Origin of the sequence: Cysteiniphilum sp. JM-1 (assembly GCF_008711525.1) — a bacterium.
Lineage (GTDB): Bacteria > Pseudomonadota > Gammaproteobacteria > Francisellales > Francisellaceae > Caedibacter.
This window is the reverse complement of record NZ_VXKS01000005.1, coordinates 1-57671: the sequence shown is the minus strand read 5'-3', so window position 1 is coordinate 57671 and position 57671 is coordinate 1. Positions and strand designations below refer to the sequence as shown.

Below are 57671 nucleotides of genomic sequence, written 5' to 3'. Positions count from 1 at the left end.
GCGGCAAGTAGCCTTATTCCTTTTCGTGATTATGGCGAGCTTGAGATGAGTGTTTTTATCGATCCGGTGACCCAAAGTGAAATCAAAGTCATTAGCAAAGACATTAAAGATAATCCACTCGTGCGTATTCATTCATCGTGTATTACGGGGGATCTATTCGGTTCATTAAAGTGTGATTGCCAATCACAGTTGCATCATGCCTTGCATGAGATTGCCGAGCATGGCGGGATTTTGATTTATCTTGAGCAAGAAGGGCGCGACATTGGCTTGGTGAATAAGCTTAAAGCCTATGAGTTGCAGCGAACAAAGCACATGGATACGATTGAAGCCAATGAAGCACTTAATTTGCCAATAGATAATCGTCGTTATGATCATGCGCTGCAAGTCTTGAAATATTATGATATAAAGTCATGCCAGCTATTATCAAATAACCCTGAAAAAGTGCAAGCTCTGCAAAAGGCGAATATTGCAGTGCAGGTGCTCGTATCAGAGTCAGATGTGCATGAGCATAATAAAGGATATTTACAAACTAAAAAACAACGGCTAAACCATAGCATAAAAGGAGTATGAAGATGCCAAAGATTGCGATTGTTGTGAGTGAATTTAATGCGTTAATTACCGATAAGTTATTGGAAGGTGCACTTGAAGAGGCGCAAAATCAGGCGATAAAAACGCCGAAAGTTTACAAAGTGCCAGGAGCTGTCGAGTTACCTTATGCGGCAAAGCAGCTAGCTAAAACCAAGAAATATGATGCTATTGTTTTGTTAGGCTGTGTTATTCGTGGACAAACTGATCACTATGATTACGTGTGTATGCAAGTGTCACAAGGCACACAAGATGTGATGATGAGCTATGATTTACCGGTCATTTTCGGGGTGTTGACAACGCATAACAAGGATCAAGCGTTAGCGCGTGTCGGTGGTGAGAAAGGTCATAAAGGCAAATATGCGCTGAAAGCAGCATTAGATATGATCAAGCTTAAAAAAGACATCAACGCCTAATCCATTAGATTTTTATCTCTTCTGTACTTGCATATGCTGGATAAGTAGTTTTCTGATCTATGTTGGTATCTTGACGCTTAATGGTTTCTACTTTATACGCAGGATAACCACTGTTATATATGGCATAAGCATTTTCTGTTAGCGTAATCATCGCTATCATTTTTGCAGTGACAAAAAGTATTGTTTTCATGGTGGTGGCATCTTGTTTTGTTTGAAATAGATGCGGATTGTATGTATTTATTATTCTTTTGTCTGTTTCAAATAAGTAACAATTGATATTTATTTTGATACCGATGAATTTTATCTTTAAGAGGTAGGCTTAAAGATTTTCTGATAATTTAGTTAAAAATCCAGTCATTTTTAGTCATATGAACTATATTTAGTTTGATCCGTTAATGCATATAATTGCAAGGGATTTAAATAACAACAGGAGATAGACTCATGAAATTTTTAGCCAAAGGAATAGCCATTGCAACTGTTTTAGCTGCAAGTCATAGTTTTGCTGCAATGATGACAAATAATATCAGCGGCTTGTATGATGAAACCTTATTACCACAAGCACAGCAGCCACTTTTATGTGTTAAAGATTCAGACGGTAAATTTACTGAATGGAAGGATGGAGAAAAGTTTGACCCGAACGCAATTAGTGGTAATAAATACTATTTTGGTGCTTCATTACGTTTAGGGGGATGCGCAGATAGTGATATTTATTTAGGTTGGTTAGATGTAAGTGGTAGTGATGTTAAATATAAGCCTGCCGACAACTCACATATTCAGCTAACAGATTATAGTATTACCAATAATGTATTTAATGGTAAAGTTGCTTTTACTAAAATATTACCCGCAGGTAACAGCTTCCCAACTAATACTCGAGTAACAGATGATTGGTATACAGGTATTAATTTATCGGGGCTTGAATTCTCAACAATGCCAAATGGTAGTGTTATTCCTGATTTATCTGATGATGGGGCGGATAACAAGCCAACCATTGAATTTTTAAATCAAGGAGCAAATACTATTCGTGTGCCAGTGCGCTGGGCATATTTGCAGCCATATGGGTATCAAGATATTAATAGTTCTAATAATGAAACAGCATTTCAGGATTATTTTAATAATTTAGTGGCACCAACATTAGCAACAATTACATCGCATAAATATTACTCTATTGTAGATCTACATAGCTATATGCATTACAGCACAGTAGGTAGTGAGGTTGCTGGTTGTACAGGGCAGGGGCAATGTCCACAAGGGAGTTTAGTCACAGATCCAAAATATTATGTCAATATCTGGAATAAGTTATACAGTGCTATTAAGCAGGATCCTGCTATTAATGAGCAATATTTAATGTTTGATTTAGTGAATGAACCATCAGCAGCTTCTGGAGAAAGCTTAACAGCTCAACAAGCATTTGATATGGAAGTTGCCGTTATTAAGAGCCTCACAAGTATGGGATTTAAAGGTAAATTGTTAGTTGAAGGTGTTCACTTTTCAGGCTTGCATAGTTGGGATGCTGCCGGCAATGCAATAGTCTTTACGCGTCAAAATTTTCTTAATGCGGGTGTCAGTAGCGAAGTTTTGGATAATCAAGTAATTATCAATGTGCATCAATACTTAGATAGTGATTTTAGTGGTACGCATGATCAGTGCTTACAAGATATTACAACAACAGGTGACAATGGCTTTAACTTAGATGCTTTTGTCAGTTACTTAAAGGCTAATAAATTTAAAGCAATAGTTACTGAGTTTGGCGTAGGGAAGGATCAAGCTAGCTGCGCTAAACCATTAGGTGACTTCTTAGCATATATGAAATCACATGCGTATACTGAGACAAATGGTTATGGTTTTGTTGGCTGGACAGCTTGGAGTACAGGGCATGGATGGGGTGATTATAACTTGAATATTACGCCAAATGATTGGAAGGATGCTATTCTAAAAGGGTATTTTGTAAATTAAAGTAGATTGGCAAGAAAGTTTCCTTTCTCATAAGTCGTCTCCCGCTAGGAGCCTATCAAGTGACTGAATTGCCACTGCAAAGGGAATGACTTTTACTTCATTGTCATAATAGGTTTGATCTCCACCATATAACATAATGCATTTTGCCATCGGGTAATCCTTTTGAAAAAGAGCTAACCCTTTAAAGTCTTGTGCTGTGAGCTTGGCTTTGCGTTTAATTTCAATGGCATATAAACCTCTTTCCCCATATAAAACAAAATCAACTTCTTGTTGCGTGCGTGTTCGCCAATAATAAAAGTCATATCCCCAGAAAAAATAATCATTCAATGCTTTAGCTTGTTGAAAAAATAATGTTTCAAAGGCGGCACCTGAGAGTTCTTCTTCAGAATCAAGCACTCCTTTGGGGCGAATGGCGCGATATACGCCAGTATCAAAATAATAGAACTTTGGCTGTGTAATAACATCACGTTTTGCACGTCGTGTGAAGATTGGCAGTCGATAAGCAATGAGCAAATCCTCGAGAATATCAAAGAAGTTACGCACACTTTGGTGGTTACTGCCAATTTCACGCGCAATATTGCTATAGTTAATTGTTTCACCTTGCGAAAAGCTCGCTGTTTGTAAAAACTTTGTGAAGAGAGATAAGCTTCTGGTTAATGCTTCTTGCTGAACTTCCTCTTTTAAATAAGTCTGCACATAACTTTTAAGAAAGTGCTCTGGCTGATTAACGCTATACGTCATGGGAAGTGTCCCGTACTGTATCGAAAAAGCTAAATCAAAATCATTGGAAAGCTCAAGGGCAGTTAGTGGGTGCATATGATAAGTTAATGCGCGTCCTGCGAGAAGATTAACTCCTTTTTTGCGAAGTGCGCGAGCACTAGAGCCCGTCAATATAAAGCGCTGTCCTTGATGTTCAATAAGGCGATGTACTTCATTAAGTAGGTTTGGAATTTTCTGAACTTCATCGATAATAACCCAATCGTTATAGGCTTTAGGAATTTTACGCGATAATGCTTTTGGGTCGCCAAGCAGCTCTGTGTAAGTTGCATCATCTAGTAAATCTAAATAAATAGCCGAAGGAAATGTGTCTTTTAACCAATGCGTTTTGCCTGTGCCTCGAGGTCCAAATAAGAAAACACTTGCTTTCATCTTGGTATCAATGCTAAGTAATCTTTTATACATTATGACGAATCACATTTGACGAGAATAGGTGAATGGTATCAGATGAATCATGCAAATTGCAAACTGAGTTTGCAATTTGAATTAAAAATTGCAAACTCAGTTTGCAATTTTTAATATCGTACCCTGAGAAAAGTCGAAGGGTGTATGTGCTTGTAGTATGTAAAATGGCTTCGACTGGCGTTCAGCTAACAGTTACCTGCTGATTTCGTCTCTTTAGCGTAGACCGTCCCCTGAGCGGAGTCGAAGGGTGTATAGCAAGTAGTATAAAAGGCTTCGACTAACGCTCAGCCAACGCGTATTCAATAGGGCGATAGCTGTTATTTTTTAGATTTAAAACTCATCAAAATCAAAATCACGGCACCGATACAAATGGCAGAGTCTGCGATATTAAATGCTGGCCAATGGTAATTGTTGATATGAAAATCAAGAAAGTCAACGACATAACCGTGAATCATGCGATCATAGACATTACCCAAGGCGCCACCCAAGATAAGCGATAAGGCGCAGGCAGTTAGGTTTTTGTTTTTAGGCAAACGCGCTAACCATATTAAGATCACAATAGCGACGATAAGGGCAATAGCGGAGAGGACAATCACTTGCCATGTGGTGTTGGCATTACTTAGAAAGCTAAATGCCGCACCATAATTATGCAATAAGGTTAAGTTGAAAAAGGGCAGGATTTCAACTGGTTGTCCATAAGTTAGATTTTGTGAGGCAAGGTACTTTGTGCCAAGGTCAATAATAATGACAATAATACTTAAAATAACCCAACGCAGTTGATTGTTACGCAAACTCACGTAGCTCTCCTTGTTCAGTGGTGATGTTTTCAATACATCTGCCGCAAATATCAGCATACTCGCTATGGCTGCCGACATCTTCGCGGCGATGCCAGCAACGCTCACATTTTTGTGCAGTGGATTTCTCCACAACAATGCTTAAGCCTTTAATACTTGAGTCATGCGCAAACTCAGGCTTTTCAGCTAATGGCTTAATATGCGCATCAGAAACGATCAATGCAAAGCGTAGCTCATCTTTAAGCTTAGCTAATTGCGCTAGTAAGGCATCGTTAGCATAAAGCGTGACATTGGCCTCAAGGGAAGCGCCTAACACACCCTCAGCACGCTTGGCTTCAAGTAGTTTGTTGCATTCGGTGCGCACCTCTTGAATCGTCTGCCAAAAGGGCAGATCAAGCTCAGCTGATTGCGGCATTTGTGATAAGCCTTGATACCATTCACAGCTAACAAAAGGTGATTTCTCGCCAGGAATCGCTTCATAAATTTCATCAGCCGTAAAGCATAAAATCGGTGACATCCAACGCACTAAAGCATGAATGATATGATACATTGCCGTTTGTGCAGACTTGCGTGCCAAACCGTGGGCTTTTGCGGTGTATTGACGATCTTTAATGACATCAAGATAAAAGCTACCCATATCAATTGAGCAGAAATGATGAATCTGTTGTGCCACAACATGGAAGTTATACTCATCATACGCTTTTATAATTTTCTGTTGCACTTCATCTGCCTTGGCAATTGCCCATTGATCCAATGCAACCAACTGATCAAAGTCGATTAAATCAGTTTGTGGATTAAAGCCTTCAAGATTCGATAATAAAAAGCGTGCAGTATTACGCAAGCGGCGGTAGGTATCGGCATTACGCTTGAGAATTTCATCAGATACGGTCATCTCAGTGCGATAATCAGTTGCTGCAACCCATAATCTTAAGATATCAGCGCCTAATGTGTTGACAACATCCTGTGGTGAGACAACGTTGCCAAGGGATTTTGACATCTTCTTGCCATGGGCGTCAACGGTAAACCCGTGGGTTAAAACTTGCTTAAAGGGCGCTTGATCGCGACGCGCTAAGCTTGTTAAGAGTGAAGTTTGAAACCAACCACGATGCTGATCAGAACCTTCAAGATATAAATCAGCAGGGAATTGCAAATCTTCATTATGCTCAAGCACACAAGCATTTGAGCAGCCTGAGTCAAACCAGACATCAAGTGTGTCGGTGACGCGTTGATAATCTTCAGTTTCAGTAATGAACTGACTATCATCAGCATCAAACCATGCTTCAACACCACCTTTGGCAATGGCGTTAGCAACTTTCTCAATAATGTCTTGAGTTTGTGGGTGTAACTTTTCGGTTTCCTTGTGAATAAATAAAGGAATAGGCACGCCCCAAGTACGTTGACGTGAGATACACCAATCAGGGCGATCTTGCATCATCGCTTCAATACGGCTTTGTCCCCAGCTAGGCACCCATTTCACTTCTTTGATGGTTTCTTCAGCACGTGCACGCAATTTATTTTTTTCCATGCTGATAAACCATTGTGGTGTAGCACGGAAAATCAGTGGTGTCTTGTGGCGCCAGCAATGTGGATAGCTGTGCTCTAGTTTATTTAAATTAAGAAGGGCGTTGTTTTGTGTTAACACTTCAATCACATGATCATTGGCTTTAAAGACAAATTCATTAGCAAAAAGCTCGGTGTTACTGTGATAGCAGCCATTGTTGTTAACGGGGTTGTCAACAGGTAGGTCATGCAGTTTACCTAACGCGAAATCCTCAACCCCGTGAGCCGGTGCGGTATGCACAAGACCAGTTCCGGAATCAACGGTAACATGATCACCATGAAGCACGGGCACAATACGGTTATAAAAAGGATGATGTGCTTTTAAATTAGTCAACTGATCACCTGAAACACTAGCAAGGATATGGTATTCTTCAATACCAGCGCGCTTCATAATCGACTCCACCAGTTCTGTTGCAACAATAATATGTTGATCATGATTGAAGTTTACTACGGCATAGCTTATTTCATTATGCACGGCAATCGCCTGATTGGCGGGTAACGTCCATGGTGTTGTTGTCCAAATAACCGCAGATGTGTTTTCAGGTAAAGCATCTAAACCAAAGCGCTCCGCCCAAGTGTTTGGCTCAATAATGGCAAATTTAACATCGATAGCAGGTGAGATTTTATCTTTGTATTCAACTTCGGCTTCAGCAAGTGCTGAGCCACACTCAGGGCACCAATGGACTGGTTTGAAGCCTTTGGTTAAGTGACCATTTTCAATGATCTTACCTAAAGTTCTCACCATATTGGCTTCGTAGTCAAAGTTCATGGTTAAGTAAGGCTTATCCCAATCGCCTAAAATACCCAGACGCTTAAAGTCTGTAATCTGGCGCTGTACTTGTTTAGCGGCATATTTGCGACATTCTTTACGAAAAGCATTAGCACTAATTTTAGCACCCGCTTTACCATGCTTCTTCTCTACTTGCAGCTCAATCGGTAAACCATGGCAATCCCAACCTGGGACATAAGGTGCGTCAAAGCCTGAGAGTGTTTTTGAGCGGATCACCATATCTTTTAAGATCTTATTGACCGCGTGTCCAACGTGAATATCGCCATTGGCATAGGGAGGACCATCGTGCAAAACAAACTTGTCTCTACCAGCGAAATGCTCGCGAATCTGCTGGTAAGCTTCATCGCTATACCATTGTTTTAAGCGCATCGGTTCTTTTTGCGCAAGGTTTGCCTTCATTGAAAATGATGTTTTCGGCAAGTTTAATGTGCTTTTATAATCTGCCATATTTTACCCTTTAACCCGTTCCCTTATTATTCTTTTTATATTTGTTCTATTGTTTTTCAAGCCACGTAAGTGCCGCTAGTTTATCATCATTAATTTGTGCTTTGAGTGCGTCAAAGTGTGCAAATTTTTTCTCGCTACGCACAAAGTGCAAAAACTCAATCGTAACATATTGCCCATATAAGTCATGTGTGAAATCAAAAATATGTGTCTCTAATAAACGTAATCTGCCACCGACTGTTGGGCGGATGCCGATATTGGCAATGCCGTGATATGTTTTACCATGAACATGCACGTTGACAACATAAACCCCTGAAACGACAACGGCTGTTGGCATTGGGATGTTAATTGTTGGAAAACCAATTTTACGCCCATTTTGATCACCATGATGCACGCGACCACTGAGCGAGTAGCTGTGTCCCAAAAAATGCGCGGCATCATTGAATTGACCGCTATTTAGTAGTTGGCGGATGTGGCTGCTGCTAATGCGTGTATCATCTAAAGTATAGGAAGGGAGGCTTTCTACGCTAAAGTCATATTTTTGCCCTAAGTCTTTAAGTAGCTTAAAATCCCCTTGACGTTGATAACCAAAACGAAAGTCATCACCAATAATGACATGCTGAGCATTAAGACCATCAACAAGAACTGCTTTAACAAAGGCTCCAGCTGATAACATCGCAAGTTTTTGATTAAACTGCAGGCACAATACCTGATCGATATTGAGTGCTTTAAATGCTTGGATCTTGTCACGAAAAGGCGTAATGCGCAAAGGCGCAGCTTCTTTTAAAAAAAACTCTTTCGGTTGCGGCTCAAATGTCACCACTGTCGCTTTAGCATTATTGGTTTTAGCCAGTTGCTGCACATAATTGATAATATACTGATGCCCCAAATGCATGCCATCAAAGTTACCAATGGTGACAATGCTTGGTGTTTGATTTTTATTGTTATGTAAATCTGCAAATCGTAACAGCTGCATGTTAAGTTTATTTATGCCTAATTAATCGCTTTTACATATTGCAAAGCGTGGTGTTAAAAACTGTCAAGCATTGTATACCAGCCACAAACCATTTTACAGTATTTATTGCTTTGCTTGATGGTTCGGTTTTGCCGTAAAATATTGATAATGATATTTATTATCAATATAATGTTTATTGATTACCCCGACGACTAAAAAGGAAAGTAGTCATGCTAATGCGTGCTTATGAAGAAACTTTAAAACATTTACTAAATTGTTATTACCGTGAATTTAAACACCACTATATGCTTAAAAAAATTAGCGATGATCAATATCGCTTAAAAATTCCGTGCAAAGAAGAAAACGCTTGCTTACTGATTAATGTTCATTTGTCACCAAGACTTAAATCACCGATTTGGCAGTTGCCCATAAGTTATCAAACGGTTAATGAACAGATAAACATTACCCCATTATTTGCAATGCATTTGATCTTATTGGCTTTGCCGGAGCAGATCTCACTTACGTATTTGGATGATACATTAAGACGTACTATTAACTCCGCCGAGCAGTTGGCTATGATTTTGGCGTATCGACAGTCTAGTCTTGATCGTATGCTCGATGTTCAGTCAAATTTTCTATTAAGTGAGCAAAATCATCTATTAGGGCACCGTTTACAGCCTGATGGCAAATCGCGAGAGGGTTTTAATAAACAGGAGCTGATTGATTACTCACCTGAAACACAAAGCGGGTTTAAGCTTCATTATTTTATTGTTGATTGCTCAATTACAGATACGCACTCAAACCTTGATTGCTCAGTGACAGAAATTATTATGCGCTTTTTAAAAAATGAACCTAAGATCACACTTGCTGATAATCAAACGCTATTTGTCACTCATCCATGGCAGGCTAGCTACCTATTGCAGCAGCCTGAGATTCAAACATATCTTAAAGCTGGGAAAATACTTGATCTTGGCACTTTAGGACCATGCTTTTATGCAACAACCTCAGTGCGCACAGTTTATAGTCCAGAGGTGGATGTGATGTTTAAATTTTCACTTAACATTGCGATTACGAATTCAGTGCGCGTTAATGCCACAAGAGAGTGTTATCGAAGTGTCGCTGTTGATGTATTGGCAAGGGATAAATTAAAGGATGTTTTAGCAGGGAAATTTCCATGTTTTTCTTTGATTACGGATCCAGCTTTTGCGGGATTGACAGTGGATGGTAAACTGTATGAGCCAAGTATATGCATCGTGCGGCATAATCCTTTCTCGCTTAAAGATGATGTTAGCTGCATTGCGAGTTTAACCAGTCTGCATCCGATGCAATCTATTTGCCGCTTAAATCAGATGGTGGCTTATCATGCGCGAAAGGATAAATCATCATTACCAGTGGCAGCAGTAAAATGGCTAAATGCTTATCTTAAATGTGCGATTGCGCCAGTGTTATGGCTTTATAGTCAATACGGTATAGCGTTAGAGGCGCACCAGCAGAACTTATTGGTGCGCTTTGAAGATGCTTTACCTGTTGCGGGGTTTTATCGTGATAGTCAGGGCTATTACTATATTCACGATCATCCGAGTTTGCATCATGTTGCCACCAAAGAGCAGTTGATTCATCTATGTGATGGCAATGAAGCATTTATTGATCATCATTTTTGTTATTATTTTATTGTCAATCAACTGTTAGCAGTGATTGAGGCTTTAGCAATTCCTGCCGAGATTGAAGAGGAAATATTAATTAATAAGGTGATCTGTTTTTTAGAGAGCTTCTCAAGCACTTACCAAACAAATAATCGGTTTTGTCAGTATTTATTAACAGCAGAGACGCTACCAAGTAAAGCAAACTTATTAACGCGTCTTAATGGTTTGGACGAATTGCAAGCACCATTAGAGCGGCAATCAGTGTATACAAAGATCAGTAATCCATTGATGGCGGAGGTGTATGATGCAGCATTATGATGTGATAGGTGTTGGTATTGGACCATTTAATTTAAGCCTAGCCGCGCTATTAGCTGATAAGTCATTAAAGTGTATGTTTGTTGACAAGAAGGCTGAGTTTAATTGGCATGCAGGAGTTATGATGCCAACAACTACTTTACAGGTGCCGTTTATGGCGGATCTCGTGACGATGGCGGATCCGACAAATCGTTTTAGTTTTTTAAATTATCTTAAAGCGCAAGGCTTGCTCTATCCGTTTTTCTTTAAAGAGAGCTTTTTTATGCTACGCAAAGAATATAATGAGTATTGCCGCTGGGTTATTGCACAACTCTCAAGTTGTCATTTTGCAATGGAGGCAGTGAGAATCAAGACGCTAAAGCAGCAAAATAAATATGTTTGGCAGGTAGCGATTAAAGATGCTAATGGCTTTGTAAAGCAACTGACAGCTGAGAATGTTGTCTTTGGTGTGGGTTCGGTGCCACAGTTGCCCCATGCCTTAAGGGACGCGTCACAACGAATAAAGGAGAATATTCATCACAGTGCACAGTATCTTGATATAAAAGATAGCCTGTTATCAAAAAAGCACATTACTTTAATTGGCTCAGGGCAAAGTGCAGCTGAGATATTTTTAGATTTGATGTCTACAAAGCACATATCAACAAAGTTAACTTGGATTACGCGCAGCAAAAGCTTTTTCCCAATGGAGCATACCCCCCTTGCCTTGGAGCATTTCTCACCAGATTATATTGATTACTTTTATGATTTATCCAAAGAAAAAAAGACAAAGTTAGTCACTAAGCAGGGTTTGCTGCATAAAGGTATTAGTGGCGAGACGCTTAAAGAAATCTATACGCTCCTCTACCAAAGAAAGATATATGGTGATCACTCATTTGAAGTCATTAGTAATAGCGAGCTCGTTGATGTTGAGCCCTGTTATTCAAGTGAGCAACAGCAAATATTAAGATGCCATTATCACCAACGCGATCAAGCGCAATCATTTAAGGTTGAGACGGATCATGTTATCGCTGCCACAGGTTATGAGGATAATTTATCGCGCTGGTTAAAAACGGTGGCGGACGACTTCGCACTCGATGATTCAGGTAATTATCTGATCGATAAAAACTATCAACTGCAACATGCGCACGTGCATGAATTACGTGCCTTTGTACAAAATGCTGAAATGCATAGTCATGGTGTTGGCGCTCCTGATTTAACCCTTGGTGCCTATCGCAGTGCATTGATTGCCAATCAATTGCTTGGGTATAAACATTATCAGTTTGCCTCACAACATGGTTTGACACATTTTGGCGTGCCTACACGTTATCTTAAAGAGCAAGAGAATGCGCAAGAAAGTGCACAAAAAGAAGTGAAACAGGGCGAGGAAGCAATAGCAGAAATGCTGTAAATTGGCTTGTTATGGCTATAGAACAAAGAAAAGGATGTATAAAAAGATGATGATTGCAGAGCTGTTTAATCAGCAAAACCAAAAGCACTATGCCAAGGCAAGTACTGCATTGCTGCAAAAAATAATTGAGGAATTTAGCTACGAGGGGCTGCTCAAGCCCGTTTATGATGCTCAAGATGATAAATGCTATCGACTTGATGTTGCGCCTAATCAATATTATCAATTTCATGCAATCAAACGCATCTTTGGTAACCTTGATATTGTTTCAGGTACTATTATTAAATTCATCAATGGCAAAGCTCATCCTGCGCTAGATGCTATTGAATTTGTGGTGGATACCTTGGCTTTAACGGGCATTGATTCTATTACCGCGGCACACTTTATCAAAGAGCTCAATAATACCCTGTATGCAGATATGAATATCAGGCTAAAGCTTGAAAACTCAGGGATTTCGGCAAAAGAGATTTATCATAAGCCCTATGCTTATATTGAGGGTGATATGTACGGGCACCCATGGTTTGTGATCAATAAAGGGCGCATTGGTTTTAATGCCAAAGACTATGCACTACATGCCCCAGAAATGCAGCAAGTGCAAAAATTACATTATTTGGGGGTTGTTAAGGAGAAGGTTAATTTTAGCGCGGTTTCACCGATGTGCTATCAGGACATATTAAAGCATGAGCTGTCTGATGATATGCAAATGCAATTTAAGGAAAAGCTGATAAAACAAGGGCTTATTCCGGAGTTATATGTTTTCGTCCCTGTGCATCAGTGGCAGTGGCAAAATGTCATTTTGCAGCAATTTAGCTGTATGTTGGCAAAGAATGAGATCGTTTATTTAGGTGAGTCAGATGATAATTATCTTGCGATGCAATCGATTCGGACTTTTGCTAATACCACAGATAGCAGCAAGTACAGCGTTAAATTGCCATTGAGTATTTTTAATACGGCAGTATATCGCGGGCTTCCTAAAAAGCAGACTCAGGTTGCGCCACTATTAACAAAGTGGGTGCAAACGATAGCAAAAAATGATGTGTTCTTAAGTCAGGATTGTCGCTTTATTTTGTTAGGGGAGCTGGCTAGTATTTATGTCAAACACCCTTTTTACAGTGACTTTGATGGCGCGCCTTATCAGTTTAACGAGCAGTTAGGGGTTATTTGGCGAGAAAGCATTACCAGTAAACTTCAGACACATGAAAAAGCGATCACTATGGCATCATTAGTGCATCAAGATCAATATGGCAATGCCTTAGTCCATGAGATGATCAAGCACAGTGATGTTGATGTTGATGATTGGCTTGGCGCTTACTTTGCCAGCACTGTGCCGCCACTTCTTCATTTCTTATATCGCTATGGTATGGTTTTTTCACCACATGGTGAGAATAGTATTTTAATCTTAAATAATGGTTTGCCCATTGGACTGGCAATGAAAGACTTTGTTGATGATATTAATATTTGCCAGAACCCTGTGCCAGAATTAACAAGTCTGCCATTGTCAGTCAAGGCGGCGATTCCACAGGTTGAAGATGATTATTTGTTGCAGTTTATTCAAACGGGCTTGTTTGTTGTGCACTATCGCTATTTATCTGAAATCTTGTCTAATAAGTTACATTATCCTGAAATTCAATTTTATCAAAAGTTACATCAATGCATTGCAGGTTATCAGAAGCAGCACCCAGGGTTAAAAGAACGTTTTAAACGCTTTGATTTTTATCAGCCACATTATGCCAAACTATGTTTAAATCGTTTGCGAGTGATTGAAGTAGGCTATGGTGATGCTAAAGCACGACCTAAAGTGCTGCCAACGGATCAGCTTGTTAATCCATTATATTTAGCTAAAGCTTACGAGGATACCTGTAAGCATTATACAAAAGGGCGTGTGAGCTTACGTGCGCTAAATCTATCGCAGGATCTTGATAAACTCTATTGCTGGATGAATGAGCCGCATGTTGCGAAACACTGGCGTTTAGCTAAATCAAAAATTGAATTAAGTCGTCATTTTTGTCAGGCATTATCAACGGGGCATCAACAGCTGTTTATTATAAGTGTCGATAATGTTGAGATTGGTTATGCCGAAATTTACAAGGCTTGTGCTGATCGGATTGCGCAATATTATCCAGTGGATGAATTGGATTATGGTTGGCATGTCCTTATTGGTAAGTCGCACGCCATTGGGCGGGGTTATGGGCATTTGATTGTGCGGGCATTAACGGCATATTGCTTTGATCAGCTAAGTGCTTATCGAGTGTTGTGTGAGCCAGATGTTAGTGTTGTGGCATTAGAAAAAATCACAGTGAAGCTCGGCTATAAAAAGTATGGGCAGATTCAGCTACCTGAGAAAACAGCATATGTTTTTATCTGTGAGGCTGATAAATTTAAGCAAAATGATAAAGCTCAAGTAATAAATGCGATTGATGAAACAAATGCAGAAAGTGTAGAAAAAGCAGAAAAAGAGGTCTTAATATGATTCAATGTGATATTCAAGATTGGCCTATTGTACGCATGCACTTTCATAACCATCCACACTATGATGAGGTGATTCATTGGTTGAATGATTGTGATAGTTTGCTTAAAAGGAAAATGCCTTTTTTACTGATCAGTACATTTGAAACGCATTATCAATTCACACATGACGCTCGTAAAAAACAGGCAATGTGGTTTAAAACAGTCAAAAACGATCTGGCAAAATATTGCTTGGGGATGTTTCGTGTCACAGAAGATCCTACCATGATAGCAAAGCTTCAATCTCCGGCAATGCGCAAAGGCATGCCTTTTCAATGTATTGCAGTGCGTGATGTTGCGACAGCCTATCAACAGGCGCATAAGTTACTGCAGCAACATGGTTTATAAATAACGGGCATAAGAGGGTATCAGATGAATAAGCGTTTTATAAACTTAGGCGTTTTATATTTAGCGCAAGCCATTCCATTATATTTTTGTACCTTTGCTTTACCGACGGTATTAAGGGCGGAGGGAATATCCTTACAGATGATTGGCATGCTCGGGCTATTGTTGTTGCCATGGGTGGTGAAGTTTATGTGGGCACCTTTTGTCGATCGCTATTATATTAAGAAAGTCGGCAAGAGAAAAAGCTGGTTTATGGGGTTGCAATTTGTCACGATTGCAATGCTATTGATCTTTTCATTATTTACACCAAGAGAGTATTGGCTTGTTATTTTCCTATTAGCCTTTTTGTTGTCAGCGGTTGCGGCAACACAGGATATTGCAATTGATGGTTTCTTAGTGGAGCAGTTGGATAAAGATCATTTTCGTTGGGGAAACCTTGCTAGAGTAGCAGGAACAACATTGGGTAGTATGCTAGGTGGCGCGCTTTTGATATCGTTATATCATACGCTTGGCTGGCAGGCGGTGACCTCTTTGTTGGCAGTACTTTGTGTGTTTATCGTCTGTTATATGTTTTTTATCACTGAAAATAAAAATACCACTGAATCAGTGCAGGAGCATAAGCCCTCATTAATGGCGTTTTTTAAACGCCGAGAAACTAAACTGCTACTTTTAATTTGCTTGATATATCGGGCTTGTGAGGGCTTGGTTATGGGTATGCAGTCAGCTTTTTTGGTTGATCTTGAGATTCCCTTAAGCACAATTGGCATTGTTATGGGCATAGGCTCTGCGGTGATTGGATTAATAGGTGCGACAACGGCAAGCTATTTGTTTAAGCCTTTAGGCGGCATGAAAATGCTGGGGTTGTTGGCAATTATTCGTGGTGTATGTTATTTCTCTTTAGGCGGAATTGCGTTAAGTGGGATCAATTCAAGTGTTTTGGTCTTTAGTGTTGTGCTTGTAAATATGGCATCACGCTTAATGGAGATGGTTGTGCTGTATACGATATTTACAGAGTATTGCTCGAAAAAACAGGCGGGAACTGACTTTACCGTGCTGGTGTGTGCAGAATTACTGATATATATTTCAGGCATGACCATAAGTGGATTTCTAGCAGCATATTTAGGCTATGGTGTATTGTTTACATTAGGTGGTTTACTATCCATCCCAGGCGCGCTTTTTGCACTTTATTTTTTAAAGAAATTGCAAAATGGGAGAAATGCGCGTGTGCCCGATCATTATGCTTTTGCTAAAGCAGTTGAGAATACATAACGGCTACTATGTTTCCTTAAGTGATGCGCTGGTGTGACAATACTAGGAAAATGAGCATGATTTGGTGCATCGGGATAGTCATGTGTTTCTAAGCAGACAGCGCAATGTGGTTGGTATACTTCATCATGCTTGCCGTTACAGTCGCTTAAAAAGTTTGCGCTATATAACTGCAAGCCCGGGTAGGTGGTTAATAGCTGCATATGAATGCCTGTGCTTTTGCTTGTTAGCTCGGCGCATAGCTGATATTTAGGTGCTTTAGCATCGTATTGAGGCAAAACATAAAACACATCATAACCTTTGTTTTGATGCAGTTTTTTATCATTTTGTAATAAACTGTCTGTTAACGGTTGAGCTTGGGAAAAATCAAACGCGCCATGTGCTTTCATAACTTTTCCTGTTGGGATTAATTGATCATCTGTCTCAAGGTAAGTGTCACAATAAAGTGCTAGTTGATGTTGATCTAGCTTGTTGTGTGTCGTGCCATTGAGATTGAAGTAGCTGTGATTGGTTAGATTACTAATCACAGCATTGTCATAAGCTTCTGTCAGGTAATCAATTTGCAGCGTGCCGTCGGCTAAGATGAGATATTCAATGGTGATCGTCATAGGTCCTGGTAAACCACCATATCCATCTTCAAGCTTGATATGATAAGCAACACCTTGAGCATAATCATTGCTAATGATTGACTGCTGCCAAACTTTGTTTTTCAAATTACCGATATGCAAAGCATTTGCTAATTCATTGGCATCAAGTCTGTAAATATGATCATTTAAGGTAAACTGTGCCTTGGCAATACGATTGGTGACAACCGCATGCACAGCACCCAAAGATGGATCATTTTCTTTGAGATAATCTTGATAGTCATCAAATCCCAAAACAATATCTTGCCAAGTTTGATTTTTATCTTCTACCCATAGCGATTGAATGATCGCACCGATATTTAAAAGCTGTAATTTGATGCGGGGGTGATTGATGTTGGTTTGATAAATGCCAAGTGTTTGATCTAAACATTGGCTATGAATCTGTGTTATTGAATGGTTTTTTGTCATCGTTTTGCCATTGCTATTTAATTTGCGCCATCGACTAAATGGACCCCTTGATAAGCACGTGAGATATAAAAAGTAGGCGCCTTGTTAAAGCGTTTATAATAAGCGGTTTTCAAGTAATGCTGATAATCATCAATCACATGATCTTGCACTAAATGTATCGTGCAGCCACCAAAACCACCTCCGGTCATCCGTGCACCATATACGCCAGAATATGCAATGGATAACTCAACTAGATAATCAAGCTCGTCACAGCTTACCTTATAGTCATACTGTAATGAATTGTGTGAGGCATACATTAGTTTACCAAGTGTTAGCCAATCAGCATTTTTCATGGCATTAGCCGCTTGCAAAACACGATGATTTTCATTCACAACATGTTTAGCGCATTGTAAGCTCTCTATATCAAGCAAATCTTTTGATGTTATTAATTGCTCAATGGTTAGCTCCCTTAATGAAGCGATATTAAAGATTTTGGCAACCTTCTCGCATGATTCACGGCGTTTGTTATAAGCAGATTCCGCAAGGTTGTGTTTGACATTACTATCACAGATCATGAGTGACACACCGCTTAAGTTAAACGGGATATGTTCTGTATTAAGTGACTGGCAATCGATGAGCAATGCGTGATGCTGACGCGCTGATGAGCAGACCATTTGATCCATAATGCCGCAAAGTGTACCGATATATTGGTGCTCGACCTGCTGCGCAAATTTGGCAATATCAGTTTTACTAAGCTTCAGTTGATAAAGTGTTGCATAAGCATAACCTAAGGCAACTGTTAAAGAAGCTGAAGATGATAATCCTGCACCAATTGGCAGATTACTAGAGATATAAATATCAGCGCCTTTGACTTTTGTTATGTTTTTAGTGCTTTGCTGAATAAGTGATAACATGCCACCGATGTAGCGACACCATTGTGAGTGTTCTGAGCTTGAAAAATGATGTAAGTCAAAGCTGTCTAATTGATTCAAATTTTTGCTATAAACGCTGATTTTAGTATCATCGCGTGGTGCGATAGCAACTGTTGTGCCCATGTTGATTGCCAAAGGCATAACGAAACCATTGTTATAGTCCGTGTGTTCACCGATTAAATTAACCCGACCAGGTGCGTAAAAGCATTGATAATCTTGGCGATTAAAAATTGCTTGATAGTGATTGTGTAGATCATCGTTATATTTTGCTAATATCATAATGCACGTAACCTCTTAGCAGCGTCCTCAGGTGTAATATCACGTTGTGATTCAGCAAGCATTTCAAAACCAACCATAAATTTTTTAACCGAAGCAGAACGTAGCAAAGGTGGATAAAAATGAGCGTGTAATTGCCAAAATGGATCATTCTTAGCATGAGGTGCGCCATGCCAGCCCATTGAATATGGAAATGAAACCCCAAACAGCCGGTCATACTTTTGCAGTAACGCCTTGAGAATACTGGCAAGTTGAGTTTTTTGGCGTTCATTGAGATAACTAAGATGTGCGCAATGTGATTTAGGCATTAATAAGGTTTCAAATGGCCAAACTGCCCAAAAGGGCACGACAACAAGCCATTCATCGTTTTCAAGCACAATACGCTCTTGCGCCTTTTGTTCACGCTTAACATAATCAATGAGTAAATTGCTTTGATGGTTTTGATAGTAAGTCTGTTGTTGTCGGTGTTCTTTTTCAGCTTCAGTCGGTAAAAAATCACATGCCCAAATTTGCCCATGCGGATGAGGGTTAGAGCAGCCCATAATATCACCTTTGTTCTCAAAAACCTGAACCCATTGATAGGTCTTTGAAAGCTCATTAACTTCACTTTGCCAAGTCGATATTACCGTTGTGATGTCTTTTTCAGTCATCTCAGCCATGCTCAAGCTATGATCTGGCGAGAAACAAATAACTTTGGCAATACCGTTGGCGGGTTGAGCTGTCATTAATGGATCAGTCAGCGCGTCAAACTGCTCATTATCCTGTAATGGCATCAAGGCTGGGAAGTCATTATTAAAAACATATGTCTGACTATATTGGGGGTTTTTGGTGCCATTTGCACGGATATTGTCAGGACATAAATAGCACTCAGGATCATGTTTTGGTCTATTGTTAGCAGGTGGCAATTCACTCAGTCCTTGCCATGGCCTTGATAAACGATGTGGTGAGACGACAACCCACTCGCCTGTCAAAGGGTTACGACGGCGATGTGAGCGCTCAAATAATGGATTTGGTGATGTCATAAGGAAATTATGGTTTAACTGTTGAAAATTTACGGTAAATGGTAGCGAAACTAAAAAGCAGATTCAAATGCTTTTATGCTTTCATAGAATGGCTTTATCTCTAGGGTCATGTGTTTTGATTGAGTTTTGAGCATGCTGGTGTATTTCAGTAATGGGAGGATTAGGAGTTCGGAAAATAATAAGCGGGTAGAATATTTACAAATAAAAATTAAATCGATAACATGCAAGCGGAATTGTGATAAAACCAGAAATATAAAATAAAACAGGGTGGGAATAATGAAAGAAAAAAAACTAAACGCAATAACCATACGCGTTGCCATTATTGGTGCGTTGGCGGGGTTGTTGTTCGGTATGGATATTGCCTATGTTAATGGTTCATTAGATTTGATTGTCAAAAATTTTAGCTTAAGCTTAACGCAGTCTCAGCATGTCGCAAGCACGTTACTTGTTGGTGCGGCAATTGGTGCGATTTTTAGCGGTATTCTATCACGGCGCTTTGGGCGAAAGGTGGTATTAATTCTGGCGGCATTAATTTTTACCATATTCACATTTGTTGGCGTTTTTGCACCTAACTTTGATGCGTTATTGGTATCACGATTTGTTGTTGGTTTAGCCGTTGGTATTGCTTCTTTTATTTCACCACTGTACCTATCGGAAATTGCACCTAAAGAGTTTCGTGGTGGCATTATTGCGATGTATCAATTTATGATTACGATTGGTATTTTCTTGATGTATCTGTGTAACTCAGCGTTAAGTTCCACAGGATCTTGGCGTATCATGCTTGCCAGTATTGCTATTCCATCAATCGTTATGTTACTAGGTTGCTTAACCTTACCACGAAGCCCACGTTGGTTGATTTTAACTGGACAGGAAGAAAAGGCTTTAGTCGTGCTAAAAAGGATTCGTGATAATGATGAAGAAGCTTATCAGGAAGTAGACGAGATCAAAAATGCAACTAATGTTAAAGGCAGTGGCTTTAAAATGTTACGCCATGGCTTTTTCTTAAAAGTATTATTGTTGGGAATTTTACTGCAAGCATTCCAACAGTTTACGGGGATGAATGCTTTTATGTATTACTCAACAGATATTTTCAAGATGGCAGGTTTTGGTAACCCAGCTGTAGCTACAATTGTTATTGGCTTAGTGAATGTATTAACAACGATTTTAGCAATAAAGTATGTTGATAAATTTGGACGCAAGCCAATTCTTTATTTTGGCTTGAGCTTATTGGTTTTATCTTGTCTTATCGTTGGTGTGGTATTCAAGACTCATTACTCGGTTGAATTGATTAATAACCTACCTGTTTCACATATGCAGTTAAGCTCTGCACTACAGTGGATTACATTAATTTTTTGTTTGGTATTTATCTTTGGTTTTGCGATTTCGATGGGCCCCATGATTTGGATTATATGCTCTGAAATTCAGCCGTTAGAAGGACGTGATTTAGGAATCACCGCATCAACGACATCAAACTGGCTTTGTAATGCCATCTTAGGTAACTTTGCATTGACCTGGTTAACCTTTGCACCAGGCAACACCTTCTTTGGCTTTGGATTGGTTTGTCTTGTGTGTATGTTCTTTACTAAACTCTTTGTGCCCGAAACAAAAGGGGTTTCATTAGAGCAAATAGAACAAAATTTGAAATCAGGTAAACGTCTTGCGCATATTGGGCGTTAAGTGTTACTGAGTTTTAGCAATACAAATAAGCACTTCATCATCTTTAACAAAAGCAAGTGGCTCTTTGGTGTATTGAACCTCTCCTGAGATTAGTTGACAGCGGCAGGTGCCACATACACCATCGCGGCATTGGAAATTGGCAGCAATGCCCTGTTGTTCAAGATATTCAAGTATCGTTAATTCATTATTATCAATCGTTATAATTTGATCATTAAGCTTAATAAGAACCATTGTTATAGTTCAAAACCACTAAAGGCATTATCGGCAACATTACTATCAATCTGTCCTACAAGATAGGAGCTGATTTCTGTTTCTTGTGGTGCGACTTGGACGTTATCTGAGTTAAGATAATGATTAATCCACGGTATGGGATTACCTTTGGGCGCGATAATATCATCGGTATTAAGTCCCACAGCTTGCATGCGTTCTTTGGCTAAGTAGTCAATATATTGACAAAGAATCTGTTCATTCAATCCCAATATAGAGCCTTGTGAAAACAGGTACTTTGCCCATGCCTTTTCTTGTGCGATGGCTTCTTTGAAAATCGCTTGCGCCTCATCATGTAGATTGTGCGCAATCTCGGTTAACTCAGTGTCTCCATCTTTACCTGAGAGGATGATATTAATCATATGCTGAGTACTGGTTAAATGTACCGACTCATCGCGCGCAATCAGCTTCATAATTTTGCCACAGCCTTCAAGTTTCTTTTGCTCAGAAAAGGCAAACGTACAGGCAAAGCTGACATAAAAGCGGATGGCTTCAAGGGCGTTAACAGCATGCAGAGCCAAGTAAAGTGCTTTTTTAATGCTTTGTTGACTGACTTCAATGGTTTTACCATCAATGTTATAGCTTCCAGTGCCTTGTGTTTGTAAAAGCTGTGTTTGCATGATTAGATGATCGTAATAATAAGTGATGTTCTGTGCGCGTTTCCTAATCTCATGATTATCAACAATCTCATTAAATACAGGGCTTGGATCATCCATAAGCGAGCGCACCATATGTGTGTATGAGCGGCTATGAATTGTTTCAAAAAAGCTCCATGTTTCAATCCACGTTTCAAGCTCAGGTAGCGAGACAAGTGGTAAAAAGGCAATATTTGGGCTGCGTCCTTGCACTGAGTCCAGCAAGGTTTGATACTGTAGATTAGATAAGAAAATATGCTTTTCAATGGCGTTGAACTTTTGAAAATCAACGCGATCTCGACTTAAATCAATCTCCTCAGGGCGCCAGAAAAAAGATAGCTGCTTTTCAATCAAGCGTTCAAAAATAGGGTGCTTTTGTTGATCAAAGCGTGAGACATTGACTGATGTGCCAAAAAACATCGGTTCATGCAGTTGGTTATTTGATGTCGTTTGAAAGGTCGAGTAATGGTAACTTTGTGTCATATTTTACATGCCCCTGATTCGCATTCGTCGATATCTGCTATCTCGATTGTATTATTAGTTGGCTCTTTACTTTCTTTGGCGTGATCACGCGTATTGTGATAATAAAGTGTTTTTAAGCCATATTTATAAGCGATTAATAAATCAGACATTAATGTTTGCATTGGCACTTTATGATCATTAAATTTAAGCGGATCATAGTTGGTGTTGGCTGAAATTGATTGATCGATAAACTTTTGAATAATCGCACAAAGTTGCAAATAACCGGTATTATTAGGCATTTGCCATAACAGCTCATAGTGAGATTTTAGACGCTGAATCTCAGGGACGACCTGTTTTAATACGCCATCTTTACTTTGTTTGATCGAGACCAAACCGCGTGGTGGCTCGATTCCATTAGTGGCGTTGGATATTTGTGACGAGGTTTCTGATGGCATGATCGCACTTAAGGTAGAATTGCGTAAACCATGTTGTTGAATGTCTTGGCGCAAGGCTTCCCAGTCATATTGCAGTGGAAAATCAGCAAATTCATCGATACTTTTCTTATAGTGATCAATGGGGAGCAATCCTTGGGCATAGCTTGTATCGTTGAAGTATGTGCAAGCGCCTTTTGCTCGAGCTAATTGATTGGATGCTTTCAGTAGATAATATTGAATAGCCTCAAAAGTTTGATGTGTTAGTTTATTGGCACTGCCATCACTGTATTTAAAATGATTTTTAGCTAAGTAATAAGCAAAGTTAATAACGCCAACCCCTAAGCTGCGGCGCGCTTTTGCGGGAATTTCAGCTGACGCTAACGGATAGTTTTGATAATCCAATAAATGATCTAAAGCCGTGACAATTAACGTGGCTAAAGACGCCAGTTCATCAAGAGAATCAAGAGCACCTAAGTTAAATGCGGATAAAGTACATAGTGCAATCTCACCATTTTCATCAAAAATATGCTCAAGTGGTTTAGTGGGTAAGGTGATCTCCATGCATAAATTAGATTGTTTAATCGGAGCAAGTTGCGCATTAAATGCCGAATGCGTATTACAATGATCAACGTTTTGAATGTAAATACGTCCAGTTTGCGCGCGCTCTTGCATTAACAGGGCGAAAAGCTCACTGGCTTTTATTGTTTTTTTGCGGATATTGGGTGTGTTTTCTGCAGCAATATAAAGCCTCTCAAACTCACCTTGCTCAGCAAAAAAAGCATCATATAATCCAGGTACATCACTGGGGCTGAAAAGGGTAATATCCTTTTGTTCGATTAAGCGTTGGTACATTAAGCGATTGATTTGCAAACCATAATCTAAGTGGCGGATGCGGTTATCCTCGACTCCACGGTTATTTTTAAGCACCAAGAGAGACTCGACCTCTAAATGCCACAGTGGATAAAACAAGGTAGCCGCACCACCACGCACACCCCCTTGTGAACATGATTTAACTGCTGTTTGGAAATGTTTATAAAAAGGAATGCAGCCAGTGTGTAGTGCTTCGCCTTGACGGATCTCACTACCCAATGCGCGGATTTTGCCGGCATTAACGCCAATGCCTGCGCGCTGTGAGACGTACTTGACAATAGCCGATGCGGAAGCATTGATTGAGTCTAAACTATCATCAGTATCAATAAGCACACATGAGCTAAATTGCCGTGTTGGCGTACGTACCCCCGCCATAATTGGGGTGGGTAAAGACAGCTTAAATTGGCTAATCGCATCATAAAAATCAAGTACGTATTGCATACGTGTTGCTTTGTCATGCTTTGAAAATAAACAAGCGCTCACCAACATATAAAGCATTTGTGGGGTTTCATAGATCTTGCCAGTGACGCGATTTTGCACGAGATACTTGCCTTGCATTTGATTCACCGCAGCATAGGTAAAGTTCATATCACGCCAATGATCAATATGCGTATTCATTTGCTCGAACTCAGCACGAGAGTAGTCATCAAGCAAATGTCCGTCATACTTTTTTGCTTTGATTAGTGCTGCAACATGATCATATAAATGCGGAGGTTCAAATTCGCCATAAGCTAATTTGCGCAAGTGGAAGATCGCTAAGCGCGCTGCCATATATTGATAATCAGGTGTTTCTTCAGAGATTAAATCGGCAGCCGTTTTAATGATAATCGCTTGAATATCCGCTGTTTTCATACCTTCATACAATTGAATATGCGATTGCAGCTCGACTTGAGAAACCGAGACATTTTCTAAACCCTCAGCAGCCCAAGTGATGACGCGATGGATTTTATCCAGATTAACAGGCTCTAATCGCCCTGAGCGTTTGGTGACATTTACATTCATTTTTTATCCTCTATCCGCGATTAATTTAAACTAAGCAATCGGGAATAAGGACATAAGTGAGCAAGAAGTGCGTTGATAATAATTTATTAATCAATGCCAATTATCTTTACCATAATGTGTGCTTTGTTCCACGAAAGCTTTTTTAACATAAAATCAATTTAACCAATGGCAGATATTCGGGCTTATGGACGCATTTAAACACCTACTAGATACTGCTTCCCAATTGTTTCAATCAGTGCGTTTCAATGACTTTCAGGTGGTGAGAGTCAAAGTGTATCGTTCGTTTCCAATTACCGCTGCGGGCCAGCTCTGGAGTTACACCAGATTCCCTCTTGCGTTGCGCAAATTCGCGCAAACCATTAGCGATGTGTATACCGCCCATAAACCATTTTACAGCATTTCTGTCGTTGAATTTCTCGCGCCTTTAAGCGATTGAATTTTGCCAATAGTCCAAGCTATTACCTGCAATTCAATCGCTCAAAAGCATCAAAAACTTCTTTGACACCGAACACCGCAAAATGATTTACGCGCGGTATAAGATCGGATTTTATAGTTATTAATAGCAAAAAGCGAAAGCTTTATTTGCTCTTAATCGGGCAATTTGCTCTTGATTATTTCCTTGATCAGCTGTAACTGTAACTTCATCACGGTTTTAGCAATCGTTTGCTTATTGCGAATATTTTTAAGTGCTAAACCATAATCATATTCGGTTAACGCTTTTTGAATTTTGGCACTTAAACATATATTAGATATGGCATGCGCTGAATTTTGATAAAGATGTCTTAGTGCTCTCTGGAAATCGTGAAAAGCTGATTTATTGCGCAATGCGTCAATTGCCTTGAATGTTTGTAAAATATCTTTTTCTGAGTGCTGTTGTAATGTGCTAAAAAACCAATGATGACGATAAAGTCTAAGGCTAAGTATTTGAGTGCTTTTCGGCGGTTTAAGTTCATTTAATACGTCTATAAGTGCCTGTTCGTTGTCTAAATGTACGAACAGTAGAGCAAACAAAATATCATGATTTTCACATTGTAATTCAATTGCATCTAATAATGGTTTAAGTTTAGTGATTGCTAATGTTTGTAAGGGTTTAAGAATATGTTCAAAGGCACCTAACTGTTGCAATGTCGATAAGAAAACCTCGAAGTTTGCCGTGTTTAATGCGCGTGTAAACTCTTGCAAAATGCGCTCGTGAGATAATGCTTCAAGCTCGTTATTAGCAATAATGGTTTGCATAAGTTTCAACGTTTCATCAGTAATGGTAAATCCAAGGTAATGAAGCTTGGCAGCAAAGCGTGCAACACGCAGCACGCGCAAAGGATCCTCGCAAAAAGCATCACTAACGTGGCGAAGTTTTTTGTTTTTGATATCTTCTTGACCATTAAAAGGATCGTGTAGTTGACCATTTTCATCAATTGCCATGGCGTTAATGGTGAGATCACGTCGCTTCAAATCTTCAATCAATGAGACTTCATCCGTGTCAAATGTAAAGGCTTGATAGCCGCGACCTGTTTTTATTTCTGTGCGCGCTAGTGCGTATTCCTCATGTGTTTTTGGATGTAAAAACACGGGGAAATTCTTACCTACCTGAATAAATCCAAGCTTTAGCATGTCTGATTGTTTGGCATTAACCACAAGCCAGTCATGATCCGTGACAGGCAGGTCTAATAATTGATCGCGGACAGCGCCGCCGACTAAATACGTTTGCATGTTTATTGTAGCTTAAGCGAGCTTATTCTTTATGTTATCAGTAAATTTAGGTAAACTCTGTGACAATTTGGCTTCTTAAATAAAATAAAGATAAAAATATGCAAAATATGCACGTTTCTGAAAATGCGAATAAGAAAACCTATAGTTTGTACAAAAGATTACTGTGGGAAGTTAGATCGTTATGGCCACTTTTATTGATCTCTGTCATCGGTAGTATTATCTATTCGGCGTGTGATGCCTATGCGATGTATTTGATTAAACCTTTATTAAACAAAGGGTTTACCCCGACAGGAGGTGAGTTTTTAAAGGGCATTGCCTTGGTGTTTTTACTTTTGTTTACTTTGCGTGGTGTTGGCTCGTTCTTATCATCATTCTTTATGGGTAAGCTCGGTGCGCAAGTTGTTTATCGCTTTCGCAAGCGTATGTTTGGCAAGTTTTTAGATCTGCCCGCGCATTATTATGATAAAACCTCATCAGGTAAATTGCTCTCTAAGCTTTTATATAACGTCGATCAAGTAACCAGTGCCACGGGCTCTGCGATTATCACTGTCGTGCAAGATGGTACCTTTGTCATTGGATTGATTATTGTAATGGTCGTAACCAGTTGGCAATTATCAATTACAGTGATTGTTGTTGCCCCTTTCCTTGCGGTTTTTATCACTTGGATCAGTAAGAAATTTCGCCATTATAGCCGCAATACCCAATCAGCAATGGGTTCGGTAACACACTTTGCCGAAGAAGCATTAATTAATTACAAGGAAATCCGCGTCTTTGGTGGGCAAAAATATCAACTGCAAAAGTTTGATCACAACCTAAGCTATACCTATCGCCAACAAATCAAAACCTTGATGCTTGATGGATTATCTTCACCGATTATTCAATTTATTGGTGCGATTGTTATTGCGGTGATTTTGTTTATCGTGGCAACCTATGGCTTAAAAGAAGGTGGCTGGCTTGATGCCGGTGGCTTTGTTGCCTTTTTTGCATCAATGATGGCGATTTTAAAACCGATTAAAAATTTAACCAATGTTAACTCAACCATTCAAAAAGCGATTGCTGCAACCGAGGATATCTTTGAGATCTTGGATGCAAAATCTGAGGAAGACAAGGGTAGCAAGCAATTATCACATGTCAAAGGTCAAGTTGAGTTTAAAGATCTAAGCTTTTCTTACCCAGAGTCTCAGCAAGTGGTATTAAAACATATTAATTTGATCGCAAAACCTGGGCAAACCATTGCTTTAGTTGGGCGATCAGGTGGTGGTAAAACCACGATGGTGAACTTATTAGCACGCTTCTACCAACCGACAAAGGGGCAGATCCTTCTAGATAATGAGGATATGCAATCACTGACTTTGGCAAACTTGCGTAGTCATATTTCACTAGTGTCGCAGCATGTTAATCTATTTGATGACACACTCTTTCATAATATCGCTTACGGTCGTGATGGCGAGGTCAGTGAAGAAGAAGTGATTGAAGCGGCAAAAGCTGCTAATGCTTGGGATTTTATTGAGAAGTTGCCTAAGGGTTTATATACCAAAGTCGGACAAAATGGTCTAAGTCTATCTGGTGGGCAGCGCCAACGTGTTGCAATTGCACGAGCCCTTTTGAAAAATGCGCCGGTATTAATCCTAGATGAAGCAACCAGTGCACTGGATAACGAGTCTGAACGCATAGTGCAGCAGGCATTAGAGCGCTTAATGAAAGATCGCACGACGTTTGTTGTTGCCCATAGGCTATCAACGGTTGAACACGCTGATCAGATCGTGGTGATGGATGGTGGTGAAATTGTTGAGATGGGCAGTCATAAAGCATTATTGCAAAATGAAAACGGCTTATATTATCAGCTTTATCATCAATCGCTGCATTAAAGAGTCCTAAGTGATGCAAAAGGATTGGTACACAGCGCATAAGACTTGGCGCGCAATGATCTTGACACCTTTGTCATGGCTTTTTTCATACATTGCTAAGAAACGCAGAGTTAAGCTACAAAAAAATGCTTATCACAGTAAATTGCCTGTGATTGTCGTTGGCAATATTGCTGTTGGCGGCACGGGTAAAACGCCTGTGGTGCAGGTCCTTTGCCAGTATTTAAAAAAGCAGGGCTATCATCCAGGAATTATTACTCGTGGTTATGGTGGTAAAGCAACACACTATCCTTTTAGGATAGATCAGACAACGACAGCAAGTGTCTGTGGTGATGAGCCTTTTATGCTGCATCAGTTATTACCAGATATCCCAATTGTTATCTCACCTAAGCGTGTTGAAGCGATCCAATATATTGAACAGAAACTTAAAACGGTTGATATCATTATCAGTGACGATGGTTTACAGCATTATGTGATGCATCGAGACGTAGAAATTGCCGTGGTTGATGGTCAGCGCCAATTTGGCAATGGCTTATGTTTGCCAGCAGGTCCTTTGCGTGAACCTATTACACGCTTAAAAGAGGTTGATATGATGATTATCAACGGTGGTGGTAGGGCGAGCGTAAGCAATAAAGCACAATATGATATGCAACTATTGCCTCAAAGCTTAGTAAGTTTAGCAACAGGTCAGCAGTTTGCTATTGATCAATTAATGAAGTCCGTGGGTAGTACATGTTATGCTGTGGCAGGTATTGGTAACCCTAAGCGCTTTTTTAATACCTTAAACAATCTAGGCTTTATGGTTGAGGAATATCCTTTTAAAGATCATCATAGTTTCATTCTTGATGATTTTAAAGCGATGGATGAAAACACACCTGTCATTATGACGTACAAAGATGCGGTAAAATGCCAAGGCTTTGCCAAAGATAATTGGTATTATTTGGCGATATCACCTCAAATTGAAAATGAATTCTTTGAGATATTAGATGAGAAACTCTCTCTGCTAGAGAGGGGAAAGAAGGGAGGAAAACTCTAACAGAGAAACTTGTTTGATCAGTTATTTTGGGTTTTCTTTTGCCTATTTGATCATGAAGATTTGCGGTTGATCTGTATCGTTGTTAATCTTGCTTTGACGAACGTAGTCGATATATAAGTCAAATAATTTCATAATATTCACCTCTTGGGTTGTGGTTTTACTGGGGGCTTCTGTAGATAAGAATAGCAGAAATAAAACAATTTGCTGTTTCAATGGAGTATTGTCGTGTATCAAAACTGTTACAGCGTTGAGGCAGTAAACGCTGTAAAATGAATTCTGGGGAGTATAGAATACAAAAAACTTGAATTGATGGAGTATGGTTTTGCAGGTTATCGATACACATGTTCACTTTTGGGACTTAAATCAAAGGATAAATAGTTGGGTGTTAAATCAATCAAATGAAGCGCTGAAGCAGGATTTCTTGCCTCAGACACTACAGCAGAAAATGCAGGATAAACTCTATGGTGCGGTGCATATTGAAGCGCATGATAGTCGTATTGACACAGAGGTTGAAATTAAATGGTTGATGGCAGCGGCGCAAAAATGCCCTGAAATTCAAATCAGACATATTGCTTATGTCGATATGACATTGCCAAAAGTACTGTTTATTGCCAAGCTAGACAAGCTTAAGCAGTATCCTCAAGTCATTGGTATCCGTCATATTCTAGCCTATGAACAGGACGTTGATTACTGCCCTGAATCGCAGGATCTATCAACGGATCCCAATGTGATCGCTAATTTGCAAATATTAGCGGATTATGATCTTATTTTTGACTGCCAAGCCTACCCGCGACAGTTATTAAATCTTGCGCCACACCTTAAAGCATCACGTGTTAAAACAGCGATTGAACATTGTGGTTTGCCATTATGGGAGAATGACGAACAGCGTCAGCTATGGCAACAAAGTATGCGAGTCTTATCCGAGACTGAGCATGTTTCACTGAAATTGTCAGGACTGCAAATGTTAGGACAGCTCGCGCATAGCAAGGCGATTATTGACTATGCAATTGACTGTTTTGGTTACCAGAGACTCATGTATGCCTCAAATAATCCCGTGTGTTTTCGTGATAATCCACTTGAGTGGTTTAAAACGCTGGGTCAATTATGTGCAGGTAAAGGTGAGGTTTTTTATGATAATGCATTAATTTTCTATCAATTTCAATTCCTTGCAGAAAACTAATGCTTAGCATATTGCTCTGGTCATTGCGATTAAACTCTTTATTTGATGTTTGTCGAAATGTAGTCCATAATTTCAGACATCAATGAGTATATGGAGTTTTTATGCAGTCAAAACATATTGATTTAATCACTCAGAAGCTAAACCATTTACCCGAGAAGTATTTTGCAGAGGTGGAGGATTTTATTGATTTTTTGCATCAAAAAGATAGTTTGCAAAAAGTGCGTCAAGATTTCACAATGATGTCACAGTCAAGCTTTCAAGCAGTGTGGGATAATGATGAGGACGAAATCTATAATGACTTATGATTTTGGTGATGACAAGTAAGGATGAGAAAACAAAAAACACTTGTTCTTGGTATTGGCTCGCCTTTTGGCGATGATCAATTTGGATGGTTAGTAGCAAAAGAAATCAAAGAGATGCTCAAGAGTAACCAACGTTCACATATTGATATTGAGATTGCTGATCGACCAGGTTTGAATTTATTGCGTTTCTTAGAAAAGGACTATGCTCAAATCATTCTGATCGATGCAGTTAATGCGAGCGTTGAGCCCGGTGTGCCATTCACTCTAAAGTCGCATGAAATTCTTGAGTTTAGTGGGTTTTTATCTTCTCATAATATTGGTGTTGCACCTTCTTTGGCATTGGCAAATGCGCTTTATATGCCGATAGATCATGTGCTGTTTTATGGTGTGCAAGGAAAGCATTTATTTGTGAAGGATGATGTCTTATCGGATGATGTGAAAAAGTCCGTGAGTAATATGGCGCAGATGATAACTCTCCAGTTGATTAAATCGTAGGGGCGTATTGCATACGCCCGAGAATGGTATGCTTATAAAGGCTTCGACTTACGCTCAGCCAACGTTTACTTAATGAAATATGGTTGAAGTGCTTATCGCACCCTGAGCATGAGTCGAAGGGTGCGCTTGAGAATGAAGGGCTTCGACTTACGCTTAATCAACGTTTACTCAGTGGCGTGTGATTGAATCGCAGTAATTGCAATGGTGTAAATAATATCATCGACGGTTGCGCCGCGCGAGAGATCATTAACCGGCTTGTTTAAGCCTTGCAATACGGGACCTATGCTTAAGACGTCAGCACTTCGCTGCACGGCTTTATAGGTTGTATTGCCTGTATTTAAATCTGGAAAAATCAATACATTGGCATATCCGGCAACGGCACTATTAGGTGCCTTTTTTTGAGCAACCGAGAGCGTTGTGGCAGCATCATATTGCAAGGGACCATCAACGATTAGATCAGGACGTTTTGCCTTAACCAATTCAGTTGCAGATTTGACTTTATCAACATCGGCACCATGACCTGAATCTCCCGTGCTATAACTGATCATGGCAATTTTAGGGTCAATACCAAATGCTGTGGCAGACTCAGCGCTTTGAATAGCAATTTCAGCTAATTGCTCGGTTGTCGGATCAGGATTAACTGCGCAATCGCCATAAATAAGTACTTGATCTTCAAGGCACATAAAAAATACCGACGAGACAATCGAGCAGTCGGGTTTTGTTTTAATGATTTTAAGTGCGGGGGAAATGGTATGTGCTGTGGTATTTAAAGCACCGGCGACTAAGCCATCAACATCTGACATATATAACATCATGGTTGCAAGGGTTACATTATCTTCAAGTGCATCACGCGCCATAATTTCGGTCATGCCTTTGTGTTTGCGCGCATCGATAAGTGGCTTGAGATACTGAGCTTTGATGCTATCTGGGTCAATTGTGATGACTTTATCCGATAAGTGTAAGCCTTGCTTTTTGGCAACTTCAATCACATCATCGCGTTTTGCTAATAAGATACAAGTAGCAATCTTGCGTTCGCTACAGAAAATAGCAGCTTCAATTGTGCGCGGCTCTAAACCCTCGGGTAGAATGATACGTTTGGTGACTTCAGTTGCGCGCTTAATCAGATAATGACGAAACGCCGGTGGCGATAGTTTGGTTGGTGCGGGTGTTGCAGTGAGCTTGTGTGTAATCATATCGACATCAATACATTCAGCAATGGATGATCGCAAGAGATTTAAACGCGTTATATCATCTTTAGGAATGCTGCTGTAATCAATATCAGCTAATTTCAAAATGGTACTAATACTTTTATTGTCGGTCACAAAGATAGGCAAAGACATGCCTTTAGCCGCATCAAGACAGAAATCCAGCAGGGCACGATTGGCAAGTGAGAAGGCAGTTAATATTAATCCTGCGATTTTAATGCCTTTTTGTGCGGCAACTGTCACTGCTAGAATAATATCACTGCGATCAGCAGCTGTGATGATTAATGTCCCTGGTTTTATCTCATCTAAAGCGTGATCGACGGTACGTGAGCACATGGTGACGATATGCACACGGCGCTCAAGATCAAAGCCCTCAAAGAGTGCAGTTAAATTTAAACGATTGGCGATATCAATAACACGAGGATAGGTGAGATTATTTTGCCAATGTGTCACCCCGAGTAAATTCAGATGATTACTGCTAAAGATAGTTAATGCTTCAATGTCTGATCGCGTAACGCTTGGTACGCTACTGTTAATATCTTCATCTAATAAACTAAAACGATTTTTGCCATCACTATCAACTGGCGCGTTAAGTTTAGTAACAATGGCGCCTAAAAGTGCGTCTTGGGGAATTTGCTGTTGATATAGCTTTAGTTGAATCTCAAGGTCTTTTAGCGTTTTATATCCTTGGCGTGCAATGAGGATAACATTAGCGTTAAATGCGCGAATAAGTGTTTTATTAAAGAGATTGATGTAAGCGTTTAGCCATTCAAACTGATTATGATTGTGTTCTTTGATAAACACGCCATCAATTAAGGTAATATCACTGTTTTGGCTAACTTTATCATAAATATTAAGCAAGTATTCAAAGAAGTCTTTCATTTTGTTTTGTTGAAAATAATGCTCAATTTCAGAAGACGAGATTTCTGCATCAAATAATGGATTAAACAGCTTAACGCGATAGCCACGCTGTTCAAGGGCATATCTTAAGCCTTGCTTTAACGAGAACAAGCCAACACCTTGACCGGTAGGTAGTAGTATGATTGGTAGACTCATGTTTGATCCTTAATTAGCTAATAACATTTGACAACTTTGCGCAATCATTCGTTCTTCATCGGTTTTGAGTACCATAATGCGTTTGCTGCCATTAGCATGAATTTCAATTGCTTCTATGGCATTTTCATTGCGCACAGCATCAATGGCAAAGCTGCTGAACTTAAGTCGATTGATGATTTGTTGACGTACTAAGGCACTGTTTTGACCAATGCCCGCGGTAAAAATAAGCCCATCAAATTGATCAAAATACATAAGATAGCTCGCAATGAAGCTCGCGACACGGTGACTAAATATATCCAGTGCTAATTTCGCCTGTTTTGCTTGCTTTAATTCGATATCAGGTTTGGCAATAAGATGTTCAATTTCACGCAGATCACTTAACTCGCATAAGCCACGCAAACCACTTTGTTTGTTTAATAGCTGATTAATTTCATTAATATCCATATTAAGCATCTGTTGAAGATAGCTAAAAATACCAGGGTCAATAGTGCCTGAGCGCGTGCCCATGACCAGTCCATCCAACGGCGTAAATCCCATGCTGGTATTGATGCTTTTACCATTTTTTATCGCGGTGACACTGCAGCCATTGCCTAGATGCGCGCAGATGAAATTGCCTTGTGTAAGAGATAGATGTTGAGCTGCCGCTTGAGCAATATACTGGTGACTTATTCCATGAAAGCCATATTTTCTAATATGTAAATCCTCATAAAGCGTATTGGGGATGGCATAGCGATAGATTTCCTCAGGTATACTCTGGTGAAAAGCCGTATCAAAGACAGCAACCTGAGGTATCGATACAAAATGCTGCTGACAAAACTCAATGCCTTCAAGATTGGCAGGGTTATGCAAGGGTGCTAAAGGGGTAAGGGCGCGAATTTTAGCAATAACATCAGCCGTTACAATAACGGCACGATCGAAATGATGTCCACCATGCACCACGCGATGACCAATAGCAATGATTTGATTGAAATAGTCTTGCTGCTTTAAAAAACCAATAATTTTGGCAAATGCTTGATGATAATTAAGTGGTGAAGTCTCTGTTTTAGTTTGCCCATTAGCAGAAATGCTTAGCGTTGTTTCTTTGGTATTGATTTTATCAACCAGCCCAATAAGCGTCTGTAGCAAGGTATTGTGATCATAAAGTGAGAATTTAATTGAGGAGCTACCGCAATTAAAAACAAGAAAGTACTGTGGCATAGGTTAAAAACTATTAAGACTTAAGTGCTACTCACTATAGCCTAAGACAGTGCTTTATTGGAAACCCAAACATACACTAAGCGTACAAAAGTAAACAAAACTTGCGTTATGTCATGCTTTAGTGAATAAGCAGGAAGATGCATTTAATGGCAATTACATACATAAAAAGCCCTGAAAATAGCTCTAAATATTTCCATGTGTGTCGACTTTGGAAAAAAAGATTAAGACGAAGGCCTAGAGCCGTTAGACCAAAAAACCAGATAAAGCTTGCACTGAGTGCGCCAGCCATAAACTCCAGTTGTAAATAGGTGAGCTTGTATTTAGACGCAACACCACCTAAAAGTACAACGATATCTAAAATTGCCTGAGGATTTAATAAACTAAATGAGCAGCTAAGAAAAATCACTTTGTAGATGTTTAATGTTTGAGTGCTTGGTTGCTCATTTTTTAATAGCGTATTAACTGAAACATGACTTTGATAGGCGGATTTTAATGAGAGTGCGCCATAGTAGAACAAAAAAATAATGGCAGCGATCAGTAATATCGGGCGCACAAAAGGAAGATAATGCGTCATTGTTGCGGTAAGAAACATGCTGATAGTAATTAAAATAACATCACAGATAAAGCAAATCAAAGCCGTGCTATAAGCGTATTGGCGTGTAATTGCTTGCTTGATAACAAACAAGTTTTGCGCACCTATGCCCATAATAAGAGTTAAACCAAGAAGTAAACCAGTAAAAAATGCCATTAGATATTTTGCTCCTATTAATTAGCATAGTAATAATTCAAAAACAAGTTGAGCTTCAATTACTCCCCTCACCCGTGCAGCTTAAGCTGCACGCCCTCTCCCGCAAGGGGAGAGGTACTAGCTGACGCAACTTATTCTTGATTCATTACATATTATTTAAGGTCAATGTTATATTAGGTTGCAGTGATTAGTTAAATTAAATATTATTATGAATCATTAGGTATATTAATAATTTGGTATGTAATGGATTATAAAGGGCTAACAGCGCTAAGTAGTGTGATTGAACTGCAAAGTTTTGAAAAGGCAGCGAATAAGTTAAATATATCACAATCAGCGGTATCACAGCGCATAGCGCTGCTTGAGAAGCATTATGGCGTGCCATTGATGTTGCGTTACTTGCCTTATCAACCAACTGCCTTGGGTGAAAAGCTATTAAACCATTGGACAAAAGTTAAGTGGTTAGAGTCAGCACTCACGCAGGAGATTGAGACACATCGTCAGGCATTAAAGCTAAGTATTGCGATTAACTATGATAGTTTGGATACGTGGTTTAGCGAAGTATTAATCAAGGTTGCCAAAGCATATCCCAACGTGCGCTGGCAGATGATTGCTGATGATCAAGAGCTAACTGCAAACTATATCAAGGAAGGTAAGGCATTGGCATGTGTTTCTAACAAAACAGTTAATTACCCATTTTGCCAAAGTGTATTACTGGGAAGTATGGATTATTTATTGGTGGCTTCAGTGGACTTTTATCAGCGTTATTTTGCCGAACACCAAGTAGGTTCTCGCTCATGGCTTCACGCATTAAAAAGTGCACCTTTTCTGACATTTAATCAAAAAGACGATTTAAACATTGAGGTAATAGAGAAATTTTATCATTTTGAGCCTGATGTTAATAATATGCATATTGCCCCATCGGTGAAGAGCTTTAAGTCATTATGTTTAGAGGCTCTAGGATATGCACTGATTCCCAAAGCAGACATTGTGACTGAGCTGACAGAGGGTAAACTTGTCGTTCTTGATACACAAAGTGTATGGCGAATGCCTTTGTATTGGCACTATTGGGATTTACCTGATGCAGCATATCGCAAGATGAACAATATGATTGTTGATCACGCACAGGCGGTATTGACCAAGATCTCAAGTACGCAATTTGGCTTGAAAAGAGAGTGAGAATTTTTAAGGCTAAGACTACATATTCACCCATAAGTGCTCACCGTACCCTGAGCGTAAGTCGAAGCGATGCACTGAGCACCAGTCGAAGTGGGTAAGCTTGGGAAAATCACGCTTCATAGAGGCTTCGACTTACGCTCAGCCAACGCTTACAAAATCAAAGTGAACAGTAATATGGTCATGACCAATTTTTAAGGCTAAGTTATAAATCAAAGAAAAACTTGCGTTATGTCATTATTTGCGCATTTAAGGCATTAAATAGCACAGTTATACTATTCTCGCTTGTTTGTCATGTGCTAGTCTAATTTGCAGTGATATATCGGTTGATAAGTTATGCATGAATTTTCATTGTGCCAAAGTGTGATTACTATTGTGCTTGATAAAGCAAAAAGCATGGGATATGAGGCGCAAGCCGTGCGACAGATTGAACTATGTGTTGGGCAATTAGCTGGCGTTGATATCGAGTCCATGCGCTTTTGGTTTCCTGTTGCTGCTAAAGATACGCCATTAGCGCAAAGTACCTTGAATATCATGGCGCAACTAGCATGGGCACATTGCTTAACATGTACGCATGATTATCAATTATCAAAGTTTTATCATGCATGCCCTAAGTGTCAAAGTCATGATAAAGAAATACTAACAGGTCAAGATATGTTGGTGGAGAAAATTGAGTTTGTGACTTCAGAATAATAAGAGTTAAGAGTTAAGAGTTAAAAGTTAAGAGTTAAGGAGTAAGTTATGTGTACAACTTGTGGTTGCAGCGGTTCTGAGCACACGCATCAACATGCGCATGACCATCATCACCATCATGATCATGGGGTTGATAGTGTCAAATTAGAACAGGCAATTTTGGCAGAAAATGATCAATATGCGCATGCCAATCGTAAGGTTTTAGATGCTAAAAATGCGTTAGCATTTAATTTTGTATCCAGTCCGGGTTCAGGCAAAACTTCATTACTTGAAAAGACAATTGCTAAGCTTCATGCTGAGCACCCAATCGTTGTTGTTGAAGGCGACCAACAAACTGACATCGATGCCAATCGGATCCGTAAAGCAGGGGCGAAAGCTTATCAGATCAATACTGGTAAAGCATGTCATTTGGATGCGCATATGGTGGGACATGCGTATGAGCATTTAGACATTCAAAAAAACAGTTTTGTCTTTATTGAGAATGTCGGCAATTTAATTTGTCCGGCAATGTTCGATTTAGGTGAAAAGTATCGCATTGCTGTGATTTCTGTGACAGAAGGTGATGATAAACCACTGAAATATCCAGATATGTTTTATCATGCGGATACGGTGATTATTAATAAAACGGATCTATTGCCGTATGTTGATTTTAGTGTTGAGCGTTGCATTGAAAACATTCGTAAAATTCGTCGTGATATGCGATTTTTTGAGCTTTCGGTTAAAATGGAAGTGGGGTTTGATAACTGGTTAAACTGGCTAACTTCTTTAATAAGTTTGAAAGAAAGGGTATAGCTTAAAGACGTTTTTCTTGGGTCTTTAACTGGGTGTGGCAAATTTTTTGAATTGGTTAGATAACAAATGGGTATAACAGCAGTCAAAATCATAGTTAATGGCATCGTTCAAGGTGTGGGCTTTAGACCATTTGTTTATACTTTGGCTGTGAAAAATGGCTTATCTGGCAGTGTGCAAAATACGCTACATGGTGTTGAAATCATTCTACAAACGACACATCAGGAAGCTGAGAATTTCTGCACATTGATGAGGCAGCAATTACCTAAGCTTGCGCAAATTGAACATATCAAAATGACTGAAATCAATATTGTTAAAGCATTTGATCATTTTAGTATTTTATCCAGTAGTAAAGGGGCGTCTCAGACCAAAATTCCAGCCGATAGTGTTATTTGTGATGACTGCCTGAGTGAGCTATTTGATCCAAATAGTCGCTATTATCTTTATCCTTTCACGAGTTGCACGTATTGTGGTCCGCGCTTTAGTGTTACCGAGTCTTTACCTTATGATCGAGAAACGACGACGTTTTCCAAGTTTCCATTATGTGATGATTGCTTGCGTGTTTATCGCAATCCTTTAGATCGACGTTATCACGCACAAACAACGGCTTGTCACGCGTGTGGTCCCAAATTATCTCATGCCTTTTCTGATTTGGTGCAAACACTGAAACAAGGTGACATTTTAGCGTTGAAAACACATAGCGGTTTTAAACTGGTTGTCGATGCTAAAAATGAAGTAGCGATTACGTACTTAAGACAACGTAAAAAAAGACCATCTAAACCTTTCGCATTAATGGTATTAAATCAAGCCAGTATTGAACAATATGTGCAGTGTAATCAAGAAGAAAGTGTGCTATTAAATTCGTCGGCTCGCCCAATTCTATTGTTAGAAAAGAAAACAACGGCTCAGTTGCCTAAATCGCTCGCACCTGATCTTAATGAGCTAGGTGTGATGTTACCTAATTCTGCTGGTGATTATTTGCTTTTTTATTATCTCTTAGGTCAACCGAAAGATCGTGATTGGTTGCACCAAGCAAATGATCTATTACTGGTGGTAACAAGTGCTAACTTATCTGGTGGCAGTATTATTGCGGATAATCATCAAGCTTATCAGTTGCTTGCACCCATTGCCGATATGATTGTGAGTGATGATAGACAAATTGCGATGCAAAGTGACGATAGCGTAATGCGCGTGGTTTTAGATAAATCAATGATGATCCGTCGCGCGCGTGGGTTTGTGCCATTAACAATTAAGCTCAATCGTGAATTACCTTGTGTCTTTGCAACGGGTGCTCTGTTGAAAAACACCTTTTGTTTTATCAACCACAATGAAGCATATCTCTCACAATATATTGGTGATATGGATAGCGTCGATAGTATTGAGTACTTTGAAAAAGCGTTTCGTCACTATCAACATTTATTTGGTGTGAGATTCAATGCCGTGGCGTGTGACTTGCATCCGGACTTCTATACGACTGAGTTTGCTGAGTGCTTAAATTTACCACTTATTCGCGTGCAACATCATGAGGCGCATATTGCTGCAGCCGTAGCGGAGTATGCACCAGAAGCTCCGGTATTAGCGATTGTACTTGATGGTTTTGGTTTGGGTGATGATGGTATGGCGCGAGGTGGCGAGCTTTATCATTGTGATATTGAAGCACTTAAGTTTACACGCGTATCAGCACTTCAATCGATGCCCTATTTAGGTGGTGATCGGGTGCAAAAAGAGCCATGGCGTATGGCGCTTAGTTTGTGTGTTGACTTGGAGTTCAAAGTGCCAAAGCATCTATTAGCAAATGAAAAAGCACCAAGTTTTTTACAATTACTTGAGAAAAACAAAGAAAACCTAGCATATACGACAAGTATGGGGCGTTTATTTGATGGTGTGGCAAGTTTGTTAGATGTCTGTCATTACAATAGCTTTGAAGCAGAAGCTGCAATGAAACTTGAAGCATTGGTTAACGTACCTAGGGTTGATAAAAGCTTGATTGATATAAATAATAATCAACTGGATGTATCACAATTAGTCGCGAGAATAATTGCTATGCCAAAAGATAAAGGCAGTGAGCTATTTCATGGGACATTGGCTTATGCTTTAGCCTTATGGGCGCATGGTCATGCAGTCAACAAAGGTATTACTCAAGTGATATTAACAGGTGGTTGTTTTCAAAACAAAGTGCTGTTGACTCAAGTTGTGCAGTATTTAGAAACGTTTGGCTTAGAGGCGGTTGTGCCACAAAAAATCCCAGTCAATGATGGCGGGGTTAGTTTAGGGCAAGCATGGCTTGCGGCGAATAAATTAAACAAGGAGAAAAGGCATGTGCTTAGCAATTCCTGCACAGATTATAGCGCTTAATGGCGATGACCAAGCGCTGGTTAATATCGGTGGTGTGCGCAAAGAGATTTCCTTGGCATTATTAAAAGATCAGGTTGTTATCAATGACTATGTGATCGTTCATGTTGGCTTTGCGCTTAGTAAACTAGATGAATCACAAGCCAAACAAACGTTAAAAGATTTTGCTGAAATGCTGCAACAAGATCGAGGTGAGCTATGAACTATATTGAGGTTTTTCGCGATCCAAAAGTTGCCAAAGGACTTATTACTGAGATTAACAATAGCGTGCAAAGTGGGCGAAAATATCACTTGATGGAGTTTTGCGGCGGGCACACGCATGCGATTCATCGTTATGGTATCACAGGGCTATTGCCAGCTGAGATTAAGATGATTCACGGTCCTGGATGTCCTGTATGTGTGCTACCGGTTGCGCGTGTTGATCAGGCGATTTTTCTTTCCTTACAGCCGAGTGTGATTTTTTGCAGCTATGCTGATATGTTGCGAGTGCCTGGCACAAACCAAGATAGTCTACTCAAAGCCAAAGCGCGCGGTGCAGATGTGCGCATGATCTATTCAAGTGAAGATGCGTTAAAGTTGGCTAAAGAGAACCCAGATAAGAAAGTGATCTTTTTTGCCATTGGCTTTGAGACAACAACACCACCGACAGCCGTAGTATTAGATAAAGCATTAAAGTTAGGCTTGAATAACTTCTTTGTATTTTGTAATCATGTGCTAACACCGATTGCGATGGAAGCTATCTTATCCGATGAAGTCAAAATTGATGGCTTTGTCGGCCCTTCACATGTCAGTATTGTTATTGGCAGTGATGCGTATCATGATGTGGCAACGCGCTTTGCCAAACCTGTGGTGATTGCGGGATTTGAACCTTTAGATGTATTGCAATCTATTGTGATGTTGATCCAGATGATTAATCGTGATGAGGTGGGTGTCAAAAACCAATACACACGTGCGGTGACGCCTCAGGGAAACACCTTTGCACAGCAATTAGTCGCTGAGTATTTAGAATTACGAGAGACCTTTGAGTGGCGTGGATTAGGATTCATCCCAAAAAGCGCGCTAAAGATTAAAGATAAATATGCACAGTTTGATGCTGAGGTGGTCTTTGATATACCAATCATCAAAGGGCAAGAGCATAAGGCGTGTGCATGCCCTGATATTTTACGAGGGGTCAAAGAGCCTAAAGACTGCAAGCTCTTTGGTATTGCCTGCACACCTGAGCAACCGATGGGAGCATGTATGGTTTCCTCTGAAGGGGCATGTGCGGCACATTATCAATACCAAGGAGTGTTGGCATGAGTATTAAATTAAACTTTAAATCAGGTGTGGTGGATCTTGCGATGGGTGCCGGTGGCAAAGCGATGAATCGTTTGATTGATCAGTTGATGAAGAAAGCCTTTGATAATGAGTATTTATCTCAAGGCGAGGATCAAGCGACGTTACCAAATCTCAATGGTAAAATTGCGATGACAACCGATAGTTATGTGATTACGCCGTACTTTTTCCCAGGTGGCAATATTGGCAGTTTAGCTGTTTATGGTACGGTGAATGATCTGGCAGTTGGTGGTGTGAAGCCGCTTTTTCTCTCTGTCGGCTTTATTTTAGAAGAAGGGTTACCACTGAGTGATTTAAAAGCGATTGTTGAGTCAATGGCTGACGCAGCCAAAGCATCTCATGTCCAATTAGTAACAGGTGATACCAAGGTGGTTGAGAAAGGCAAAGGCGATGGTATTTTTATCAACACAACAGGGATAGGTGTTGTTATGGATGACTTTGTCACTCATGAGCCATTAGCAATGGGTGATTGCATCATTATCAACGGGGCGATTGCCGAGCATGGTGTTGCTGTGATGTCAAAGCGCGAGGGTTTAAGCTTTGACTGTGATGTCAAAAGTGATGCTATTAATCTAAATCATTTGCTTGAAAGACTACATCAATCAGGTTGTCGTATTAAAACAATGCGTGATCCGACGCGAGGCGGTGTTGCTGCGACTTTAAATGAATGGGCGAGCCAACATCAAGTAGGTATTAGTATTGATGAATCTGCACTTGTCGTTAGTGAAGAAGTGCGCTCTGCTTGCGAGTTACTGGGTTTGGATCCACTTTTTATTGCAAATGAAGGCAAGGTTTTAATTGTTTGTGATGAAAGCGAAGTTGAAAAGGTATTAACGTGTTTACAGCAAGATGAGTTGGGCAAAAATGCCAGTGTGATTGCTAAGGTTGATAAAGTAGGCAATGCATCGGTCAATATGCAAACAAGCTTTGGTGGGCTTAGACGCGTCGATTGGCTAAGTGGTGAACAACTACCAAGAATTTGCTAAGCATAAGGAGGAATAATGAGTCAGTTTTATTTTTTAGCGCATCAGCGTCTAGATGATTTAATTAGCGCCTTAAAGGCACAGGGTTTTGAGGTAAAAGCACCAATCGTTGATGATCAGGCGATTGTGTATGATGATATTGAAAAAGCAGCTGAATTGCCATGGGGCTACGTTGATGAGCAGAAACCTGCGCATTATCACGTCAAAAAAACCAATGAAAACAAAGCTTTTGCATGGAGTCTGCCAGTTCAATCGGTAAAACCGATGCTATTTAAAGAGAAAGAAGTATTATGGCAAGTCAAGCGTGATGACAGCGGTAAATTGACGTTTGAGCAAGCGTTAAATAAACAAAAATATGCTGTTTTAGGTGTCAGACCTTGTGATTTGCGCGCGATTGAAATTCAAGATCGTGTGTTTATCGAAAATGCCTATCAAGATGTGCGTTATAAGGCGAGACGTGAAGCGATGTTTATCATTGCAGCTAATTGTACCAGTTGTCATAGTAATTGCTTTTGTATTAGTCTAGGTGATAGCCCATATGCTGATAAAGGCTTTGAGTGGGCAATGACGGAAATCAATGGTGGTTTTGTTATTGAATCAGGTAGCGACAAAGGTAGAGCGCTTATTGAGCAGCTGCAATTAAATCCAGCTACTGGTGCGCAAACCTATGAAGCGGAACAAAGAGTCAAAGCGGTATATGCAATGCAAGAGAAAAGCATCCCGCCCTTAACAACGGTTGAAAAGGCGCTATTTGCCAACTTAGATCATCCGCAATGGGATGATGTTGCTAAACGCTGTTTATCGTGTGGTAGTTGCACACAATCTTGTCCGACATGCTTTTGTCATACCGAGAAAGAAGAGCCTGATTTGGAAGGGCAAATAAGTACGCATTTACGCGAATGGGATTCATGCTTTGGTTTAGATCATAGTTACACGCATGGTGAGTTATATCGTCAAGAACCTAAACATCGATATCGTCAATGGATAACACATAAATTCTCCACTTGGCGCGAGCAGTTTAGAACCAAGGGCTGTGTTGGTTGCGGGCGCTGTATTACGTGGTGTCCTGTGAGTATTGATGTTACGGATGAAATAAACATTATCTGTCAAAAGAAGCAGAATAAGCAGGAAAAGCAGGAGAAAAAAGCATGATTTACCCACAAGATGCTTATTTGCCACACGAGGCTGAGATTATTGACTTTATTGATGATGCACCAGATATTTTTACCTTACGTTTACGTTTATGTGATGCGGATTTACGCCAGAAATATAGCTTCAAACCTGGACAGTTTAATATGATTTATCTTTATGGTGTGGGTGAAGTGGCAATCTCGATTGTTAATGATCGCGAGTTTAATCATGATGTTTTTGAACATACCATTCAAGTCGTTGGACGTGTGACACAAGGTATGCATCAACTAAAAAAAGGTCAAAAGGTTGGTATTCGTGGACCTTTTGGCAGCAGCTGGCCAGTGGATGAAGCGCAAGGCAAGGATGTTGTGATTATGACCGGTGGGTTGGGTAACGCACCATTGGTTGCCGCAACTGAAATGATGCTAAAAAATCGCGAAGCATATGGACGGATTTATGTAGTGCAAGGTGTGCGTCACAGTGAAGGACTCATTTATCAGGATAAATACACGCGTTGGAATGCTATCCCAAATACACAGGTGATTGTAACGGCAACTGAGGGCGAGCCATTTGGTCCATGGCAATGGTATAAAGGTTTTGTCACCGAAGCGGTTAAAGATCTTAAGCTAGATTATCAAAATACTTATGTGATGAGTGTTGGTCCTGAGATTATGATGAAAAATGTCGCACGTAGCTTTATTGATATTGGGGTGCCAGAGCATCATGTGTTTGTCTCATTGGAGCGCAGCATGAAGTGTGCGATTGGGCATTGTGGGCATTGCCAGATGGGCAAAGAGTTTATCTGCAAAGATGGTGCCGTTTATGCCTATCCGCAAGTTGAAAAACTGTTGTCAATCAAGGGGGTGTAAAATGTCGAATGAGAGTAAATTAAAAGATCTAAGTAACAAACCCACACTTGCTGTGCATAAGTTTAGCTCATGTGATGGTTGTCAACTGGCATTTATTAATGATGGCATTCGCCTGCTGAAATTATCACAATTGGTTGAGATCAAACACTTTGCTGAGGCAGGTCCTGTTGACGAAGATGCCAAGGTGGATATTGCGATTATTGAGGGCAGTATTAATACCAAACATGATGTAGGGCGCATTCAAAAGATTCGTGAAAATAGTAAATATCTTATTACGATGGGCGCATGTGCGACAACAGGTGGCATTCAAGCTTTAAGAAATAATGTTACCCGCCAACAGTTTGAAGGTTGGATGAAAGATGTCTACCCGCAACACACCGATGTGATTGACAAAATGGAATTAGATACCGCAAAACCGATTGAGGATTATGTCAGCGTTGATTTTGAAATCAGGGGATGCCCGGTAAGCTCTGATCAGATGTATCATGCGGTGCGTCAATTGTTATTTAAAGTGGAGCCAGAAAAGGTGGTAGAACCTGTCTGCACATCGTGTAAACATCGTGGAATCACCTGTGTGATGGTTGCACGTAATGAACCGTGCTTGGGTCCTGTGACGGCTAATGGCTGTGATGCACTTTGTCCGCATATTAATCGCGGATGTTATGGCTGTTATGGTGCGGCAAAATATGCCAATTTTGATGCGATGACGGCAAAGCTAAAATCAATGGGGCTAACCGATGAAGAGATTGCACATAAATATCATTTTATCAATAATCAGCAACAAGGTTTCAAGCAGGCTGGAGATAACGCATGAGTAATCAAATCAATACGGCAAATAATGTCAAAACAACGAAAATAGAAGTGCCTATTTTAGCGCGTGTCGAAGGTGAAGGTGCGCTTGATTTAGAGATTAATAACAATGAAATCACCAAATGTCATGTGCGTATTTATGAGCCACCACGTTATTTTGAGAAGTTCTTAGAAGGACGTCAGCCGAATGAAATCATTGATGCGGTAGCACGCATTTGTGGTATTTGCCCGATGGCGTATCAAATGAGTGTGGTGACCTTGATGGAAAAAGCTTTTGAGGTAGAGGTGACCCCTTGGGTGCATGAGATGCGACGCGTGATGTATCTTGGTGAATGGATGGAGTCGCATTATTTGCATACGCATATTTTAGCTGCTCCTGATTTTTTGAAGTATCACTCAGCGATTGAAATGGCAAAAGACTTCCCTAATGAAGTCAAGCGAGGTGTCAGATTACAGCATTTGGGTAATGATATTTTGTCATTATTTGGTGGCAGATCGGTGCATCCTGGTGCGATTAAAGTGGGTGGATTCTATCGAGCACCTAAGCCTAAAGAAATCAAAGCACTTATCCCACGACTACAAGAAGCGCTAAAAGATGCCAAAGATGTTGTGATGTGGTTTGCCCAATTACCTTATCCTGATGTCTGCTTTGATGAAGTATTACAAGTGGCATTAACCGATGTCAGTGGACAGTATCCAGTAATTGCTGAACATGTCGTAACCAACAGAGGTGAGTGTTTTCCAATCGAAGAATGGGATGAGCATTTCTATGAGTTTCATGCGCCACAATCAACGGCACTTCATTCAACACGCGATGGACAACCCTATTTAACAACACCATTAACACGTTTGAATTTGAATTTTGATAAACTACCCAAAGAGGTTCAAGCGCTTGCTAATAGTACGGGCATTTCGTTTCCAAGTAATAATATTTTTCATAGTATTTTGGCGCGATCGATCGAATGCTATTACGCGATTGGTGAGATACTGCGTATATTTGAAGCGTATGAATATCCTGATAAACCTTATGTTGATGTGAGCTTTAAGGCAGGCAAGGCGTGGGGTGCGACAGAGGCACCTCGTGGAATTCAGATTGACTACTTTGAGTTTGATGACAAAGGATGTGCGACAAAAATCCGTATTACACCGCCAACTGCGCAAAACTTAGCTTGTATGGAGGCGGATCTTAAGCAGTCATTAACCAAGTTTGGCTTGGATAAATCAGACGATGAGTTAAGACAGCATGCCGAAATGGTGATTCGCAATTACGATCCATGTATCTCGTGTTCGGCTCACTTTCTGACATTAAATATCAAACGCGCATGAGGTCGTTATGCATAGAAGGTTCTTTCGTGGATTTATTTTTATTAGCTTGCTGATATGGCTTATTTTTAGCGTTGCCTTTTATCAGCATTTAAGTCTTTTAGGCATCGTGTTTGTTGCTTTTATGTTAGGACTTAGGCATGGCTTTGATGTCGATCATATTGTCGCCATTGATAATGTTACACGTCAATTAGCACAAAAAGGCAAACCCAGTGTGACAACTGGCTTGTTCTTTGCACTGGGGCATTCTAGTGTTGTGTTTTTGCTGACTTTGCTGGTTATTTTAGGGATAAGCCTAAGTAAGGCGGAGAGCCTTGGTATCATTGGTATTGGTGCTGTGATTGGATCGGTTGTATCAATTGCCTTTTTGTGGCTTACAGGAGGTATGAATGTATTATCACTGTATAAGCTCATTAAACATCAACAAAACACACATACACATTCACCCTTAACACGTTGGGTTAAGCCTTTGTTTAAAATGGTTGATAAGCCTTATAAGATGTATCCAGTTGGCTTTTTATTTGGTCTTGGCTTTGATACAGCGACTGAAATTGCACTTTTAGGATTAGCAGCAACGGCATCATTAAGTGGTGAATCAATCTGGCTTATTTTGGCATTGCCAATTGCTTTTGCACTTGGCATGACGTGGGTTGATTCATTAGATGCATTACTAATGACAAAGCTCATCAATACTCAAAAAATAAATGAGCAGAGCTTTCGTCGCTACAATATTGCGATATTACTGATCGTGATCAGTGCATCGTTTATTGTCGGATTTATTCAGTTATTTGGGTTGTTTGATCTTGATATCTATGGCGCTATTGGTTTTGTCAGTGATCACTCACCGTGGTTTGGTGGCGGTTTAGTGTTGTTGCTACTAGCTGTTTTTTTAGTGATGGTATTAAAAAAACGATCAGTGTTAAAATTAAGTTGATTATCCGAGTTACCTAAACCAAGAGTGCCAAAATGATTAGTCAGCAGTATATTTTGCAGGTGAGGCTTTCAAATCCTTGGCAATCCTTTAATATACTTCCATCAATTAAGTTGTTGTGAGGTTATTATGGCATTTTCATGTTTTTATAAAACAATCAAAAAAGAAGCAGTAGAATTAATTGTTGTCCCTGTTGGGCAATATCAAGATTGGTTGTTACAGCAAGAACCATCAAAGCAAAATACGCTTAAAGCGCAAAGCTTTAAAGCAATATCGGGTAAGAGTGCTTTATTTTTTAATAGTGATGGCGAGTTATCTGCAGCATTAGTCGTTGTTGATGCTAAAGATATGTGGTCAATGGCAAGCTTATGCCAGTCATTGCCGCATGGTGATTATCAGATTGTGGACCCTTTTGATGTCGTCGATTCTGAGCTTTTCTATTTGGCATTTGGTTTAGGCTGTTATCAGTTTCTAACGTATAAGTCAGACAAAAAGACTAATACCATTAAATTATATTTACCCAAAAAATTTGCTGAGGTTGAAAAAACTTTGCGCGCGATATATCTAGTGCGCGATATGATCAATACACCGGCTGAAGATATGGGTCCTGAAGAGATTGCACGACAAACTCAGAAATTAGCGCAAACCTTCTCTGCGACTTTTTCAGAAATCGTGGGTGATGACCTATTAGCAAAAGGCTATCGCGGTATTCATGCGGTGGGACGTGCGAGTGTCAGAGCACCCAGACGCATTCGCCTAGATTGGGGTAATGAAGCGCACCCGCATATTGTGCTTGTTGGTAAAGGTGTGGTTTTTGATACCGGTGGCTTGGATATTAAACCTGCTAGTGGCATGCTCTTGATGCATAAGGATATGGGGGGATCGGCACAAGTCTTGGGATTAGCGCGCTTGATTATGGATACACAATTGCCAGTGCGTTTAACCGTACTTATTTCAGCGGTTGAAAATGCGATTTCAGGCAATGCCTATCGCCCAAGTGATGTGATTGAAATGTATAATGGTACAACGGTTGAGGTGACCAATACCGATGCGGAAGGGCGGATTGTATTAGCTGATATTTTAACTGAAGCAACCCGTGAGAAACCAAATCTTGTGATGGATTTTGCGACATTAACGGGAGCAGCGCGCATTGCCGTTGGTACTGAGATGTCAGCATTTTTTGCCAATGATGAGGAGTGGGCGCATAAGCTAAGCCTAGCAGCAGAGAAAGTGCAAGACCCAGTGTGGCGTATGCCGCTATATGCTTCTTATCGCAAGCTCCTTGATAGTCAGGTTGCAGATATTAAAAACTCTGCTTCTGTGCCATATGCTGGCAGTATTAGTGCAGCATTGTTTTTACAAAGCTTTATTGAACATAATACACCATGGCTTCATTTTGATTTGATGGCATGGAATATCTCGAATATGCCAGGACGAATGATTGGTGGTGAGGCAATGGGTATTCGTGCGGCATATGAGATGCTTAAAACACACCTAGGTGTCTGACGATTAGCAAATAACCTTGATAAAATACCATAGTCTAAAAAGTCAACTATACTTGTTGCAGGATGATGCAATGAGGAAAGCTTATGGTAGTAATTGCAAACACAATGGTTGAATCGTTTTATAATCTGATCGGTGAGGCGCAAAAAGTTGTTGGCATTGAACTGGATGTCGAGATTGAGGCTTTTGTTGTTTATGCTCTGCTAAGAAATGTCAAATATACTGAGCTTAAAGATATGACCTTTGCGCAAAGCCTATTAACTGGCATCTCACATAAAAATACCGATGAGCTTGAAAAAGTGCTGGATTGTTCTTTAATCTACGCCGGATGGTATCCAAAGCGAGCACAAAAATTAGGTTTATCACCATCTTATTTTAGTGATATTGGTAAAACAGCGAGCCTAGAGCTTGCTTATTATTATCGAATACTGAAATCTTCTTATCAGAAAACCTATGCTAAAATCTCCGAGGAATTTGACAAGCTTGTGATGTTGTTGCAATCATTTTTAAGTGCGCAAGAAGTTCAAAAAATTTATACACAAGGATTTTTCCCAGTTAATCACAAAAATAGTTAGGAACTCTTTCAAATAACCAGTACATTATACTTTCTAACGATTGGTTGGTATGAAGTGATTAGTATGGAGCACATCTCGTTTTTATCTGGTGCTTTTGTTTTTGTAATGATTTTTTTCGCGGGTTTTGTTGATTGTATTGCCGGAGGTGGTGGCATGATCACTATCCCAACGTATTTAAGCGTTGGTGTGCCACCGCATTTGGTATTGGGTACCAATAAAATGGTCATGTCGATGGGTACACTTTCTGCCGTTATCCGTTTGTTGTGTTCGGTAAAGGTTTATTGGCGTACGATTATCTTAGGTATTGTACTGGCATTTATCGGCTCTTTATTGGGTGCGAAGCTGATTAGTCATCTGGTGAGTTATCAGCTGATGACAACCTTGTTGCTTATTATTATTCCGACGATTTTAATTATTGGTGCATTTAAAAACTACCGTTCCGAAAGTAACTACACGTTGACACCAAAATTTTATCTGCATTTGGGTTTGGTATGTTTTATTGTTGGCGCCTATGATGGCTTTTTTGGTCCGGGCACTGGAACCTTTTTGTTCTTAGGCTTTATGTATATTTTGTCGATGTCAGCCAAAGAGTCCGTGACGAATGCCAAAATTGTTAATTTATCGGCGAACTTTGGTGCTTTAATTTACTTTTTATGGACGGGCAATATTGACTGGTACATCGTGATGATCGCTTTGCCTGCGGCAATGATGGGCTATTTGTTGGGCGCGCAGTTTGTGCTTAAGGCGAATGTTAAGTGGCTTAAGAAGATTGTTATGCTCGTGCTTTTGGGACTGATGATTAAGTTGTTATTTTTTTAATTTTTTTAATCAGTATAAATCCAAATGTTTTGCTTCTTAGTGACTAGACATATTTGTTTGCTGTGATAGTATCTTGCTGTATACATAGCGATAATTGATCGCATGATTTTATTACAAAGCAGCGAAGGCTAGACTGTGAAAAGGAATCAGTACGATAGGTTTTATCTGATTTAATCGATGAGATAAACGTGCTAATAACAAGATAAAGGAAGGTTGAAACAATGCAAAGTGAACTTCAATTATTATCGCAGTTAAGCGATTTAGTCTATTCAGCAAGTGATTTTAAAAAAACGCTTATGCTTAATAATGCGGGTAAAACAAGTGATCAAGAGGTTCTCAAATTTCGTGAGAAAATTCGGGCACAACTATTAGCGATGCAAAATCAGCTTAACACCGACTATAGTAGTAAAATTGCTGAGTTTATCCTTTTTCCGATTATTACTAATGTCGATGAGAAGTTTATGTTATTGATTACTGAGCGTGAGTTGCCCTGTCATTGGGATACCTTACAAGCTGAGTTTTATGGGCGAACGGATGGCGGTGAGTTTGTTTTTGATGTATTAGATGAAGTGCTATCAAATAAAATATATCCCAAAATCAGCTATGAAGTGCTTCTTATGGTATTGCAAGATGACTTTTTAGGGAAATATTATCACAATCCAAATCATGCCGAGCGCCACCAGTATATTTCACGCGTCAAATCGATATTAAAGGACTTTAATCAAAATACCAATATAAACGAAGAGGTTGTTGCCACAACAACGTCACGTCAACAGATGCCCAATAGTCGTAAAGCGCAGAATATCGTCTGGGGTGTTGTTGCAATATGTATTTTGGTGCCGCTTGGCATTTACTTTTTTGCGTAATAAGGAAAACAAGGAGGAGTGACATGCAGTTAGCATTCTTAAGCGAGATTGAAGATATTGTGCAGCTTAAACGCTTAAATCCGATGTTGATGAGTGGCATTGTGCATCAATATCAAGAAGGAAAATATGAAGCAGTTATCGAGGCAATTAGCCAGTATGTTGAAGAAACCAAAAGCATAGATGTCTATATTCTTTTTATGGGGTATGCCGCAGATTTGTTTTTGAGCGCAAAATCTTTGGCAGATATTAACACAAGTATTAAGTCTTATGATCAGCAATTAAATATACTATCGGGGCGTTTATCTCCTTTAGAGCGTTTTGATACCACGTTACTTAGTGGTATTGACATCTTTGTACAAATGCTGGATATGAAAATAACCGCTGAAATTAAGCAGGTTAAGGTCTTTGATGTCGATGCGTTGGTTGAGTCCTATGAATTATTATTAGATACCGTGCAAAGCCTAACCTCAATACAACTGGAGTTAGACTCACGTAAGTCGGTATTAACAACGAACAAAACGATCAAAGAGCTTAAGTTTGCGATTAAGCGGCTACTTGATAAAGAGCAGCAAAATGAATCTTCAACGACTGGCGTTGATGAGGCAAGCGAACCTGTGACAAAACAAGTCCCACAAAAGGAAACTAAAAACCGTTATATTGATGAGTTTGCTTCAGTCAAATGGTATAAGTTCGTCAAAAAAGTACTGATTTTACAAAGCATGATCAATGCAAAACGCTTTTTTGAGGCGGCAATCGTTTATGAAGATATGCAAAAAGAGCTGACACATTTTGACCCAAAAGATTATTTTCCAGGACTCTTTTTCCCGCTATATAAAAATCTAGCACCCAATGCACGAACGATTTATAAGCATATTGAGCAGAACTCTAATTCATTGGAGTGGCATATTGCCAAGAAGCTCTATCAAAGTGATCCAATGCGTTTTTTACGTGATTTACCTAATATGGCAGAGAATAATTATCATGATGAGCAGTTTCATCAAGGCGATTATGCCGAACCTATGCAAAATGAAGGGCGTAAGTTGATGGAAGATGTCAGTATGTTATCAGAAAGTGAAGATATTCGCTTTAAAGAAGACATTATCGATGATCAAGAAGAGTCGCTCATTGATGATAATGAAATCGATCATTTACTGGAGGAAATTGAAGGTGTTTGGGATCAAGCAGGTTTGTCGAAAGAATAAAGAAGAAAGTTTAATTCAAGCATTACCACTCAACAATGCTTAAGGTATCAGGGACATCGGCAATTTTAGCTGCAATGGTTTCTTTATCTAAAAGCCCTGTTTTAGCATCATGGTATTGAATCACTGAAGCACTATTAATCAGGCCATAGCAAATCGCAGTGCGCACATTCTCACCAGCATATATCGCACCACAAAAGCTTGAACCAAAAGCGTCTCCTGCCCCTAGTGTATTGACAACGTTATCAATCTTAAGTGCTGGATGAAAGTACATTTTCTTCTCGGTTGCAACATAAACCCCTTCGCTGCCATCGGTAACGACAACGATGCGTGGTCCTAAGCTCAATGCTTTTTGAAAGAAGGCTTTTAATGAGAAAAAACTATCTTGATAAACAGGTTGAGCCTGCAGTAGGTTCTGGTGATGATCCATTGCTGTTTCATCCGTTGGGTTATCTTCGCAGCTTAACAAAGAGCTCATGAGCTTTTGTGCTTCCTGGTAGTTCATGATCAAGATATCAATACCGCTTAAGGCTTCTAAAATAAAGCTACTACCAACTTCAAGTTGGCTATAACCTGGGTTAATGGCAACTTTTGTATTACATACTTTGGCGAATTTGACAATTTGTGGCAGCTGTGCGGCAGATGCTTTGCTAAGGGATGTGACGTAAACAAAATCAGCTTCTTCAATTGCAGCAACTGGTAGATCTTCGGTTAATAAATCGCGATTAGCTCCGCGATAAGCAAAGATCGTGCGATCCCCCTTAAGTGATGGTACAACATAAGAGGTGGCGGTGCCATAGTGATTAGAGTAGCGCACAATCGAGGTATCAACCCCTTGCGATTTCAGCTCTTCTAGCAGTGATTTACCAATGTTGTCTTTGCCGACTTTGCCAAAAAAACGCACATTAAATCCAAGCTTTTGCAAGGAAACAGCTGCATTGGTAGCGCCACCGCCACTAAAGCATTTCTGATCGGTGACCTCGATTTTGGCGCCTTCCTCAAGTAATAAATAGGATTGCTTGGCGAATGGCTTTTGGATTTCCATGGTTTCCATTTGTTCGTATTCGATAATTGTATCTAATGTTGCACCACCGATGGTCAAAGCTTTCATATGTGGGCTTACTCCAGTATAAACATTAATGATAGGTATTGTGCCTTAATTTTTAGCAGGTGTCATGAATGTAATGATGTAGAAGTTGCTATGATTTAAATTAACCGGTATTTTTCATGCCAGCAGCAATGCCGGAAATCGATAGCATTAGTACATCTTCATAGATGGTTTCTTCTTCAGTGCTTAGATTACCTTTTGCTAGTTTGTGTAAAGTCGATGCTTGTAACAAATTCAAGGGATCAATATACGGTGTACGATAGTGGATGGCTGAGTATTTGGATGCGGCATGACCATCATCGGTTAGTGTATTTAACAAGCTATTAACCTTGATCATGCTATTGAGTCGCAAACGCAGATCCTGACCATAATTCTGTAAACTTAAAGAGAGCTCATCATCATAAAACTGAGCAATCTCGGGTGATGTTTTTAATAATGTCATATCTAAAAGATCAATTAAGTTTTTGAAAAATGGCCAGTTTTTTAACATCTCTTTGATCAATGCTTTATCTGTAGCTAATGCTGATTGTAAGGCTGACTCCATACCAAGCCAGCTAGGTAAAATCAATCGAGTCTGCGTCCAAGCAAAAATATAAGGGATTGCTCTTAAGCCTTCTAAACGTGCTGAGGGTTTGCGCTTAGCAGGGCGGCTACCAATGCAGAGTTTACCAAGCGCGCTAGCAGGTGTTGCCTGTGTGAAATATGCCATAAATGCCTCATCATGCACGACGTGGCGATAGTCTGAAGCTGATTGGTCGCTCATTTGATCCATTAGTGTTTGCCAGTTGTCATGTGCTTCTATCGGAGGTGCCAACGTGGCAGCTAAAACAGAGTTGGTATATAGAATAAAGTTCTCTAAGGCATTTTCTTTGGAGCCAAATTTTTTATGAATAACCTCACCTTGTTCTGTGACTTTGATCCAGCCATTGACCGTATGGGGTGGTAATGATAATAATGCAGATTGAATAGGGCCGCCACCGCGACCAACCGAGCCACCGCGACCATGGAAGAAACACAGTTTGATATCATGCGCTTTACCTACTTCAAGCATTTGTTGTTGGGCTTTATAAAGCTGCCAGCTTGCAGCAAGTTTCCCAGCATCTTTGGCAGAATCTGAATAGCCAATCATAACCTCTTGATTGCCTTTGGTGTGCTCTTTGTACCAGTTAAGTTGAAATAACTGCGATAGGGTTTCAGCACTTCCTTTTAAGTCATTTAATGTCTCAAATAATGGCACAACTGGTAAGTAGCCTTTAATGTGGCAGGATTTTTGCAACAAGAGAACACTTAAAACATCAGAAGGTTGCGATGCCATCGAGATAACATAGGAACCAAATTGATCACGTGGCAATTTGGCAATAGTTTGGAAAGTGTCAATTAATTCTTGTTCATCGTCATTAAAGGGACAATCATCATCAAATAATGGGCGCTTACTTTGCAGCTCTTTGATTAACCATGTGATTTTTTGTGACTCATTTAATTGCCAGTAATCGCCTAGCTCAAGATATTGATAAATGCGTGCGATCACCTCACTGTGGCGTGAAGATTCCTGACGGATATCCAGTTTCACAAGATGTAAACCAAAGGTGTGAATCTTGCGTATTAAATCTTCAAGGGTGTCTTGCGCAATTGCCGTGGCATTGTTTTGAATTAAGCTGTTATAGATAAGATAAAGTGGGTCTAGTACTTCTTCAACACTCTGGATACACGCACTTTCTAAACGAAAGCGCTTTTTGATAATACGTTGTTGATACCAGTCAATGGTGTAGCTAAGGCGATCTCGTAACTGCCTTAATAGCACGCGATAGGGTTCATGCTCGTTGCTTGTCAATGTGCTAATTTCATGATTACAGGCATTAATCGACAGCTCTTGAATCAGTTCGGTGACGTCATTCAAAATCAAGGTCATTGCTCGCCAGCGATAGAGCATAACCACTTGTTCGGTGATATTGGCAGTGACATACGGATTACCATCACGATCACCACCCATCCAACTGCCAAACTTCAGCGGTGTTTGATTAAGGCTAAGAGGTGTGAGCCCACTATCCAAAAGTGCACAATTAATCCGGCGAAAATACTGAGGTACACTGTGCCAAAAAGCTTCCTCCACTACCGCACAGCCCCATTTGGCTTCCTCAATCGGTGTTGGGCGCTTGCGACGAATCTCATCCGTAAGCCATAGATTGCTGATAATAACATGTAATTTACGATCAATATCGACTTTGTCATACGTTGTTTTGGCTTCTTTACGCCATTTAATCAACTCACTGATTTGGTTGTATTTTTGGACATTGGTGCGGCGTTTGACTTCCGTTGGATGGGCTGTTAATACCAAGGTGATTGATAACTGTTGGATAATGTCTTCAATCTCAGCGGACTTTATGCCAGCATGAGAGGCGTTAGCAATAATTTCATTTAAGCTATTTGTCGGTGTTTCAATATCGATACGATGGACGTTTTCAACAATATTAACCAGATTAAGAAAATGACCAAAGGCACGTGCAACAATAATGCTTTGTTTGGCATCAAGACTTTGGATATAGTGGTATAGCTCTTTAAAAGAGCTATCTTGATTGGTCTGAATATGAATCGCACTTTGGCGGATCTTCTCAACAATAGCTAAGCCAGCTTCGCCAGTTTGGCATTCTATGACTTTTCCTAAAATATTGCCTAATAGCTCAATATCTTCTTTGACCGTTTTTGCATAGGGTGCTTCTTTTATGGTTGTTATTGGCATGTTTCCTCCTTGTGTTGCATAACTTGCATCCTCATTATTCCTCAATCAATTATTGAAGTAAAACGTAAACTCTAGCAATTTTTGTTAACGATTTTGCATATTTCATGGGGGTGGTTAATTTACAATAACTTACATAAAAACTCTAAATAACAACATTTCAAACACTTAAGTGAATTACTATACAACAAATAAAGCGGGGGAGTGCTAGGGGCTTGATTGCACCTTACTGGATGTGTGGTGCAATTAAGTAAGTAAGCAATTATCGTTTTCGGGGTTTATGACATTTTTATAGCAACCAAAATTTGAGGTAAATATAGTATGAAAAAAATTTGTTTATGTGCGTTAATTATAGCTACTTGTGGTTCAGCAAATGCATTAGTAAATGTTGATATTAATGGTGGTTGGTCATATGTTAATAATCATGGTATCAACGGCATTTCAGCAACAGATCATGATGGTTTTGGTTGGAGTGCAAACGTTGGCATTAGCTTGCCATTGCCGTGGACTTCAATAGAGTTTGGTTATACCAACTTTTCAGCACCTGAATATCTAGGGGATAAGACAACTCTTAATTCATTTGATTTGGCTGGCGTCTTAAGAATTCCTCTAGTACTACACTTCTCGGCAATTGGTAAAATTGGTATGGGTTATACTTATATGAGCTCGAGTCAGTATACCGGATCCGAGCATAAGTTAGCACTTTATTGGGCATTAGGGCTTGGTTTTAACTTAAATGAAAACATTTATACGCAACTGATGTATCAGCAATATAGAAATAATGGAAATATACCAAATACTGGATTGGGGCGCATTCGCAATTTGTGGGTATTTTAGGAAGCCATTGCTAACCCGCCTGCATAAGCCATTCTTTCAATATCTTCCCATCGCCCAGCCTTGTAAAAAGACCGTATGAATAACATATCATTAGCGCTGTCC

At 39.8% G+C, this 57671-nt stretch carries 49 protein-coding genes and 1 riboswitch (1 of these 50 running past the window's edge); of the genes, 32 read left to right on the top strand and 17 right to left on the bottom strand.

Annotation, left to right across the window (positions count from 1 at the left end):
• Together ribB and ribH are read left to right on the top strand one after the other, a co-directional pair.
• Positions 1-570, top strand: the 3' end of a protein-coding gene (gene ribB / locus F3D68_RS03310) for a 3,4-dihydroxy-2-butanone-4-phosphate synthase (protein ID WP_151193058.1). It extends 639 nt beyond the left edge of the window; only the last 570 of its 1209 coding nucleotides appear in the window; its start codon lies beyond the left edge, outside the window; the stop codon is at positions 568-570.
• A 2-nt stretch (positions 571-572) separates the two neighbouring features.
• Complete coding sequence (gene ribH, locus F3D68_RS03305) at positions 573-1001, top strand: 6,7-dimethyl-8-ribityllumazine synthase (protein WP_117002169.1); 429 nt, start codon at positions 573-575, stop codon at positions 999-1001.
• A 4-nt stretch (positions 1002-1005) separates the two neighbouring features.
• On the opposite strand, the gene F3D68_RS03300 is transcribed toward ribH, so the two are convergent.
• Positions 1006-1191 carry a hypothetical protein gene (locus F3D68_RS03300; RefSeq protein WP_151193057.1) on the bottom strand — a complete coding sequence of 62 codons (186 nt, stop codon included), beginning with the start codon at positions 1189-1191 and terminating at the stop codon, positions 1006-1008.
• 251 nt (positions 1192-1442) lie between these two features.
• On the opposite strand from F3D68_RS03300, the gene F3D68_RS03295 reads away from it, so the two are divergent.
• Positions 1443-2954, top strand: a complete 1512-nt coding sequence (locus tag F3D68_RS03295; RefSeq protein ID WP_151193056.1) for a glycoside hydrolase family 5 protein — start codon at positions 1443-1445, stop codon at positions 2952-2954.
• A gap of 27 nt (positions 2955-2981) precedes the next feature.
• Here F3D68_RS03295 and F3D68_RS03290 read toward each other — a convergent pair whose 3' ends face one another.
• The 4 genes from F3D68_RS03290 to ribF all read right to left on the bottom strand — a co-directional run bounded on the left by F3D68_RS03290 (position 2982) and on the right by ribF (position 8700).
• Entirely contained in the window at positions 2982-4136 is a 1155-nt protein-coding gene (locus tag F3D68_RS03290) for an ATP-binding protein (protein WP_151193055.1), read from the bottom strand.
• 317 nt (positions 4137-4453) lie between these two features.
• Positions 4454-4933 carry a signal peptidase II gene (lspA, locus tag F3D68_RS03285; RefSeq protein ID WP_191092687.1) on the bottom strand — a complete coding sequence of 160 codons (480 nt, stop codon included), beginning with the start codon at positions 4931-4933 and terminating at the stop codon, positions 4454-4456.
• A complete protein-coding gene (gene ileS / locus F3D68_RS03280; RefSeq protein ID WP_151193054.1) occupies positions 4920-7727 on the bottom strand; it encodes an isoleucine--tRNA ligase in 2808 nt (935 codons plus the stop codon). Before ileS ends, lspA begins: the two co-directional genes overlap by 14 nt.
• Before the next feature lie 46 nt (positions 7728-7773).
• Entirely contained in the window at positions 7774-8700 is a 927-nt protein-coding gene (gene ribF / locus F3D68_RS03275) for a bifunctional riboflavin kinase/FAD synthetase (RefSeq protein ID WP_151193053.1), read from the bottom strand.
• 209 nt (positions 8701-8909) lie between these two features.
• Here ribF and F3D68_RS03270 point away from each other — a divergent pair, with 209 nt between their 5' ends.
• Genes F3D68_RS03270 through F3D68_RS03250 form a run of 5 tightly spaced genes read left to right on the top strand, consistent with a single transcriptional unit; the run spans position 8910 to position 16140 of the window.
• A complete protein-coding gene (locus tag F3D68_RS03270; RefSeq protein WP_151193052.1) occupies positions 8910-10640 on the top strand; it encodes an IucA/IucC family protein in 1731 nt (576 codons plus the stop codon).
• Complete coding sequence (locus F3D68_RS03265; protein WP_151193051.1) at positions 10624-12024, top strand: lysine N(6)-hydroxylase/L-ornithine N(5)-oxygenase family protein; 1401 nt, start codon at positions 10624-10626, stop codon at positions 12022-12024. Before F3D68_RS03270 ends, F3D68_RS03265 begins: the two co-directional genes overlap by 17 nt.
• Positions 12025-12070: 46 nt before the next feature.
• Entirely contained in the window at positions 12071-14491 is a 2421-nt protein-coding gene (locus F3D68_RS03260; protein WP_224728217.1) for a GNAT family N-acetyltransferase, read from the top strand.
• Positions 14488-14874, top strand: coding sequence for a hypothetical protein (locus tag F3D68_RS03255; protein ID WP_151193050.1), 387 nt, complete (start codon positions 14488-14490; stop codon positions 14872-14874). Before F3D68_RS03260 ends, F3D68_RS03255 begins: the two co-directional genes overlap by 4 nt.
• A gap of 24 nt (positions 14875-14898) precedes the next feature.
• Positions 14899-16140 (top strand): MFS transporter, encoded by a 1242-nt coding sequence (locus F3D68_RS03250; RefSeq protein ID WP_151193049.1) that lies wholly within the window; start codon positions 14899-14901, stop codon positions 16138-16140.
• On the opposite strand, the gene F3D68_RS03245 is transcribed toward F3D68_RS03250, so the two are convergent.
• Genes F3D68_RS03245 through F3D68_RS03235 form a run of 3 tightly spaced genes read right to left on the bottom strand, consistent with a single transcriptional unit; the run spans position 16107 to position 19398 of the window.
• Positions 16107-17189: an aldose epimerase family protein gene (locus tag F3D68_RS03245; RefSeq protein ID WP_151193048.1), complete on the bottom strand. Its 1083-nt coding sequence runs from the start codon at positions 17187-17189 to the stop codon at positions 16107-16109. The two genes, F3D68_RS03250 and F3D68_RS03245, sit on opposite strands and share 34 nt — an antisense overlap.
• Before the next feature lie 17 nt (positions 17190-17206).
• Complete coding sequence (locus tag F3D68_RS03240) at positions 17207-18382, bottom strand: galactokinase (protein ID WP_191092690.1); 1176 nt, start codon at positions 18380-18382, stop codon at positions 17207-17209.
• Positions 18376-19398: a UDP-glucose--hexose-1-phosphate uridylyltransferase gene (locus F3D68_RS03235; protein WP_151193046.1), complete on the bottom strand. Its 1023-nt coding sequence runs from the start codon at positions 19396-19398 to the stop codon at positions 18376-18378. The genes F3D68_RS03240 and F3D68_RS03235 overlap by 7 nt, the downstream gene beginning before the upstream one ends.
• 273 nt (positions 19399-19671) lie before the next feature.
• On the opposite strand from F3D68_RS03235, the gene F3D68_RS03230 reads away from it, so the two are divergent.
• Positions 19672-21075, top strand: coding sequence for a sugar porter family MFS transporter (locus F3D68_RS03230; RefSeq protein WP_151193129.1), 1404 nt, complete (start codon positions 19672-19674; stop codon positions 21073-21075).
• Positions 21076-21078: 3 nt separating this feature from the next.
• Here F3D68_RS03230 and yfaE read toward each other — a convergent pair whose 3' ends face one another.
• From yfaE to F3D68_RS11445, 4 genes are all read right to left on the bottom strand, one after another.
• Entirely contained in the window at positions 21079-21306 is a 228-nt protein-coding gene (gene yfaE / locus F3D68_RS03225; RefSeq protein ID WP_151193045.1) for a class I ribonucleotide reductase maintenance protein YfaE, read from the bottom strand.
• A 2-nt stretch (positions 21307-21308) separates the two neighbouring features.
• A complete protein-coding gene (nrdB, locus tag F3D68_RS03220; protein WP_151193044.1) occupies positions 21309-22460 on the bottom strand; it encodes a class Ia ribonucleoside-diphosphate reductase subunit beta in 1152 nt (383 codons plus the stop codon).
• Positions 22457-24745 carry a class 1a ribonucleoside-diphosphate reductase subunit alpha gene (gene nrdA / locus F3D68_RS03215; RefSeq protein ID WP_151193043.1) on the bottom strand — a complete coding sequence of 763 codons (2289 nt, stop codon included), beginning with the start codon at positions 24743-24745 and terminating at the stop codon, positions 22457-22459. The genes nrdB and nrdA overlap by 4 nt, the downstream gene beginning before the upstream one ends.
• Before the next feature lie 149 nt (positions 24746-24894).
• A riboswitch (cobalamin riboswitch) is annotated at positions 24895-25121 on the bottom strand.
• 212 nt (positions 25122-25333) lie between these two features.
• A complete protein-coding gene (locus F3D68_RS11445; RefSeq protein WP_151193042.1) occupies positions 25334-26455 on the bottom strand; it encodes a hypothetical protein in 1122 nt (373 codons plus the stop codon).
• A 98-nt stretch (positions 26456-26553) separates the two neighbouring features.
• Between F3D68_RS11445 and msbA the strand changes: the two genes are divergently transcribed.
• The 5 genes from msbA to F3D68_RS03185 all read left to right on the top strand — a co-directional run bounded on the left by msbA (position 26554) and on the right by F3D68_RS03185 (position 31333).
• Positions 26554-28323 carry a lipid A export permease/ATP-binding protein MsbA gene (gene msbA / locus F3D68_RS03205; RefSeq protein ID WP_151193041.1) on the top strand — a complete coding sequence of 590 codons (1770 nt, stop codon included), beginning with the start codon at positions 26554-26556 and terminating at the stop codon, positions 28321-28323.
• Positions 28324-28336: 13 nt separating this feature from the next.
• The gene (gene lpxK / locus F3D68_RS03200; RefSeq protein ID WP_151193040.1) at positions 28337-29356 is read left to right on the top strand and encodes a tetraacyldisaccharide 4'-kinase; all 1020 of its coding nucleotides are present in this window, start codon (positions 28337-28339) and stop codon (positions 29354-29356) included.
• A gap of 316 nt (positions 29357-29672) precedes the next feature.
• A complete protein-coding gene (locus F3D68_RS03195; protein WP_151193039.1) occupies positions 29673-30536 on the top strand; it encodes an amidohydrolase family protein in 864 nt (287 codons plus the stop codon).
• Positions 30537-30637: 101 nt separating this feature from the next.
• Positions 30638-30841 carry a DUF2281 domain-containing protein gene (locus F3D68_RS03190; RefSeq protein WP_151193038.1) on the top strand — a complete coding sequence of 68 codons (204 nt, stop codon included), beginning with the start codon at positions 30638-30640 and terminating at the stop codon, positions 30839-30841.
• 21 nt (positions 30842-30862) lie between these two features.
• The gene (locus F3D68_RS03185; protein ID WP_151193037.1) at positions 30863-31333 is read left to right on the top strand and encodes a hydrogenase maturation protease; all 471 of its coding nucleotides are present in this window, start codon (positions 30863-30865) and stop codon (positions 31331-31333) included.
• A 164-nt stretch (positions 31334-31497) separates the two neighbouring features.
• Here the strand turns inward: F3D68_RS03185 and pta are convergent, their stop codons facing one another.
• The 3 genes from pta to F3D68_RS03170 all read right to left on the bottom strand — a co-directional run bounded on the left by pta (position 31498) and on the right by F3D68_RS03170 (position 35539).
• On the bottom strand, positions 31498-33594 hold the full coding sequence (gene pta, locus F3D68_RS03180; protein ID WP_151193036.1) for a phosphate acetyltransferase: 2097 nt from the start codon (positions 33592-33594) through the stop codon (positions 31498-31500).
• Positions 33595-33603: 9 nt separating this feature from the next.
• On the bottom strand, positions 33604-34791 hold the full coding sequence (locus F3D68_RS03175; RefSeq protein WP_151193035.1) for an acetate/propionate family kinase: 1188 nt from the start codon (positions 34789-34791) through the stop codon (positions 33604-33606).
• Between the two features lie 118 nt (positions 34792-34909).
• Positions 34910-35539 carry a LysE/ArgO family amino acid transporter gene (locus tag F3D68_RS03170; protein WP_151193034.1) on the bottom strand — a complete coding sequence of 210 codons (630 nt, stop codon included), beginning with the start codon at positions 35537-35539 and terminating at the stop codon, positions 34910-34912.
• Positions 35540-35782: 243 nt separating this feature from the next.
• On the opposite strand from F3D68_RS03170, the gene F3D68_RS03165 reads away from it, so the two are divergent.
• The 17 genes from F3D68_RS03165 (at position 35783) to F3D68_RS03085 (ending at position 52893) form a co-directional block, all read left to right on the top strand.
• Positions 35783-36715 (top strand): ArgP/LysG family DNA-binding transcriptional regulator, encoded by a 933-nt coding sequence (locus F3D68_RS03165; protein ID WP_151193033.1) that lies wholly within the window; start codon positions 35783-35785, stop codon positions 36713-36715.
• A gap of 333 nt (positions 36716-37048) precedes the next feature.
• Entirely contained in the window at positions 37049-37405 is a 357-nt protein-coding gene (locus F3D68_RS03160; RefSeq protein ID WP_151193032.1) for a hydrogenase maturation nickel metallochaperone HypA, read from the top strand.
• A 48-nt stretch (positions 37406-37453) separates the two neighbouring features.
• Positions 37454-38197 (top strand): hydrogenase nickel incorporation protein HypB, encoded by a 744-nt coding sequence (hypB, locus tag F3D68_RS03155; RefSeq protein ID WP_151193031.1) that lies wholly within the window; start codon positions 37454-37456, stop codon positions 38195-38197.
• 66 nt (positions 38198-38263) lie between these two features.
• Positions 38264-40549 (top strand): carbamoyltransferase HypF, encoded by a 2286-nt coding sequence (gene hypF, locus F3D68_RS03150; RefSeq protein ID WP_151193030.1) that lies wholly within the window; start codon positions 38264-38266, stop codon positions 40547-40549.
• The gene (locus F3D68_RS03145; RefSeq protein ID WP_151193029.1) at positions 40512-40748 is read left to right on the top strand and encodes a HypC/HybG/HupF family hydrogenase formation chaperone; all 237 of its coding nucleotides are present in this window, start codon (positions 40512-40514) and stop codon (positions 40746-40748) included. Before hypF ends, F3D68_RS03145 begins: the two co-directional genes overlap by 38 nt.
• Positions 40745-41845 (top strand): hydrogenase formation protein HypD, encoded by a 1101-nt coding sequence (hypD, locus tag F3D68_RS03140; RefSeq protein WP_151193028.1) that lies wholly within the window; start codon positions 40745-40747, stop codon positions 41843-41845. The genes F3D68_RS03145 and hypD overlap by 4 nt, the downstream gene beginning before the upstream one ends.
• Complete coding sequence (hypE, locus tag F3D68_RS03135) at positions 41842-42867, top strand: hydrogenase expression/formation protein HypE (protein ID WP_151193027.1); 1026 nt, start codon at positions 41842-41844, stop codon at positions 42865-42867. The genes hypD and hypE overlap by 4 nt, the downstream gene beginning before the upstream one ends.
• 15 nt (positions 42868-42882) lie before the next feature.
• Complete coding sequence (locus tag F3D68_RS03130) at positions 42883-44016, top strand: 4Fe-4S dicluster domain-containing protein (RefSeq protein ID WP_151193026.1); 1134 nt, start codon at positions 42883-42885, stop codon at positions 44014-44016.
• On the top strand, positions 44013-44864 hold the full coding sequence (locus tag F3D68_RS03125; RefSeq protein ID WP_151193025.1) for an FAD/NAD(P)-binding protein: 852 nt from the start codon (positions 44013-44015) through the stop codon (positions 44862-44864). The genes F3D68_RS03130 and F3D68_RS03125 overlap by 4 nt, the downstream gene beginning before the upstream one ends.
• Position 44865: 1 nt before the next feature.
• On the top strand, positions 44866-45678 hold the full coding sequence (locus F3D68_RS03120) for a sulfhydrogenase subunit delta (protein ID WP_151193024.1): 813 nt from the start codon (positions 44866-44868) through the stop codon (positions 45676-45678).
• Positions 45675-47000, top strand: coding sequence for a Ni/Fe hydrogenase subunit alpha (locus tag F3D68_RS03115; protein WP_151193023.1), 1326 nt, complete (start codon positions 45675-45677; stop codon positions 46998-47000). Before F3D68_RS03120 ends, F3D68_RS03115 begins: the two co-directional genes overlap by 4 nt.
• Before the next feature lie 7 nt (positions 47001-47007).
• Positions 47008-47931 (top strand): HoxN/HupN/NixA family nickel/cobalt transporter, encoded by a 924-nt coding sequence (locus F3D68_RS03110; protein WP_151193022.1) that lies wholly within the window; start codon positions 47008-47010, stop codon positions 47929-47931.
• A gap of 126 nt (positions 47932-48057) precedes the next feature.
• A complete protein-coding gene (locus F3D68_RS03105; protein ID WP_151193021.1) occupies positions 48058-49434 on the top strand; it encodes a leucyl aminopeptidase family protein in 1377 nt (458 codons plus the stop codon).
• 83 nt (positions 49435-49517) lie between these two features.
• Positions 49518-50006 carry a hypothetical protein gene (locus F3D68_RS03100; protein WP_151193020.1) on the top strand — a complete coding sequence of 163 codons (489 nt, stop codon included), beginning with the start codon at positions 49518-49520 and terminating at the stop codon, positions 50004-50006.
• Between the two features lie 63 nt (positions 50007-50069).
• The gene (locus F3D68_RS03095) at positions 50070-50825 is read left to right on the top strand and encodes a sulfite exporter TauE/SafE family protein (RefSeq protein WP_117003789.1); all 756 of its coding nucleotides are present in this window, start codon (positions 50070-50072) and stop codon (positions 50823-50825) included.
• A 221-nt stretch (positions 50826-51046) separates the two neighbouring features.
• Positions 51047-51691: a DotU family type IV/VI secretion system protein gene (locus tag F3D68_RS03090; protein WP_151193019.1), complete on the top strand. Its 645-nt coding sequence runs from the start codon at positions 51047-51049 to the stop codon at positions 51689-51691.
• A 23-nt stretch (positions 51692-51714) separates the two neighbouring features.
• Positions 51715-52893, top strand: a complete 1179-nt coding sequence (locus tag F3D68_RS03085) for a type VI secretion system protein IglI family protein (RefSeq protein ID WP_151193018.1) — start codon at positions 51715-51717, stop codon at positions 52891-52893.
• Positions 52894-52915: 22 nt separating this feature from the next.
• Here the strand turns inward: F3D68_RS03085 and F3D68_RS03080 are convergent, their stop codons facing one another.
• Positions 52916-54001, bottom strand: a complete 1086-nt coding sequence (locus tag F3D68_RS03080; protein ID WP_117003786.1) for a carbohydrate kinase family protein — start codon at positions 53999-54001, stop codon at positions 52916-52918.
• A 100-nt stretch (positions 54002-54101) separates the two neighbouring features.
• Positions 54102-56735, bottom strand: a complete 2634-nt coding sequence (gene ppc / locus F3D68_RS03075; protein WP_151193017.1) for a phosphoenolpyruvate carboxylase — start codon at positions 56733-56735, stop codon at positions 54102-54104.
• Positions 56736-57053: 318 nt separating this feature from the next.
• Here ppc and F3D68_RS03070 point away from each other — a divergent pair, with 318 nt between their 5' ends.
• On the top strand, positions 57054-57569 hold the full coding sequence (locus F3D68_RS03070) for an outer membrane beta-barrel protein (RefSeq protein WP_151193016.1): 516 nt from the start codon (positions 57054-57056) through the stop codon (positions 57567-57569).
• Positions 57570-57671: the final 102 nt, after the last annotated feature.

Excerpts from the sequence above, each read along its gene's own strand:
- F3D68_RS03130 (WP_151193026.1), top strand. The coding sequence starts at position 42,883 with ATGAGTCAGTTTTATTTTTTAGCGCATCAGCGTCTAGATGATTTAATT.
- F3D68_RS03160 (WP_151193032.1), top strand. The coding sequence starts at position 37,049 with ATGCATGAATTTTCATTGTGCCAAAGTGTGATTACTATTGTGCTTGAT.
- F3D68_RS03175 (WP_151193035.1), bottom strand. The coding sequence starts at position 34,791 with ATGCCACAGTACTTTCTTGTTTTTAATTGCGGTAGCTCCTCAATTAAA.
- F3D68_RS03145 (WP_151193029.1), top strand. The coding sequence starts at position 40,512 with ATGTGCTTAGCAATTCCTGCACAGATTATAGCGCTTAATGGCGATGAC.
- hypE (WP_151193027.1), top strand. The coding sequence starts at position 41,842 with ATGAGTATTAAATTAAACTTTAAATCAGGTGTGGTGGATCTTGCGATG.
- ppc (WP_151193017.1), bottom strand. The coding sequence starts at position 56,735 with ATGCCAATAACAACCATAAAAGAAGCACCCTATGCAAAAACGGTCAAA.
- ileS (WP_151193054.1), bottom strand. The coding sequence starts at position 7,727 with ATGGCAGATTATAAAAGCACATTAAACTTGCCGAAAACATCATTTTCA.
- hypD (WP_151193028.1), top strand. The coding sequence starts at position 40,745 with ATGAACTATATTGAGGTTTTTCGCGATCCAAAAGTTGCCAAAGGACTT.
- ribH (WP_117002169.1), top strand. The coding sequence starts at position 573 with ATGCCAAAGATTGCGATTGTTGTGAGTGAATTTAATGCGTTAATTACC.
- nrdA (WP_151193043.1), bottom strand. The coding sequence starts at position 24,745 with ATGAATGTAAATGTCACCAAACGCTCAGGGCGATTAGAGCCTGTTAAT.
- F3D68_RS03110 (WP_151193022.1), top strand. The coding sequence starts at position 47,008 with ATGCATAGAAGGTTCTTTCGTGGATTTATTTTTATTAGCTTGCTGATA.
- F3D68_RS03260 (WP_224728217.1), top strand. The coding sequence starts at position 12,071 with ATGATGATTGCAGAGCTGTTTAATCAGCAAAACCAAAAGCACTATGCC.
- F3D68_RS03185 (WP_151193037.1), top strand. The coding sequence starts at position 30,863 with ATGAGAAAACAAAAAACACTTGTTCTTGGTATTGGCTCGCCTTTTGGC.
- F3D68_RS03085 (WP_151193018.1), top strand. The coding sequence starts at position 51,715 with ATGCAGTTAGCATTCTTAAGCGAGATTGAAGATATTGTGCAGCTTAAA.
- F3D68_RS03120 (WP_151193024.1), top strand. The coding sequence starts at position 44,866 with ATGTCGAATGAGAGTAAATTAAAAGATCTAAGTAACAAACCCACACTT.
- F3D68_RS03255 (WP_151193050.1), top strand. The coding sequence starts at position 14,488 with ATGATTCAATGTGATATTCAAGATTGGCCTATTGTACGCATGCACTTT.
- F3D68_RS03250 (WP_151193049.1), top strand. The coding sequence starts at position 14,899 with ATGAATAAGCGTTTTATAAACTTAGGCGTTTTATATTTAGCGCAAGCC.
- F3D68_RS03115 (WP_151193023.1), top strand. The coding sequence starts at position 45,675 with ATGAGTAATCAAATCAATACGGCAAATAATGTCAAAACAACGAAAATA.
- F3D68_RS11445 (WP_151193042.1), bottom strand. The coding sequence starts at position 26,455 with ATGCAAACGTATTTAGTCGGCGGCGCTGTCCGCGATCAATTATTAGAC.
- F3D68_RS03100 (WP_151193020.1), top strand. The coding sequence starts at position 49,518 with ATGGTAGTAATTGCAAACACAATGGTTGAATCGTTTTATAATCTGATC.
- F3D68_RS03070 (WP_151193016.1), top strand. The coding sequence starts at position 57,054 with ATGAAAAAAATTTGTTTATGTGCGTTAATTATAGCTACTTGTGGTTCA.
- F3D68_RS03300 (WP_151193057.1), bottom strand. The coding sequence starts at position 1,191 with ATGAAAACAATACTTTTTGTCACTGCAAAAATGATAGCGATGATTACG.
- F3D68_RS03125 (WP_151193025.1), top strand. The coding sequence starts at position 44,013 with ATGATTTACCCACAAGATGCTTATTTGCCACACGAGGCTGAGATTATT.
- F3D68_RS03295 (WP_151193056.1), top strand. The coding sequence starts at position 1,443 with ATGAAATTTTTAGCCAAAGGAATAGCCATTGCAACTGTTTTAGCTGCA.
- F3D68_RS03270 (WP_151193052.1), top strand. The coding sequence starts at position 8,910 with ATGCTAATGCGTGCTTATGAAGAAACTTTAAAACATTTACTAAATTGT.
- lpxK (WP_151193040.1), top strand. The coding sequence starts at position 28,337 with ATGCAAAAGGATTGGTACACAGCGCATAAGACTTGGCGCGCAATGATC.
- F3D68_RS03195 (WP_151193039.1), top strand. The coding sequence starts at position 29,673 with ATGGTTTTGCAGGTTATCGATACACATGTTCACTTTTGGGACTTAAAT.
- F3D68_RS03170 (WP_151193034.1), bottom strand. The coding sequence starts at position 35,539 with ATGGCATTTTTTACTGGTTTACTTCTTGGTTTAACTCTTATTATGGGC.
- hypB (WP_151193031.1), top strand. The coding sequence starts at position 37,454 with ATGTGTACAACTTGTGGTTGCAGCGGTTCTGAGCACACGCATCAACAT.
- F3D68_RS03290 (WP_151193055.1), bottom strand. The coding sequence starts at position 4,136 with ATGTATAAAAGATTACTTAGCATTGATACCAAGATGAAAGCAAGTGTT.
- F3D68_RS03190 (WP_151193038.1), top strand. The coding sequence starts at position 30,638 with ATGCAGTCAAAACATATTGATTTAATCACTCAGAAGCTAAACCATTTA.
- ribF (WP_151193053.1), bottom strand. The coding sequence starts at position 8,700 with ATGCAGCTGTTACGATTTGCAGATTTACATAACAATAAAAATCAAACA.
- F3D68_RS03095 (WP_117003789.1), top strand. The coding sequence starts at position 50,070 with ATGGAGCACATCTCGTTTTTATCTGGTGCTTTTGTTTTTGTAATGATT.
- F3D68_RS03080 (WP_117003786.1), bottom strand. The coding sequence starts at position 54,001 with ATGAAAGCTTTGACCATCGGTGGTGCAACATTAGATACAATTATCGAA.
- yfaE (WP_151193045.1), bottom strand. The coding sequence starts at position 21,306 with ATGGTTCTTATTAAGCTTAATGATCAAATTATAACGATTGATAATAAT.
- F3D68_RS03245 (WP_151193048.1), bottom strand. The coding sequence starts at position 17,189 with ATGACAAAAAACCATTCAATAACACAGATTCATAGCCAATGTTTAGAT.
- hypF (WP_151193030.1), top strand. The coding sequence starts at position 38,264 with ATGGGTATAACAGCAGTCAAAATCATAGTTAATGGCATCGTTCAAGGT.
- F3D68_RS03235 (WP_151193046.1), bottom strand. The coding sequence starts at position 19,398 with ATGACATCACCAAATCCATTATTTGAGCGCTCACATCGCCGTCGTAAC.
- pta (WP_151193036.1), bottom strand. The coding sequence starts at position 33,594 with ATGAGTCTACCAATCATACTACTACCTACCGGTCAAGGTGTTGGCTTG.
- msbA (WP_151193041.1), top strand. The coding sequence starts at position 26,554 with ATGCAAAATATGCACGTTTCTGAAAATGCGAATAAGAAAACCTATAGT.
- F3D68_RS03105 (WP_151193021.1), top strand. The coding sequence starts at position 48,058 with ATGGCATTTTCATGTTTTTATAAAACAATCAAAAAAGAAGCAGTAGAA.
- nrdB (WP_151193044.1), bottom strand. The coding sequence starts at position 22,460 with ATGACACAAAGTTACCATTACTCGACCTTTCAAACGACATCAAATAAC.
- F3D68_RS03165 (WP_151193033.1), top strand. The coding sequence starts at position 35,783 with ATGGATTATAAAGGGCTAACAGCGCTAAGTAGTGTGATTGAACTGCAA.
- F3D68_RS03090 (WP_151193019.1), top strand. The coding sequence starts at position 51,047 with ATGCAAAGTGAACTTCAATTATTATCGCAGTTAAGCGATTTAGTCTAT.
- F3D68_RS03265 (WP_151193051.1), top strand. The coding sequence starts at position 10,624 with ATGATGCAGCATTATGATGTGATAGGTGTTGGTATTGGACCATTTAAT.